Consider the following 50795-nt stretch of genomic DNA (forward strand, 5'->3'; position numbering starts at 1 on the left):
AAAAGCGGCACCAAAACACTTTTGCAAATGATTCAATCAGCCCTCCGGCGCCGGGTGCTCGTTCCATTCAATCGCCAGCTCCTCCTGCGCCGCCAGAAGCAGCAAATGCTGGTCGATGGTGCGCTTCAACGCCTCCAGCGCCTGCGCGTCACCCGCATTGACAATGATGGAGAGCTTGCGCGCATCCGCGTCCAGCGTGCAGAGGCCAGCGGAAAAGCTGACCTCCCCGGCGCTGTTGTCCGCCTCGCGCAGCGCCGGCAGCCGGGGTGCGAAATGGCTGACAAATTGCCCAAGATAGTCCCGCGCCTGCGCGGTGGGGATGATGGCCGTGGCATTCATGCGTCGCGGTCTCCTTCTCTCCTGGAGGCGGGCAGCGCGCCCGCCTTGGTCGTCAGGCGCGGGGCTTCCCCCGCGCGGGTCGTCTCGGCTCAGAGCGCCTCGATCTTGCGCACCAGATCGTCGATCATCTCGGTCACCTGGGCCAATGTCTGTGCATCGGCATCGCGGCCGCCAAAGCGCATCCGCAGCGCCGTGCGCAGATTCTCCATCGCCCGTCGCACCGGCAGCACCGAGGCATGGGACGGGCTGGCGAGGCTGATCCGCTCCAGCATCGCATCCAGCACCGGACGCGAGCGGTTGAGCATTTCGCGCCCGGCTTCGGTGATGGTGAAGAGCTTCTTCGCGCCTTCGGTTGTCGCCTCAACCTGGCCCATCTCCTCGAGCATGGTGAGGGTCGGGTAGATCACGCCGGGGCTGGGCACATAGGCGCCGCCGGTCAGCTCCTCGATCGCCTTGATCAGCTCATAGCCATGACGCGGGCTTTCATTGATCAGGTTCAGCAGCAGCAGCCGCAGATCACCATGTTCGAGCAGGCGCTTCAGCCGGCCGCCGCGATGGTGCCGCGTGTCACGCTCCTCCAGCCGCTCACGCATGTCGCGCATGAAGCGACGGCCGGGATGTTCGTGCCAATGGCCGGAAAAATGATGGGGTTTCATAAGAGGATTCATCCTTCTGATGGTTTAGATAGTTTTAGATATATCTAAACACAGTCGAATGTCAAATCTATTCGGCATAAATCATCTTCCGGGTCATCCCCCCATCAACGGTGAACTCCGCCCCGGTGATGAATTCCGCATCCGGCCCCAGCAGAAACGCCGCCAGATTGGCGATATCTTCCACTTTGCCGACGCGCCCGGCCGGGTGCTGGGCGTCGTCCTCGGGGCGGATCGGGTAATGGCCGGTATCGATCCAGCCCGGCGAAATGCAGTTCACCCGAATATCGGGCCCCAGGCTGACCGCCAGCGCATGGGTGAGTGCCACCAGCCCGCCTTTGGAGGCGGCGTAGGATTCCGTATCCGGTTCGGACATATGGGCGCGGGTGGAGGCGATGGTGACCACCGCGCCCTTGCTGGCGCGCAGCATCTTGGCGCCGCAACGCACCAGCAGAAAGGCGCTGGTGAGGTTGGTGGCCAGCACCGCGTTGAATTCCTCCGGCGTCAGCTCTTCCAGTGGCTTGCGGATCATGAAGCCGGCATTGCAGATGATGCCGTCCAGCCGCTCCTCCACCGCCTCGATGCCGGTGAACAGGCTGGCGACCTGCGCGGGGTCCGAGACATCGCAGATCACCGCGCGGGCGGCGCTGCTCTCGGGCTTGGCCTTGTCGGCGATGACGACACGATGCCCGTCCGCCAGCAATTTCGTCGCGATGCCGGCCCCGATGCCCTTGGCCCCGCCACTGATCAGATACACGCCCATATCTCGGTCTCCTGTCTTCGCTTTGGCCATCCTCAGCCGGAGATGTCGGGAGAAGATGACCATGTTCAAGCGAAAATAAGGCTTTCCAAAGGTAAGCTTATGTTGCGGCGCAGGGGCGTGGGTGTTGCGGCGTGGTAACGCCTTACTTCGTCTTCATGTTTTGGTGGTGGGCGGGCGTGGATGGCTTGGTTAAGCAAACCCATACGGCAGGGAAAGGATCTTCATGCGGCATATGATTTTGCTGACATTGCTGGGCCTGGGCGGCTGTGCGTTGAATGATTCGCGGGTGGCGCTGAAGGCGCAGCACCAGCTGGTCGGGCTGACGGAATTACAGCTGGAGACCTGCGCGGGGGTGCCGGATGAGAAAGCCAGTTTCGGCGGCACCGATATTCTCACCTATTACGCGACCTCGACCAGCTCGACCGGGCTGACCATTCCGCTGATTGGCGGAATCAGCAAATCCTATGGCGGCTATTGCCATACGATTTTCCGGGTGGATGACGGCAAGGTGACGTCGGTGCGGTATGTGGGCGAGAAGGATGCGGTGGCGGCGGTGGATGCGTTCTGTGCCAACACCGTGCGCGGCTGCCTGGCCTCGCCGCCGCCGGATACGCCCGCGGCACCGGCGATGGGTGCCAGCCCCGCAATCATTGAGACCCGGCCGCCGCAGCCCGCCCAGCCGGTCCAGCCGCCGGGCGTGCCGACGGCCTGAAAAAGTTGCAAAAGTTTTTGGGGTGCAGCCCTTTTTTCAAAAAGGGCTGCAAAACGTCTGGGGTGTTGACGACGGCGTTGCACACGCCCCGGCCTCTTCGCCGCTTTTTGAAAAAAGCGGCACCAAAAACTTTTATACTTATTCCGCCGCGTTCTGCTTTTCGACGTCGCTCTTCAACTGCCCGCACGCGGCCAGAATATCGCGCCCGCGCGGGGTGCGGATCGGCGAGGCATAGCCCGCCTGCATCACGATCGCCGCAAATTTCTTCAGCGCCTCCGGCGTCGAAGGCTGATAGGCCGAGCCCGGCCAGGGGTTGAAGGGGATCAGATTCACCTTCGCCGGCAATCCGGCGATCAGCCGCACCAGCTCATGCGCCTCCGCCTCGGAATCATTCACCCCGCGCAGCATCACATATTCAAACGTGATCCGCCGCGCGTTCGAGGCGCCGGGATAGCGATGGCACGCCTCGATCAGCTCCTTGATCGGGTATTTGCGGTTCAGCGGCACCAGCTCGTCGCGCAGATCATCGCGCACCGCATGCAGCGACACCGCCAGGTTTACCCCCAGCTCCTCGCCCGCCCGGTCCATCATCGGCACCACGCCGGAGGTGGAGAGGGTAATGCGCCGGCGCGAGAGCGCGATGCCCTCGCCATCCATGATGATCTTCATCGCCTTGGCGACGTTCTCGTAATTATAAAGCGGTTCGCCCATGCCCATCAGCACGATGGTGGAGAGCAAACGCGGGGTTTCGCCGCGCGGGCTCGGCCACTCGCCATAGGCATCGCGCGCCGCCATGAACTGGCCGACAATCTCCGCCGCCGAGAGGTTGCGCGAGAGGCGCTGGGTGCCGGTATGGCAGAAGCGGCAGGAGAGGGTGCAGCCCACCTGGGAGGAGAGGCAGACCGCGCCGCGATCTTCCTGGCGGTCCGGAATATACACCGTCTCCACCGCCTCATGGTCGCGGAAGCGGAACAGGAATTTGCGGGTCTCGTCCTTGGAGAGCTGGTCGGTCGCCACCTCCGGCCGCCCGATGACGAAGCGCTGCGCCAGCTTCTCCTGCAAGGGCTTGGCGATGTTGGACATTGCCGCGAAATCCCGCACGCCCTGGTGATAGATCCAGTGCCAGAGCTGCTTGGCGCGGAACGGCTTCTCGCCGAACGCCGCCACCTCCTCCAGCAGCTCCTCGCGCGAGAGCCCGACCAGATCCCGCCGCCCATCCGGCAGAATATGCGGCGGCGGCGAGAAATGCGCCGCCTTGGCGAGGATGCGCTCGCGCTCGGCGGCGGTGAGGTCGAGTGTCAATGACATGCGTCGGATATCGCCTTGTAGGCGGCTGAGAAGCCGGAGAGGGAGAACTGGTCGGTGACGGTGATCTTGCCCCTCGGCCCGGGGCTGGTGACGACCGCGTCATTGCCGGATTTGAACGCGGCCACGGCTTTCGCGCCATCGGCGGTAAAAGCGACGTTCTTCTGGGTGTAGAAACCGAAATCCTGGGGACCGACGCTCAGCTTCACCTTCGCGTCCTTGGGGTAATCATAGCCGGCGGTGACGGAGACCTCGTTGGCGGAGCCTTTGCGGTTGGTCACGGTCAGCATCACCTTGCCGCGTGAGGCAATGGCCGGCTTGGCGCTTTGCACAGTGGTGAAGGCGTAGCAGATCTTGGCCGCGCCAGTGCCATAGGTTGCGGCTGTCCAATCGCCATATTTGCCGCCATTGGGGCCAAGGGCGGTCGGGCCGGCGGCCAGGGCGGTGGCGGGGAGCAGGGCGAGCAGGGAGGTGGCGAGCAATCTCTTCATGGGCGAGCATTTAAAACAAACGCCGCCCACATGAAAGCCGGACCTGATTACCGTTTCCAAAGCCACGGCATAAAGTTATAAAAGTTTTGCCGATATCACCCGCCTCAGACCCAGACAATATTGTGGGGGCGGGCAATGTCAGCCTGCCCAAGGTTCAGAAACGCGGCGCCAAACAGCTTTATTCCGCTATAGTTCCCGTGAACAAAATCTGGCCATCGCGCCGCGCGATCGCCAGCACCGTCATCCCCGCCTGCTCCGCCACCCGCAGCGCCAGGCCGGTGGGCGCGGAAATCGCCACAATTGCGCGCATCCCGGCAATCACCGCCTTCTGCACCATCTCGTAAGAGCAGCGCGAGGTCAGCAGGCAGAACCCATCGGCGAAATCGACCCCGCCGCGCATCCCCGCCCCGATCAGCTTGTCCAGCGCATTATGCCGGCCGACATCCTCGCGGATCAGCCTGATCTCCCCGTCCGGCCCGCACCAGGCGGCGCCATGCACCATATGCACGTCGCGGTTCAGCGCCTGATGCGTCTCCAACGTGCCCAACGCATGGCGGATGGCGGCCAGCGATGCCGGCTTCCCGTCCGGCACGCGGGGCAAGGGCCGCAAAATCTGGCCCGCATCCTCCACCCCGCAAACCCCGCAGCCAGTGCGGCCCACCACGGTGCGCCGCGCCGCCTGCATCAGCCTATGAAACGCCTCGGCCGGGATGCGCAGATCGGCCGTGATCCCCTCCGGGCCGGCGGTCAGGGCGATGGAGCGGATCTCCTCGGCCCGCGCCACGATGCCTTCCGTCAGCGAGAAGCCGACGCAGAAATCCTCGATATCCCGGGCTGTGGCCATCATCACCGCGTGGCGCATGGTATTGTAGCTGAGGCTGATCGGCGTCTCTTCCGCCAGTTGCCGCGCCACCGCCTGCGGGGCGTCTCCGTCGGCCAGGCGCTGGGCCGGCCAACTGCACGAAACCGGGGGAAGGGGAGGCGCCATGGTGGCAAATTAGGGTGTGGCGGTGAAAGCGCAAGAGGTGCCGCAAGCCGGACCGATACGCAAACATAACCGGTTCGCGCATATGAAAATCCGCCGGTCTATGCCTATATCTCAGATGACCGAGATGTAAGGAGCGTGCGATGGTCCGGTTGTCGTTGGGTAGATCCTCTCTGGGACTGATGATGGCGATGGGGCTGGGCAGCGCCGCCCTGGCGCAGAGCGCCACGACGGGTACGGCGACCATTACCCAAAATCCCAACAGCTCGGTGGTTCAGCCCGGCCTGGCGAAGCCGCCCAGCAGCGCGCCGGCGCCGAAAGCCGCGCACAAGCCCGCCGGCACCCAGCCCACCCTGCCGAATAACCCGACCCTGCCGCAAATTGCCCTGCACCCGACCGCGACGATCGGTTCGCCCGTCCCCATCGCCGGGCCGGGCGGCACCACCAAGCAACCGACAGGGGAATAAGCGCCGGCGTGCCGGGTTTCGGCCGGGTCAACCCCGGCCGGTACGCAGGCTTTGCGGCCCGTCCGCCGGTTTCACGATTTCATCGCTCCGGCAGATACATTCGACATATTTGCCGTGATGTTCGCGAAATACCCAGCCATCTTCGATATAGATACGTTCCTGCGCGTGACTGCCGGCGCCAGCAAGCTGGGTCTTCAGCGCGACAATCCGGGAAGCGGCAGAGAGTGTGTGGAGCTGTTTCATCGTTCCCACCCTTTGTTCTCGGATGAACAACCATAGGCGGAATTGGCGCCTGGCATCAAACGCAAAAACACAATCTTGCCAAATTTTATTCCCGGTAAGCGGCGGGTAAAAATTCGTCGCGCTGCGGCGAATTTTCAGATTTCTTAGAGCATCAAGCTTTTAGCTTGATGCTCTAGGTTTTGTTTTAGCGAGCAATTTCATGTGTTTGTCTTGACGCTGGCGCGTCAACCTAAACACATATTGCTCTAAATCCCGTCCGTCACTCCACCGTGACGGATTTCGCCAGGTTGCGCGGCTGGTCCACATCGGTGCCTTTCAGCACCGCGACATGATAGGCCAGCATCTGCACCGGAATCGCGTGCAGGATCGGCGCCGCGAACGGGTCGATGGGCGGGAGCAAGATCGTCTCCGCCGCGATTGGCGCCAGCTTGGAGGCGCCGGCCGCATCGGAGAACACCACGATCTGCCCGCCGCGCGCCGCTGCCTCCTGCAAATTCGAGGCGGTCTTCTCGAAGAGCGGCCCGGAGGGGCAGATGGCGATCACCGGCACGGATTTATCGATCAGCGCGATCGGCCCGTGCTTCATCTCGCCGGCGGCATAGCCCTCGGCATGGATATAGGAGATTTCCTTGAGCTTCAGCGCGCCTTCCAGGGCGATGGGGAAGCACCCGCCGCGGCCGAGATAGAGCACATCCCGCGCCTCGGCGATGCGCGCCGCCAGCTTCTGGATCGGCGCCTCATTGGCGAGGATTTCGGCGGCTTTCGCCGGCACTTCCAGCAAGGCGGCGGCCAGCCGGGCAATCTCGGCCTCGCCCCGCGTGCCCTTGGCCCGGGCCAGGGCCAGGGCGAACACCGCCAGCGTCGTCATCTGCGCGGTGAAAGCCTTGGTGCTGGCCACCCCGATCTCCGGCCCGGCGATGGTCTCCAAAATCGCGTCGCTCTCGCGCGCCATGGTGCTCTCGGGCACGTTCAGCACCGAGAGGATCTTTTGCCCCTCGGCCTTCATATAGCGCAACGCCGCCAGCGTATCGGCGGTCTCGCCGCTCTGGCTGACCAGCAGCCCCAGCCCGCCCGGCTCCATCGGCGGGGCGCGGTAGCGGAATTCGCTGGCCACATCCGCCTCCACCGGCACCCGGGCGAGGTTTTCCAGCCAGAATTTGGCGGTGAGCCCGGCATAGAAGGCAGAGCCGCAGGCGCTCATGGTGATGCGCTTGATGCCGGCGAGGTCGAAGGGCAAAGGCGGCAGGCGCGGGGCCTCGCCCTCCAGCATGCGGTGCAGCACATCGCCGATCACCACCGGATGCTCATGCAGCTCCTTTTCCATGAAGTGCCGGAAATTACCCTTGCCGATGGCCGCCCCGGTCAGCGCCGTCAGCTTCTTCTGGCGCAGCACGACATGGTTATGCTCGTCATGGAAGGTGGCGCCCTTGGCGGTCACCACCACCCAGTCGCCATCCTCCAGATAAGCGATCTCGCGGGTCAGCGGCGCCAGGGCCAGAGCGTCGGAGCCGAGATACATCTCCTCCGCCCCGAACCCCACCGCCAGCGGCGCGCCGCGCTGCGCGCCGATCACCAGATCCTGATGCCCGGCGAAAATCAGCGCCAGCGCATAGGCGCCCTCCAGCCGGGCGAAGGTCTGGGAGGCCGCCTCGATGGGGGGCAAGCCGGTCTGCAGCAGGTAATCCACCAGCTGCGCCACCACTTCGGTATCGGTCTCGGTGACGAAGCTCTGGCCCTTGCCCTCCAGCTCCGTGCGCAGCGCGGCATGGTTTTCGATGATGCCGTTATGCACCACGGCCACCCGGGCGGTGGCGTGCGGGTGCGCGTTGCCGACGGTGGGCGCGCCATGGGTGGCCCAGCGCGTATGGCCGATGCCGGTGGTGCCCGCCAGCGGTTCCGCCTCCAGCACCCCGGCCAGGTTCTTCAGCTTGCCCTCGGCCCGGCGCCGGTCGATATGGCCGTTGACCAGGGTCGCGATGCCCGCGGAATCATAACCGCGATATTCCAGGCGCTGCAGCCCGCCCAGCAGCAGGGGGGCGGCTTCGGCATGACCCACAACACCAACGATTCCGCACATGCGCCTGTAACCTCTCTGTGATCTCGCATCTGCGGTAGCCCTGGCGGGCGGTTTATGTCAAAGGACAGGAGAATCAAATAATACGACGGAGTATTTCATGCGCGCGGTGATCTTCGATCTGGATGGCACCTTGATCGACGCGGCGCCGGACATTGCCGCCAAGCTGAACGTCGTCATCACCGAGGCCGGCCACCCGGCTCTGAGCCTGGGGACGGTGCATGGCATGATCGGCGACGGCGCCAAGGTGCTGGTCGAGCGCGCTTTTGCCTTTTATGGGCAACAGGCCCAGCCCGCCCAGCAGGAGCGCTTCATGGCGCTTTATGGCGTCGATCCGGTGAAGCATACCGTGATCTATGACGGCATCATCCCGGCCCTGGAGGCGCTGCGGGCGCAGGGCCGGCCGCTTGGCGTGTGCACCAACAAGCCGATGCATGCCACCCGCGAGGTTTTGGCCGCGCTCGACCTCAACCGCTTCTTCGGCGCCGTGCTGGGCGGGGATTCCACCCCCTACCGCAAGCCGGACCCGCGCCATCTGGCCGCCGTGCTCTCGGCCCTGGAGGTGACGGATGCGATCATGGTCGGCGACCACGCCAACGACATGAAAGCCGCCGCCGGGCTGGGCCTGCCGGCGATCTTCTGCCCCTGGGGCTATGGCGAGGGCCAGGGCGATGCCCGGGCCGAACACCCCTCCGACCTGCCGGGGATCATCGACCGGCTGGGCTGAACCGCGCGGCTTTACATGCAGCGCAACATTGCGTAACCGGCGCTTGACGCTGCGCCCGACTTGCCCCAATTGGGAAACAGGACTGGAATTGTCCTGTTTGACGGGGTTGCCATGCTGAAACTCTCACGCCTGACCGATTATGCGGTGGCCGCGCTGGTGCGCTTGGGCACGGCCGAGGGCGTGGAGACGTCTCCCGGCATCGCCGCCGGCACCGGCATACCGGAGCCCACCATCGCCAAGGTTTTGAAGGTTTTGGCGGGGCAGGGGCTGGTGATTTCCACCCGCGGCGCGCGTGGCGGCTACCGGCTTGGCCGGCCGCTGGCGGAGATTTCGGTCTCCGAGGTGATTTTCGCCATCGACGGCCCCATCGCGCTCACCTCCTGCGTGGAGGGGGCCAGCGGCCAGTGCGACAGCCAGTCGCTCTGCCCGGTGGCTGGGCGCTGGGATCCGGTGAATGACGCCATTCGTGGCGCCCTGTCTCACATCTCCCTGGCCGACATGGCCGCGGCCTCCGTGCCGCGCGCCTTGCGTGTGCCAGGACCCGCGATCAATGAGGTTGTTTGAGCATGTCCAGCACGACCGATGCCGTCATCCAGGACCTGGCGGCGCAAAAATATAAATACGGGTTCACCACCGAGATCGAGATGGAGGAATTCCCGAAAGGGCTCTCTCCCGATATCGTAAGGATGATTTCCGCCAAGAAAGGCGAGCCCGCCTGGCTGCTGGAATGGCGGCTGAAGGCCTATGAGGCCTGGCTGAAGATGGAAGAGCCGAGCTGGGCGCGCATCCATCACGCGCCGATCGCGTATCAGGATCTCTATTATTACGCCGCCCCGGCCAAAGCCGCGCCGAAATCCCTCGATGAGGTCGATCCGGAGCTGCTGCGCACCTATGAGAAGCTGGGCATCCCGCTGAATGAGCGCGCCGCCCTGGCGGGTGTCGCCGTGGATGCGGTGTTCGACAGCGTCTCCGTTGCCACCACCTTCCGTGACACGCTGGCCAAGGCCGGGGTGATCTTCTGCCCGATTTCCGAGGCGGTGCGCGAGCATCCCGAGCTGGTGCGCAAATATCTCGGCTCCGTGGTGCCGGCGGGTGATAATTACTTCGCCGCGCTGAACTCCGCCGTGTTCTCCGATGGCAGCTTCGTCTTCATCCCCAAGGGGGTGAAATGCCCGATGGAGCTTTCCACCTATTTCCGCATCAATGCCCGCAATACCGGGCAGTTCGAGCGTACGCTGATCATCGCCGAGGATGGTGCCTCCGTCTCCTACCTCGAAGGTTGCACCGCGCCGATGCGCGACGAAAACCAGCTGCACGCCGCCGTGGTTGAGCTGGTGGCGATGGATGACGCCAAGATCAAATATTCCACCGTGCAGAACTGGTATCCTGGCGATGCCGACGGCAAGGGCGGGATCTACAACTTCGTGACCAAGCGCGGCGCCTGCCGGGGAAAGAATTCCAAAATCTCCTGGACCCAGGTGGAAACCGGCTCGGCGATCACCTGGAAATATCCATCCTGCATCCTGCAGGGCGAGGGCTCGGTGGGTGAGTTCTATTCGGTTGCCGTCACCAACGGGCATCAGCAGGCCGATACCGGCACCAAGATGATCCATATCGGCAAGAACACCAGCAGCACGATCATCTCCAAGGGCATTTCCGCCGGGAAATCCAACAACACCTATCGCGGCCAGGTGAAAATTCTGCCCGGCGCCTCCGGTGCGCGCAACTTCACCCAGTGCGATAGCTTGCTGATCGGCGATCAGTGCGGCGCGCATACGGTGCCCTATATCGAAAACCGCAATGCCTCGGCCAAGGTGGAGCATGAAGCGACCACCTCCAAGATCGCCGAGGACCAGCTCTTTTATTGCCGCTCGCGCGGACTCTCGGAAGAGGATGCGGTGGGGCTGATCGTCAATGGCTTCTGCAAGGATGTGCTGAAGGAATTGCCGATGGAATTCGCCGTTGAGGCACAAAAACTACTAGCTGTTTCTCTGGAAGGTTCGGTGGGCTGATGCTCGAGATCAAGAATTTGCATGCGCGGATCGGCGATGCGGAAATCCTCAAGGGCGTGACGCTCACCATCCCCGATGGCGAGATCCATGCCATCATGGGCCCGAACGGTGCCGGCAAATCCACGCTCTCCTACGTGCTCTCCGGCCGCGACGGCTATGAGGTGACGGAAGGTGAGGCGATTTATAACGGCCAGAACATCCTGGAGATGGAGCCCGAAGAGCGCGCCGCTGCCGGGCTGTTCCTGGCGTTCCAATATCCGGTGGAGCTGCCGGGTGTGGGCAATGCCAACTTCCTGCGCACCGCGCTGAACGCCATCCGCCGCAGCCGCGGTGAGGAAGAGCTGGATGCGGTGGCCTTCCTGAAGCAGGCCCGCGCCGCGGTGAAGCAGTTGGCGATGAAAGAGGATTTCCTCAAGCGCAACGTCAATGTCGGCTTCTCCGGCGGTGAGAAGAAGCGCAATGAGATGCTGCAGATGGCGCTGTTGAAGCCGGGCCTGGCGATCCTCGATGAGACCGATTCCGGGCTGGATATCGATGCGCTGAAGATCGTCGCGGAAGGCGTGAACGCGCTGCGCAGCGAAAAATTCTCCGCCCTGGTCATCACCCATTATCAGCGCCTGCTCGACCATATCGTGCCGGACGTGGTGCATGTGCTGGCGAACGGGAAGATCGTGCGTTCGGGCAATGCTGATCTGGCCAAGGAGCTGGAAGCCAGCGGCTATGTCGGGCTGGAAGCCGCCTGAGCATGACCGCCCTTCCCACCCGTAAGCTGGAGGCCTGGCGTTTTACCGATCTGCGCCAGATTTCCAGCACTGAATTCGGTGCCCCGCCGGCCATGGCGGCCGCTCCGGACCTGCCGGACCTGCCGTTTCCGCGCTTCGTCTTTCTCAACGGCACGCTGAACGCGGCGCTCTCCACCGCCTTTGCCTACGCGAAGCCATTCGCGCCGGTGCAGGAACAGGGCGCGCAGCCGATGGCGCTGATCAACGCGGCCAACGCCAAGGACGGCATCAACATCGAGGTGCCGGACGGGGTTGATGCCGGTGAAGTGCTGCTGATCTCGCAGGCTTCGGGTGCCACCCCCTTCGCCTTCCACCCGCGCCACCGCGTGACGCTGGGGCAGGGGGCGAAGCTGACGATCATCGAGATCGACAAGGGCGAAGGCGTGTACTGGCAGAATGCGCTGTTCGACATCGATGTCGCGCAAGGGGCGACCTTGCAGCATTTCCGCCTGCAGCAGGAAAGTGTTGAGGCGTTCAACATCACCTCGATCCGCGCGCGCATCGCGCAAGCCGCCGCCTACGAGCATTTCACCTTGACGCTCGGCGCAAAATTGTCGCGCACCGAGATCGAGGCGGATCTGGTTGGCGAGACGGCGCTGGCGCATCTCAACGCGGCCCAGCTGCTCGGCGGCGCCCAGCATGGCGATTTCACCACCATCATCCGCCACAAGGCGCCCAACTGTCCCTCCCGCCAGACGGTGAAATCCGTGCTGGCCGGCAAGGCCCGCGGTGTTTTCCAGGGCAAGATCGAGGTGGACCAGATCGCCCAGAAGACCGATGGCTATCAGATGAGCCAGGCGCTTCTGCTCTCCCCGGATGCGGAGATGGACATCAAGCCCGAGCTGCAGATTTTCGCGGATGACGTGAAATGCTCGCACGGTGCCACCATCGGCGCGCTGGATGAGGAGCAGGTCTTCTATCTGCGCTCGCGCGGCATCCCTGAGGCGGACGCACGGCAGATCCTGATCCGCGCCTTCCTTGAGGAAGCGCTGGAGCCGGTGACGCATGACGCCTCCCGGGCGATCTTCGAGGATGCGCTGGAAAGCTGGTGGGGCAAGCAATGAGCCTGGCCACCCAGCCCTTGGATGTGCACAAGCTGCGTGAGGATTTCCCCATCCTCTCGCAGAAAGTGCATGGCAAGCCTTTCGTGTTTCTGGATTCCGGCGCCTCCGCACAGAAGCCGAAACAGGTGATCGAGGCGATGCGCTTCGTGATGGAAGCGCAATATGCCAACGTCCATCGCGGCCTGCATTATATGTCCGAGAAAGCCTCGGATGCGTATGAGGCGGTGCGCGACAAGGTGGCGGAGCTGATCAATGCCGGCTCGCGCGATGAGATTGTTTTCACCCGCAACGCCACCGAAAGTGTGAACCTCGTCGCCTACACATGGGGACGCAGCGCGCTGCAGCCCGGCGATGCGGTGGCGGTCTCCGAGATGGAGCATCACGCCAATCTCGTTCCCTGGCAGATGCTGCGCGATGCCCACGGCACCGCGCTGCGCATCGTCAAAATCACCGAGTCCGGTGAGCTGGACTGGGACTCGCTGGAGCAGGTGTTCGCGGACGGCAAGGTGAAGCTGCTCTCGCTCACCCATATGTCCAACGTGCTGGGCACCTACACGCCGGTGGAGCGTCTGGCGGCCTTCGCGCATGAGCGCGGGGCGAAAATCATGCTGGATGGCGCGCAGGCGATCGTGCATCGCGCTGTCGATGTCCGCGCCATCGATGCGGATTTCTACGTGTTTTCCGGCCATAAGCTCTACGGCCCCACCGGCATTGGCGTGCTCTACGCCAAGGCGGAGATTCTGGAGCAGATGCCGCCTTTCATGGGCGGTGGCGACATGATCGCCAGCGTCGGCTACCAGAAATCGACCTGGGCGAAGCCGCCGCACCGCTTCGAGGCCGGCACCCCGGCGATCATCGAGACCATCGGGCTGGGGGCCGCCATTGATTATGTTCGCGCTGTCGGGTTCGATGCGATTGCCGAGCATGAGCGTCACCTCACCGAACATGCGCTCGGCGTCCTGAGCCAGATCGAGGGGCTGCGTATCCTTGGCAGCGCGCAGGATCGCGGCGGGGTGATCTCCTTCGTGATGAAGGATGCGCATGCGCATGACATCGCCACGCTGCTGGACCGCCAGGGCATTGCCGTGCGCGCCGGGCATCATTGCGCCGAGCCGCTGATGGGCCGGCTGGGTGTCACCAGCACCGCGCGCGCCAGCTTCGGGCTATACACGCTGCCCGAGGAGATCGACGCGCTGGCAACCGGGCTTGAGCGGGTGCGCAAGATTTTCGCATGAACGAGGCGCTCTACGACTCCATCGTGCTCGACCGCGCCCGCCACCCGCGCCATGCGGGCCGGCCGGCTGCGTTCGATGCGATGGGGGCGGGAGAGAACCGCATGTGCGGAGACCAGGTCAGCATCTTCCGCGTTGGCTCCGCCTACCGGCATGAGGCGGTCGGCTGCGCCATCCTTGCCGCCAGCGCGGAGCTGATGTGCGATGCGGCCACCGGCAAAAATGCCGGCGAGATCGCCATATTGGCAGAGAGTTTCGAGCAACTTGTAAGGACCGGGCAGGAAAACCCGGATTTGGGAGATCTGAATGCGCTTGCAGGCATTGCGCAATATCCTTCCCGGCTTCGGTGCGCGACCCTCCCCTGGAGCGCCCTCAGAGCCAGCCTCGCCGGAGATCCCGGCGCAGGAGATAGAGACCATGACTGAAGACAAGCACGAACCCGAGCGGATGCAGCCGGTGACCAGCTGGACGCCCGACGGCGAAAGCCCGCCGCGCGTTTCCGAGGAAGCGGTGATCGGCGCGATCTGTACCGTGTATGATCCGGAAATCCCGGTGAATATCTACGAGCTGGGGCTGATTTACGCCATCGAGATTGCCGATAATGGCAATGTGAAAATCGAGATGACGCTGACCGCCCCTGGCTGCCCCTCCGCCCAGGAGCTGCCGGAGATGGTGCGCGATGCCATCGCGCAGATCGACGGGGTTGGCGATATCACGGTCGACACCGTCTGGGACCCGGCCTGGGACCAGAGCCGCATGAGCGAGGAAGCCCGGCTCATGCTGAACATGTTTTGAGGTGAAGCCATGGATGTAACCTACACCACCGCGCCGAAAAAACGCGAGCTGCCGCCTTTGATGTCACTCAGCGACGCCGCCGCTTCCCGGCTGCGCAAGCTCTATGATGGCGCCGAGAAGGGCAAGCTTTTGCGCATCTCCGTCGGCACCAAGGGCTGCTCGGGCATGTCCTACGAGATGGACTGGGTGGAAGCACCCGCCGCCACCGATGAGGTGGTGAAGAGCCAGGATCTGACCGTGCTGGTGGACCGCAAGGCCACCTTGTTCCTGATCGGCACCGTGATGGATTATAAGGAAGACAAGCTGACGCGCGGCTTCACCTTTGAGAACCCGAACGAGAAAGGCCGCTGCGGTTGTGGCGAGAGCTTTCACGTTTAAGGAAGAAATGGGGCGTTTTTGAAAAAACGCCCCACACCCCCAAAAACTTTTATGACTCCAGGATCACTGACACTGGGACATGGTCGCTGGGCTGGGTTTTTCCCCGCTCATCCTTGTGAATAATCACATGCTGCAACCGCTCCGCCAGCCTGGGCGAGAGCAAAGCATGGTCGATCCGCAGCCCGATATTCCGGTCCCACGCCCCGCCCTGATAATCCCAAAACGTATAAAGCGTGTCCTTGGGATGCAGGGCCCGCACCGCCTCGGTCAGCCCGGTATGCAGCAGCGCATGGAAGGCGGCCCGGGTTTCCGGGCGGATCAGCGCATCATTCGCCGGCAGGGCGCGCGGCGCGAAATCCGCGTCGGTCGGGCAGACATTATAATCCCCGGCCAGGATGAAATCCTCATCCGCCGCCATCAGCGCCGTTGCATGTTCGCGCAGTGCCGCCATCCAGTGCAGCTTATACTGGTAGCCCGCCTCGCCGCCGGAATTGCCATTGGGCAGATACAGCCCGCCAATGCGCATGCCCGCCGCCTTCACTTCGACAAAGCGTGAATGCGCATCCGCCTCGCCCATGCCGGGCAGGCGGCGATGCGTCACCTCCACCCCCCCCTTATGCAGGATGGCGACACCATTATAGGATTTCTGGCCGACAATCTCCGCCTCATAGCCAAGGGCAGAGAAGGCCATGCCGGGGAACTGGTGCGCCTCGCATTTGATCTCCTGCAGCAGCAGGAAATCCGGCTGTTCGCGTTCCAGAAATGAGGCGACATGCGCCTCGCGCGTGCGCACGGAATTCACATTCCAGGTGGTGATTTTCAGCACGGGGAGGGGTCAGTCGACCGAAAAGGAGGTGCCGCAGCCGCAGGAGGCGGTGGCATTCGGGTTCTTCACCAGGAAATGCGCGCCCATCAGGCTGTCCTTGAAATCCAGCTCGGCCCCGGCCAGGAAATCCAGGCTCACCGGGTCCACCAACACTTTCGCGCCGTCGCGCTCCAACACCAGATCATCCGGCGCGCTGGCGGCGGTGAGGTCGAATTTATATTGCAGGCCGGAGCAGCCGCCGGCCAGAACCTCAACCCGCAGCGCCTGGGCGCTGGGGTCGTCAGCCAGGATTTCCGCCACCCGGGCGGCGGCGGCGGCGGAAATGGCGAAAGGGGCAATCACGTCGCTCATGGCGCTTATATAGCGTGTCGCCCCCTTGGAGGTAAGGCCACGCTGTTCTAAAGCCCTGCCTATGGAGAAAGCCCCCTATGCCGTGCAGGAAGGCGAAAGCCGCGGCCGCGTGCATGACCAGGCGCGCTCGGACGAGCGCAGCCCCTTCCAGCGCGACCGCGACCGCGTGGTGCACAGCTCGGCCTTTCGCAAGCTGCAATATAAAACCCAGGTCTTCATCAACCGCGAGGGGGATTTCTACCGCACGCGGCTGACCCACAGCCTGGAAGTGGCGCAGATCGCCCGCGCCATCGCCCGCGCCTTGCGCTTCGATGAAGACCTCACCGAATGCCTGGCTTTGGCGCATGATCTCGGCCATCCGCCCTTCGGCCATGCCGGCGAGACCGGGCTGGACGAGGCGCTGAAGGAGTTTGGCGGCTTCGACCATAATGACCAGAGCTTCCGTGTCGTCACCCAGCTTGAGCAGCGCTACGCGGCCTTTGACGGGCTGAACCTGACCTGGGAGAGCCTGGAGGGGCTGGCCAAACATAATGGCCCGCTGAAAAACCCGCCGCCCACCATCGCGGCCTTCAACGAAGCGCATGATCTCGACCTCGCCCGGCAGACCTCCGGCGAGGCGCAGATCGCCGCCTTCTCCGACGATATCGCCTATAACACCCACGACCTGGATGATGGGCTGCGCGCCGGGCTGTTCGCCTTCGAGGATATTCTGGAACTGCCGGTGATCGGCGATCTGCTGCGCGATGCCCGCAAGCTCACCGACCAGCCCCAGCGCATCCGCGCCGAGCTGAGCCGCCGGGTGATCAATTGCCTGGTGCATGACACGCTGGCCGAAAGCGGGCGCCGCTTGGCCGCGCTGGCCCCCACTTCCTGCGCGGATATCCGCGCCCATGCGGGGGCGGTGATCGGCTTCTCCGAGGAAATCCGCCAGGCCAATATCGCGCTGAAGCGCTTCCTGATGGCCCGCATGTACCGGCATTGGAAGCTGAACCGGATGAATTATAAATGCAGCCATGTCACCCGCACGCTGGGCAGCCTGCTGCTGAAGCGCCCGGAGCTGCTGCCCGATGATTGGCGCGCCCGCGCCGGCAAGCCCGAAACCCCGCAAGCCGCCGCCGCCGTGCGCGATTATGTGGCCGGCATGACCGACCGCTACGCCCAGGACGAATTTTCCCGTTTGACCGATCCCTCGGTTCCCGCTTGAGAGACAAGATGCAAGACGAAAATCTGTTTGCCGTGCTGCGCGGCAAGGTGCTGGCCGCCCTTGAAACACTGGCCCCGGGCCTCGCCCCGGAAATCCTGGCACGGGTGGAGGTCACCCCCACCAAGGATGCCGCGCATGGCGATATGGCGACCAACGCCGCGATGATCGCCGCCAAGCCGGCCGGCAAAAACCCGCGTGAGCTGGCGGTCGGGCTGGTGGAAGCACTGTCCGGCCAGCACGGCATCGAAAAGGCTGAGGCGGCGGGGCCGGGCTTCGTCAACCTCACCCTCTCGCCCGCCTTGCTGCTGGCCCAGCTCCCGGTGATCCTCACCGCCCAGGAAGCCTATGGCCAGGGCGCGGCGCGGCCGGGCAAGATCAACGTTGAATACGTCTCCGCCAACCCCACCGGGCCGCTGCATGTCGGCCATTGCCGGGGGGCGGTGGTGGGCGATGCGCTGGCCAATCTGCTGCGCAAGGCCGGGCATGACGTGGTCAAGGAATATTACGTCAACGATGCCGGGGCCCAGGTGCAGGCTTTGGCCCGCTCCAGCTATGTCCGGTATCTCGAGGCGCTCGGCCGGTCGACTGCCGCCTATATCGAGAGCGTGCAAGGCGGCATGCAATATGGCGGCGCCTATCTCATCCCCATCGGCCAGGCGCTGGCGGAAAAATACGGCGACAAGTACGCCGAGACTCCGGAAGCCGCATGGCTGGATCTGTTCCGGGATTTCGCCATCGAGCACATGATGGGCATGATCCGTGAGGATCTGGCCGCCTTGGGCGTGCATCACGACGTCTTCTCCTCCGAGCGCGCGCTGGTGGAAAATGGCGGGGTGGAGCGCGGGCTGGATGCGCTGCGCGAAAAAGGCCTGATCTATCGCGGCATTCTGGAGCCGCCCAAGGGCAAAACCCCGGAAGACTGGGAGCCGCGCGAGCAGGAGCTGTTCCGCTCCACCGAATATGGCGACGACGTGGACCGTCCCGTCTCCAAATCCGACGGCAGCTACACCTATTTCGCCAACGACATCGCCTATCATAACGACAAGATCATCCGCGGCCCCCAGGCCGATCTGATCGACGTGCTGGGCGCCGACCATGGCGGCTATGTGAAGCGCATGCAGGCGGCGGTGAAGGCGCTCTCCGGCGGCCGGCTGGATGTGGTGCTCTGCCAGATCGTCAAGGTGATGAAGGATGGCGAGCCGGTCAAAATGTCCAAGCGCGCCGGCACCTTCGTCGAGCTGCGGGATCTGATCGACGAGGTCGGGCCGAATGCGGTGCGTTTCCTGATGCTGATGCGCAAATCCGACGCGCAGATGGAGTTCGACCTCAACGCCGCCGTGGCGCAGACCCGCGAAAACCCGGTTTTCTATGTGCAATACGCGCATGCGCGGGCGCGCTCGGTGTTGCGCGCCGCCCCCGCGCCTTCCGCCGAGGCGGATTTCTCCACCCTCACCGCGCCGGAAGAGATGGCGCTGCTGCGCCGGCTGCTCACCTGGCCGCGTCTGGTCGAGCAGGCGGCGGAGGCGCGCGAGCCGCATCGCGTGGCGTTTTTCCTGTATGATCTGGCTTCGGATTTCCATGCGCTGTGGAATGCCGGGCGCGATAACGCCGCCCTGCGCTTCCTGCAGGAGGACAAGCCTGCGGAGACCGCAGCGCGGATCGGGCTTGTGGCGGCGACCGCCATCGTGCTTCGCTCGGCACTGGCCGTGCTCGGCGTCACGCCGGTTGAGGAAATGAGGTAAGGATTTGCAGGAAGACGACGATGATTTCCTGTATCGGCCGCATCGCGCCAAGGGCCAGCGGCTGGACCCGGCGATCCAGCGCATGGCGATCGCCGCGGGCGGGGTTTCGGTGCTGGTCATCGTCGTCGCCTGGGTCTGGAGCGGCATCCATCCTTACACCTTCGGGCCGCCGCCGGTGGTCGAGCCGCCGGCGACACCCTTGCGCGTGGTCCCGGCCGATCCTGGCGGGCTGGTGGTGCCGGGTGCCAATATTCCCATCATGTCCGGTGAGATGAGCGACAAGGCGCCGCGTCTGGCCGCCCCTGGCCAGGCGCCGGATATCGCGGCGCTGGACCAGGCGGCGGGGCTGAACCAGCCGCCCGCCCAGATGGCGCAGGCCGCCCCGCCGGCCGCACCGGGGACAAGCCCGGATGACGCGCCGGCGCCGGCCAACGCCACCCCGGCCACCACCGATAAGCCGCAGAACATCACCCCCGCCGCCTCGCAGACGCCGCGCCCCGGCTCCACCGCCAGCAGTGCGGCCCAGGCCGAGGGGATGAGCGCGGTGCAGCTTGCGGCCACAGGGGATGAAAGCGGCGCGCTCGCCACCTGGACCAAGCTGCAGAAGCAGTTCCCGGACCTGCTCTCCGGGCGCACGCCCGAGATCATCCCGGCGATCGTCAACGGGCAGAGCGTCTGGCGGCTGCGCATTGGCGGCTTCCCCTCCGGCGCGGCGGCGAAAGCCTTCTGTGACAATCTCACCTCCAAGGGCGCGGCTTGTGCCGTGGCGGCATTTTGAAACCAGCGATTCTGGGGATTTCCGGCCTCTCCCTCACGGGTGAGGAACGGGCTTTGTTCCGTGACCACGCGCCGCGCGGGGCGATTTTGTTCAAGCGCAACATCGCCGATCCGGCGCAGCTGGCTGACCTCACGGCGGAACTGAAAGCCCTTCTGCCACCGGGCGCGGTGCTGATGGTGGACCAGGAGGGCGGGCGCGTCGCCCGGCTGCGCAGCCCCCATTGGCCCGAGCTGCCCGCCGCCGGCACGCTGAAGACCGAGGCGGAGGCCTACGCCCACGGCCAGGCGCTCGGCGAAATGGTGCGCGAAGCCGGCTTCACCTGCACCGCCGCCCCGGTGCTGGATATCCGCATCCCCGGCGCCTCGGACGTTGTGGGGGACCGGGCGATTACCGGCGATGCCGCGATGGTCGGCCGGCTGGGCGGGGCAATCGCGCGCGGCATCGTTGCCGCCGGCATTCTGCCGGTAATGAAGCACCTGCCCGGCCATGGGCGGGCTCTGGTCGATTCGCACGTGGCGCTGCCGGTGGTGCCCGAGCTGACGCGGGATGATCTGATCCCCTTCATCGCCAACAAGAATCTGCCCTGGGCGATGACGGCGCATGTGGTCTATGAGCAATATGACCGCTTCAATCCGGGCACCTTGTCCGAGATCGTGATCCGCGATCTGATTCGCGGTGAGATCGGGTTCCAGGGCGTGCTGGTTTCGGATGATCTGGCCATGGGCGCGCTCTCCAGCGATCCGAACCCGGCCTCGCGGGCGCGCCGGGCGCTGGCGGCGGGGTGCGATATCGCGCTTTATTGCCCGGGCGATTTCGCCGGCAACCGGGCCGTGCTGGAGGCGCTATAGATGATGCATTTTCTTAGCATCCTGATCGGGCTGGGCATCGCCATCATCCTGCATGAGCTGGCGCATGGCGTGGTCGCCTATTGGATGGGCGACAAGACCGCGCAACTGGCCGGGCGGTTGACGCTGAATCCGGTTCGACATCTGGACAAGATGGGCTCTTTCATCCTGCCGCTGATTCTGGCGGTGGGGCAGCTCGCCACGCTCGGCCATATCGCCTTTCTCTATGGCTGGGCGAAGCCGGTGCCGGTCACCCCCTTCAATCTGCATCTCGGCACCTATCGCGAGCCGCGCCGGCTGATGGCGATCGTCGCCCTGGCCGGGCCGGTGATGAATTTCATCCTGGCGCTGGGGGGCGGCGTGGTGATGCATGCGGCGGTGGCGGCGCAATCCATCCCCTGGCTGGATTTCCTGGCCTATTTCATCGAAATCAACCTGCTGCTCGGGCTGTTCAACCTGATCCCGCTGCCGCCCATGGATGGCGGGCGGATCGCGGTGGGCATTCTGCCGCTACCGCTGGCGATGCGGCTGGCGCGGGCGGAAAATCTCGGCATCGCCGCGGTGCTGCTGGTTTTGTTCGTGCTGCCGGTGACGCTGCAACAATTCGGCGTGCATTTCGACCCGTTCCGTGACGTGATGGGGTTTCTGCTGCCGGCCGCCGAGCGGCTGGTGCTGGGGCTGACGGGAAATGGCTTTGGAGACAACTGAGACCCTGGTTCTGTCGCTGGAGGGGTTCGAGGGGCCGCTAGACCTGCTGCTCGAACTCGCCCGCACCCAGAAGGTGGATCTGGCGAAAATCTCCATCCTGCAGCTGGTCGAGCAATTCCTGGCGGTGATCGAAGGGGCGCGGCGGGTGCGTCTGGAGCTGGCGGCGGACTGGCTGGTGATGGCGGCCTGGCTGACCTGGCTGAAATCGCGTTTGCTGGTACCCCAGCTGGGTGAGCCGGAGGATGCGGAGCTCGCCGCCGAGATTTTGCAATCCCGGCTGATGCAGCTGCAGGCGATGCGGGTGGCCGCCGCCTGGATGGGGCAACGTCCGCAGCTGAACTGGGACGTGTTCGAGCGCGGCCTGCCGGAAGACCTCACCGAGCTGGACCGCTCGCGCCTGAAGCTGGACATGACCAGCCTGCTCTCGGCTTATCTGGCGGCCCGCCGCCGGGCGGGCGCCAAGCAGCGCTACCGGCCCCGGCCGATGGTGTATTTCTCGGTGCAGGATGCGTTGCAGCGTGTCGGCCGGATGCTGGGCTCGCTGCCCGATTGGGCGAGCCTGGAGCAGTTTCTCCCCGAGGGGCTGCAGGATGGCATTCCGCGCCGGGCAGCCATCTCCTCAACCCTCATCGCGGGGCTGGAAATGGCCAAGCATGGGCAGCTAGACTTGAAACAGGATGAGCGGTTCGGGCCGATTCTGATGCGACGGAAGAAGGAGAGCGACGGATCTGATGGCTGAAGCCTTTACGCTGCCGATGCGCCTGGCCGAAGCGGCGATTTTCGCCGCCACCCAGCCAGTGACGGCCAGGATGCTGGCCAATCTGCTGCCGGTGGATACGGATGTGGATGCGGTGATGAGCGATCTGGTCACCGCTTATGCCTCGCGCGGGGTGAATATCGTCATGGTCGGCGGCGGCTGGCAGTTGCGCACCGCACCGGACCTTGCCCCGGCGCTGCGCAAGGTGGTGGAGCTGCCCCGCCGGCTGCCGCGCGTGGCGATGGAGAGCCTGGCCATCATCGCCTATCACCAGCCGGTCACCCGCACCGAGATCGAGGAAATCCGCGGCGCCGCGCTCTCGCAGACCATGCTGGATCTGCTGCTGGAAAACGGGCTGATCACGCCCAAGGGCCGCAAGGAGACCCCCGGCCGGCCGACCCTCTGGGGCACCACGCCAAATTTCCTCGCCCAGTTCGGGCTGAATGATCTGCGCGAGATGCCCAAGCGCGAGGAGCTGCTGATCGATGCGAACGGACCGGCCCTTGCCGCGCCGCCAGCCGAGGCCGATGCGCAGCCCCAGGAGGCGGGGCAGCCGGATGAGGCGGCGGGGGTGGAAGACGCGAAACCCGAATGAGCCCGCTGCGCATCACCCGTGAGACGCTGATGGACGGCACTTTGCGTGCCCGCCAGCGCGAATATGCCGCCGCCCATCCGGACATGCGCTGGCGCACCGAAGCGGAGATGAAGCAGATTTTCGATGAGATCCTGGCCGCGCATCCGGCGGACGAAGATCTCTGGGTGTTCGGCTATGGCTCGCTGATCTGGAATCCGGCCTTCGATTACGAGGCGAAGAGCTGCGCCCTGCTGCGCGGCTGGCATCGGCGTTTCTGCCTGCGCATGTTCATCGGGCGCGGCACGCCGGAGACGCCGGGTGTGATGCTGGCGCTCGACCGCGGCGGGGCCTGCCGGGGGGTGGCGTTCCGAATCGCGGCTGAGAAAATCCGCCAGGAGCTGTGGCTGCTCTGGCAGCGGGAAATGTATGGCGGCGCCTATAATGCCCGCTGGGTGCGGCTTGAGGCCGGGGGCAAGCCGGTGCGGGCGATCACCTTCGTCATCAATCCCGACCATCCGCGCTATATCAAGGAGCTTTCGGTGGAGCAGACGGCGGCGCTGATCGCCTCCGGAAGGGGGGATCTCGGCACCTGCCGGGAATATTTCGAAAACACCGTCGAGCATCTGCGCGCGCTGGGGGTGAAGGATGCGGCGCTGGCGCGGATTGCCGCGTCTTTGCCATCCGCGTGAGGGCCTGCTAGCAAGCCTGCGCGATGTTTGGATTGTCATGGGGTGAAATCGGGCTGATCATGGCGGTGGCATTGATTGCCATTGGGCCAAAGGATCTGCCTGTCGCGATCAGGACCGTCACCGGGCTGATCAAGAAGGCGCGCGGCATGGCCTCGGAATTCCAGGGCCATCTGGACGAGATGATGCGCGAGGCGAATCTCTCGGACGTGAAGGGCGAGATCGACAAGCTCCGCCGATTCGATTTCCGCACCGCCGCCGAAACCGCTTTGGACCCGGATGGCAGCCTGCGCGCCACCGCCAAGGAGGTGAATGACAGCGTCGAGACGCAGACCGTCACCGCCTACAAACCGCCGGCCGTGGTCGAGGAGGCGCCGCCCGATGCCCCTGCCGTCATCCCGCCCGAGGCCGCGCGCAAGGCGCCCACACCCGCTTTCATTCCGCCTGGCACCAGGCGCTGGGGTTTTTAAATGACAACCGCCGATGAAGACCAGATCGACGACAAGGAAATGCCGCTGCTCGAGCATCTTGCGGAGCTGCGCAAACGGCTGATCTGGTCGGCCGCCGCTTTCCTGATCGCGTTTCTGGTCTGCTATCATTTTTCCGCGAAGATTTACGACTTCCTGGCCGCCCCGCTGGCGCACGCGCTGGTGGCGCAGGGGCAGAAGCCGGAGCTGGTCTATACCGCGCTTTATGAGGCGTTCTTTACCGACGTGAAGGTGGCGGTGTTCGGTGCCGCCTTCATCTCCTTCCCGGTCCTGGCGACGCAGATCTGGCTGTTCGTCGCACCCGGGCTGTACCGGCGCGAGAAGCGGGCCTTGCTGCCCTTTCTCATCGTCACCCCCATCCTGTTCTTCGCCGGCGGCGCGCTGGCCTATTACGTGTTCTTCCCGATCGCCTGGAAATTCTTCCTCTCCTTCCAGCAAAGCGGGCAGGGGGTGGATATCTCGCTGCTGCCCAAGGTCTCGGATTATCTGAACATCGTGATGAAGCTGCTCTTCGCCTTCGGGCTCAGCTTCGAGCTGCCGGTGCTGCTCACGCTGCTGGGCAAGGTTGGCATCGTCACCCATGCGACGCTGAAGCGCTATCGCCGCTACGCCTATGTCGGCTGCTTCATCGTCGCCGCCATCATGGCGCCGCCGGACGTGCCCAGCCAGTGCATCATGGCGGCGTTGCTGCTGTTCCTGTTCGAGATTTCGCTGTTCTTCGTGAAGCTCGTCGAGCCGAAATATGAGGACGAGGCCGAAGAGGCCGCCACCGCTGAGCAAAAAGACCAAGAGAATGCATGATATCAAGCTGATCCGCGAGGATGCCGAGGGGTTTGACGCGGGCCTCGCGCGCCGGGGCATCGCGCCGCTGTCGCGCGAAATCCTGGAGCTGGACGAGCAGCGCCGCGCCGCCCTGGCCCGCCAGCAGGAGCTGCAGGCCGAGCGCAATGCGGTCTCCAAGAAGATCGGTGAGGCCAAGCGTGCCAAGGCGGATAGTGCCGAATTGGAAGCGCAGGGCATGCGCATCCGCGAGGAGATCGCCAAGCTGGACGCCGAAGGGCCGCGCCTGGATGCGCTGCTGCGCGACACGCTGGGCAAGATCCCGAATTTGCTGGACGCGGCGGTGCCCGAGGGCAAGGACGAGGCGGATAACAAGGTCGAAAAAACCTGGGGCGCGCCGCGCAATTTCGACTTCACGCCGAAGGAGCATCACGAGCTCGGCGAAGCGCTGGGGATGATGGATTTCGCCGGGGCGGCGAAGCTGGCCGGGGCGCGCTTTACCGTGCTGAAGGGTAAGCTCGCCCGGCTGGAACGCGCTCTGGGCCAGTTCATGCTGGATATGCACACCAGCGAGCATGGCTATGCCGAGACGGTGGTGCCGCTTTTGGTGAACGATGCCACCATGTACGGCACCGGCCAGCTGCCGAAATTCGCCGAGGATCTGTTCGCCACCACCGATGGGCGCTGGTTGATTCCAACCGCCGAGGTGCCGCTGACCAATCTGGTCGCTGGTGAGATCACCCCGGCGGCGCAGCTGCCGCTGCGGATGACCGCGCTTTCTTATTGTTTCCGCTCCGAGGCCGGCTCCGCCGGGCGGGATGTGCGCGGCATGCTGCGCCAGCATCAGTTCACCAAGGTCGAGCTGGTAAGCATCACCACGCCCGAGCAAAGCGCGGAGGAGCATGAGCGCATGACCCGCGCCGCCGAAACCGTGCTGGAGCGGCTGGAGCTGCCTTATCGGCGGATGCTGCTCTGCGCCGGGGATACCGGCTTCTCTGCCGCCAAGACCTATGACCTCGAGGTCTGGGTGCCGGGGCAGGGGAAATACCGGGAAATCTCTTCCTGTTCCAACACGCTCGCCTTCCAGGCGCGGCGGATGAATGCGCGCTTCCGGGTGGGCGATGGCAGGCCTGACTTCGTGCATACGCTGAACGGCTCGGGCACCGCTGTCGGCCGGGCGCTGATCGCGGTGATGGAGAATTATCAGAATGAGGATGGCTCGATCACCGTGCCATCCGTGCTGCGGCCTTATATGGGCGGGCTGGAGATTATCGCCGCCTGAGGCGGGCTGGCCGATTGATGGGGCCGGCGGGCAGCCGCCTGGTCCGTTCTGTATTTTTTAGGGAATGAAGTTATGAGCACCGCGCTGAAAACCGCCATCGAAGCCGCCTGGGACGACCGGGCCAGCATCTCGCCCGCCACCAAAGGCGAGGTGCGCGATGCGATTGAGGCGGCGCTGGAGCTGCTGGATTCCGGCAAGGCCCGGGTGGCGCAGCCGGGCGAGGGTGGCTGGGTGGTCAATCAGTGGCTGAAGCAGGCGGTGCTGCTCTCCTTCCGCCTGTACCCGAACTATGTGCAGGGCAATGTCGGCGATGCGCCGGTGTTCGACAAGGTGGCGATCAAATTCGCCGGCTGGGATGAGGCGCGCTTTGCCGCCGCCGGCATGCGCGCGGTGCCCGGCGCCGTGGTTCGCCGCTCCGCCTTCATCGCCCCCGGCGTGGTGCTGATGCCGAGCTTCACCAATGTCGGCGCCTATGTCGGTGAGAACACCATGATCGACACCTGGTCGACCGTTGGCTCCTGCGCGCAGATCGGCAAGAACTGCCATATCTCCGGCGGTGTCGGGATTGGCGGGGTGCTGGAGCCGCTGCAGGCGAATCCGGTGATCATTGAGGATAATTGCTTCATCGGCGCGCGCTCCGAGGTGGCGGAAGGGGTGATCGTGGGTGAGGGCGCGGTGCTCTCGATGGGCGTGTTCCTGGGCGCCTCCACCAAGATCGTCGATCGCGAGACCGGCGAGATCATGTATGGCAAGGTGCCGCCTTACTCCGTCGTGGTGCCGGGCAGCCTGCCGGGCAAGACGCCCAGCTCGCCCAGCCTGGCGGCGGCGATCATCGTCAAGCGCGTGGATGCGCAGACCCGTTCCAAGACCTCGATCAACGAGCTGCTGCGCGCGTGATCTCCGCGCCCGCCCTGCTGCGCGATCTGCTGCGCTGCGCCTCGGTGACCCCCGCCGATGCGGGGGCGCAGGGCGTGCTGATCGTAGCGCTACGAAAGCTGGGGTTCGAGGTGACGAGGCTGCGTTTCGGCGAGATCGAGAATTTTTTCGCCGAGCGCAAAGGCCCTGGAAAGCATCTTTGCTTCGCCGGCCATACGGATGTGGTGCCGCCCGGCGAGGGCTGGTCCCACGGGCCGTTCGATGGGGAGGAGCAGGGCGGCGTGCTCTATGGGCGCGGGGCGGTGGACATGAAAGGTGGCATCGCCGCGTTCGTGGCGGCGGCCTCGCGGGTGCCGGGGCATGTCTCGCTGCTGATCACCGGGGATGAGGAAGGCGAGGCGGTGGATGGCACCGTGCGGGTGCTGGACTGGATGCAGGCGAACGGGAAAATCCCGGATTTCTGCGTGGTCGGCGAGCCGACCAGCAAGGCTGTGCTCGGCGATGTGGTGAAGGTGGGGCGGCGCGGCAGTTTGAATGCGGTGATCACCATGCAGGGCCGCCAGGGCCATGCCGCCTATCCGCATCTGGCCGATAATGCCGTGCATAAGCTGATCCCGGTGCTGGCGGAGCTGGCATCGCACAGGCTGGATGAGGGGTCGGAATTTTTCGAAGCTTCGACGCTGCAGATCACCTCGGTCGATGTCGGCAATCCCGCCCCCAACGTGATTCCCGGCGCGGCGGTGGCGAAGCTGAATATCCGCTTCAATGATCTGCATTCCGGCGCCTCGCTCACCGCCTGGTTGAAGGATGTGCTGGCCCGCCACGCGCCGGGGGCGATGTTGCAGGTGAAGATTTCCGGCGAATCCTTTCTCACCCAGCCGGGCGAGGCGATTGCCGCGCTGGTGGGGGCGATCGAGCGCGTCACCGGGGTAACGCCGGACCGCAATACCGGCGGCGGCACCTCGGATGCGCGTTTCATCGCGCGGTTTTGCCCGGTGGCGGAGTTCGGGCTGGTCGGCACCACCATGCATAAGGTGGATGAGGCGGTGCCGGTGGCCGAGCTGGACCAGCTGGCGGATGTGTATGCGGCGCTGATCGAAGGGTTTTGCGGATGATCATGCGCGGTCTGCTGCTGCTGGCGCGCGGCAATGCCAAAGGCATCGAGGAATTCGGCACCGGCGAGGACGCATTTGCCGCTTCGCTGGCGCCGTTGATCGCGTTTCCGCTGGTCGGCGCGCTGCTCAGCCTGGTCGCGGGCGATTGGAAAAGCGCGCTGCTGGGGCTGCTCTCGCGGCTTTGCACCGTGCTGGCGCTGCCTGTGATCACTTACGAATTCGCCCGGCTTTTCGGGCGCCGGGAGCTGTGGCTGCGCACCGCCACGGCGCTGAACTGGTGCTTCTGGCTGGTGCTGCCGGCGATCCTGGTCGCGGCCTTCATCGGCTCGATCCTGGTCCAGTTCGGGCTGAAGATGGACCAGGTGGAGATGGCGGTGCTGGGGCTGATCGGGCTCTATCTGCTGTGGAATCGCTGGTTCGTGTTCCGCAACGGGCTGCAGCTGAATATCTGGCGCGCCTTGCTGGTGCTGCTGGCCAGTATTGCCGTCACCGGCGCCTTCGCCGCCCTGCCTTGGGCCACTGGCCTGCCGCTCGCCTCCACCGAGATCACTTCGCTGCCCTGATCGGGTTACGATTTGTCATCCTGCCGTTAATGTTCGCGCGGGGACAAAGCAGAGCGGAGCCCTTATAGCAACGCACAGGATCTGGAGCAGGAGTGGGCTTTGGTGGCGGTACGCGAAGGGCAGCGCAAGCGCGGCAAGGGGCGGTATGTCATCGCCCTGGTGGTCATTCTCCTGGTGGCCTTCATCTGGTGGCGCCATAGCGGCCATAAGCAGGCCGGGTACCGCCCGGCCGCGCAATCGGTGGTCACCGCCAAGGCCGTCAGCGGGCCGATGCAGGTGACTTTGGATGAGCTGGGCACCGTCACCCCCACCGCCACGGTGACGCTGCTGCCGCAGATTTCCGGCTATATCACCCAGATCGGCTTCACCGAGGGGCAGATGGTCCAGAAGGGCCAGTTCCTGGTGCAGATCGACCCGCGGCCGTATCAGATCCAGCTTGAGCAATATCAGGCGGCGCTGGCCAAGGACCAGGCCAGCCTGGACCAGGCGCGCTCCGATTATGCGCGCTATCTGAAGCTGGAAGCGCAGAACAGCATTTCCGCGCAGACCGTCTCGGACCAGAAATTCACCGTGGCCCAGGATGCGGCGGCTGTGAAATCCGACCAGGCGAATATCGACACCGCCAAGCTCGATCTGGCCTATTGCCATATCACCTCGCCGGTGACCGGGCGGATCGGCCTGCGGCTGGTCGATCTGGGCAATTACGTCACCTCTGGCAGCTCCACCGGGCTGGCGGTGGTGACCACCATCAGCCCGACCACGGTGGAGTTTTCCGTCGCCCAGCAGGATCTGACGCAGATTCTGGAACAGCTCGAACAAGGCCGGACCCTGCAGGCCAGCGCCTATGAGAGCGACGATGTGACCAAGCTGGAGGATGGCACGCTCTCGGCTGTCGATAACCAGGTGAACACCTCCACCGGCATGGTGAAATTGCGCGCCGATTTCGCCAATACGGACAATAAGCTCTTCCCCAACCAGTTCGTGAATGTGCATCTGCTGGTGAAGACGCTGCAGAACGCGACCCTGGTGCCCAGCCCCGCGGTGCAGGAGGGCGCGCCTGGCGCCTATGTGTATGTGGTGCAGCCCGATAATACGGTGAAGATGGTGCCGGTGACCACCGGCCCGACCGATGGCATCAACACCGTCATCACCAAGGGGGTGAGTCCGGGCGATGAGGTGGTGGTGGATGGCGTCGACCGGCTGACCGATGGCAGCAAGATCACCCCCTCGGGCAGCGAAACGGTGACCACCAACGGGGCGCCGGAGGCCATCGCGCCCAGCCAGGCGCCATCCGGCAAGCCAGGTGGCTGGCATCATAAGAAACAGAACGGCCAGGCCGCCGGCCAGTGAACCCCTCCCGGCTTTTCATCCTTCGGCCGGTCGCGACATCGCTGCTGATGATCGCCTTCGTGCTGGTCGGGCTGGTGGCGTTCCAGTATCTGCCGGTCGCGGCCCTGCCGGATGTGAATTACCCCACCATCGAGGTGGAGACCTTCTATCCCGGCGCATCGCCGGATGTGGTGAGCACATCGATCACCGCGCCGCTGGAGCGCCAGCTGGGCCAGATGCAGGGGCTCAACCAGATGTCGAGCCAGAGCTCGGCCGAGGCCTCGGTGATCACGCTGCAATTCGATCTGTCGCTGAGCTTGGATGTGGCCGAGCAGGAGGTGCAGGCGGCGATCAACGCGGCGGGAAATTTGTTGCCGAGCGATCTGCCGGCGCCGCCGATCTATAACAAGGTCAACCCGGCCGACGCGCCGATCATGACGCTGGCGATCACCTCGAAGACGATGAACCTCATCGATGTGCAGCGTCTGGTGAATTCACGCCTGGCCTCGAAAATTTCCGAGATTTCGGGGGTCGGTCTGGTCAGCCTCGCGGGCGGCAATGAGCCGGCGATCCGCGTCGAGGTGAACCCGCAGGCGCTCGCCGCCTATGGCATTTCCATCGACAATGTCCGCACGGATATCGCCAATCTCAACGTCAATTCGCCGAAGGGCAGTTTCTCCGGCCCGGTGCAGAATTACACGATCAACGATAACGACCAGATCACCGACCCCGCGCAATATAACAAGCTGGTCATTGCCTATAAGAACGGCACGCCGGTTTTCCTGAAGGATGTCGCCAAGGTGGTCTCCGCGCCGGAAAATGCGGAGCTGGGCGCCTGGGTGAACAGGACGCCGGCGATCATCCTGAATGTGCAGCGCCAGCCGAACGCCAACGTGATCAAGACGGTGGATGCGATCAAGCGGGCCTTGCCGACACTCACCCAAGGGCTGCCGCCGGCGATGAATATTCAGGTGGTGAGCGACGGCACCATTTCCATCCGCGCCTCCGTGCGCGATGCCGAGTTCGAGCTGCTGCTTTCCATCTTCCTTGTCGTCGCCGTGATCTATCTGTTCCTGGGCAGTTTGCGCGCGACGGTGATCCCCTCGATCTCCGTGCCGGTCTCGCTGATCGGCACGCTGGCGGTGATGTATCTCTGCGGCTACTCGATCGATAATCTCTCGCTGATGGCGCTGATCGTCGCGACCGGCTTCGTGGTGGATGACAGCATCGTGATGATCGAGAATATCGCCCGCTATCTGGAGTTGGGCGAGAGCCCGATGCAGGCGGCGCTGAAGGGGGCGGGGCAGATGGGCTTTACCATCATCTCGCTGACCGTCTCGCTGATCGCGGTGCTGATCCCGCTTCTGTTCATGGGCGATGTCACCGGGCGGCTGTTCTCCGAATTCGCGGTGACGCTGGCGGTGACCATCGTGATTTCGGCGGTGGTGTCGCTGACTTTGGTGCCGATGCTGTGTTCGCGGATTCTGCATGAGCATGCGCAGGAAAAACCCGGGCGCATCGCGCTCTGGGCGGAGCGGCAATTCGCGCGTATCGTCGCCGCCTATGGGCGCGGGCTGAGCTGGGTGCTGGCGCATGCGCGCCTCACGCTGGCGCTGTTCATCGCCACGCTGGCGCTGACCGGCTTGATGTATGTGTTCATTCCGAAAAGCTTCTTTCCGGTGCAGGATACCGGGCAGATCCAGGGCATCAGCCAGGGGGCGCAGAGCACCTCTTACGCGGCGATGGCGCAGCACCAGCAGCAGCTGGCGGATGCCTTGCTGAAAGACCCGGATGTGGTCAGCCTGACCAGCTATATCGGCGTGGATGGCACCAACACCACGCTGAACCAGGGCCGCTTCCTGATCAATCTGAAACCCAAGAGCGAACGCAGCCTCTCCGCCAGCGCGCTGATCCCGCGCCTCAACCGCGCGGTGGCGGGTGTGCCGGGGATTTCGCTATACCTGCAGCCGGTGCAGAGCCTGACTTTGGATACCAGCGTCTCGCCGACACAGTACCAATTCGTGCTCGAGGACCCGAATAGCGGGGATTTCACCAGCTACGTGCCGAAGCTGTTGGCGGCGCTGCAAAGCCTGCCGCAGATCACCGGTGTCGCCAGCGGGCTGCAGGCTTCGGGCAACTCGGTTTATATCGACATCAACCGCGCCAATGCGGCGCGCTACGGCATCACCCCGGCGACGGTGGATAGCGCGCTCTATGATGCCTTCGGCCAGCGCATCATCTCCACCATTTTCACCCAGAGCAACCAGTTCCGCGTCATCATGGGCGTGCCGGCGGATAAGATGACCTCCATCGCGTCGCTGGGGAATATCTATCTGCCCTCCTCCTCTTCGACCGGCGGGATGGTGCCGCTTTCGGCCATCGCCAGCTTCAGCGTGCGCAAAGTGCCGCTGGTGGTGGAGCATCTGGGACAGTTCCCGGCGACCACCATCTCCTTCAACGTCGCGCAAGGGGCGACGCTGGGGGAGGCGGTGAATGCGATCAAGCGGGCGGAGACGCAGGTGAAGCTGCCGACCGCGATGCAGACCTCCTTCCAGGGGGCGGCGGCACAGTTCCAAAGCTCGCTCTCGAATGAGGTCTATCTGCTGATCGCGGCGATCATCGCGGTCTATATCGTGCTGGGCGTGCTCTATGAGAGCTTCGTGCATCCGGTGACCATTCTCTCGACACTGCCATCGGCGGGCATCGGCGCGCTGCTGTTCCTGTGGCTGGCCGGCGACGGGCTGGGGGTGATCGGGATTATCGGCATCGTGCTGCTGATCGGCATTGTGAAAAAGAACGCGATCATGATGATCGATTTCGCTTTGCAGGCGCAGCGCCATGAGGGCAAAGCACCGCGCGAGGCGATTTATGAGGCGGCCTTGCTGCGCTTCCGGCCGATTTTGATGACGACGCTGGCCGCCTTGCTGGCCGGGCTGCCGTTGATCTTTGGCGGCGGCATGGGCTCTGAGCTGCGGGCACCTTTGGGGCTGGCCATCGTCGGCGGTCTGCTGGTCAGCCAGGTGCTCACTTTGTTCACCACACCGGTGATCTATCTCGCCTTTGAGGCTTTGGCGGTGCGGCTGCGCGGGCAGCGCGCATGAATATCCCGGCGATCTTCATTCGCCGGCCGGTGGCCAGCATCTTGCTGACCATCGGCATCGCGCTCTCCGGCATGCTGGCCTTCACCCGCATGCCGGTGGCGCCGTTGCCGAAGATCGCCTTTCCGACCATCCAGGTCATGGCGCAGATGGCCGGCGCCAGCCCGGACACCATGGCCTCCACCGTGGCTGCACCGCTGGAGCGCCATCTCGGCGCGATTGCGGATGTGACGGAGATGACCAGCCAATCCGGCATTGGCAGCACGCGCATCACGCTGCAATTCGGGCTGGACCGCAACATCAACGGGGCGGCGCGCGATACCGAGGCGGCGATCCAGGCGGCGCGGGCGGATCTGCCGACCAGCCTGCGCGCCAACCCGACCTATCATGAGTTCAACCCGGCCGATATTCCGATCATGGTGCTCGCACTCACCTCGGATACGATGACGGCGGCGCAGCTCTATGATTCCGCCGATACCGTGCTGGAGCAGCAATTCTCCCAGGTTTCCGGCGTGGGCGAGGTGGAGCTGGGCGGCTCGGCGCTGCCGGCGGTGCGGGTGGAGCTGCAGCCGGGGAAGCTGGCGCAGTACGGCATCGGGCTGGAGGATGTGCGCGCCGCCCTCGCCGGCGCCAACGCGAATGCGCCAAAAGGCTATTTCGATGTCGGCCCCAACCGCTATCAGCTCTACACCAACGACCAGGCGACGACGGCGGCGCAATATCGCGGTCTGGTGATCGCCTATCGCAATGGCCAGGCGGTGAAGCTCTCCGATGTCGCGGATGTGCAGAACTCGGTCGAGAATACCCAGAATGCCGGCTATTATAACGGCAAGCATGCGGTGCTGGTGATTGTCCATGCCACGCCGGATGCGAACATCATCAACACCGTCGATGACATCAAGAAGCTGCTGCCGAGCTTGCGGGCGGCCTTGCCGCCTTCGGTGCATATCGGCGTGGCGATGGATCGCAGCCAGTCCATCCGCGCCGCCGTGGACGATACCGAGCGGACCTTGTTCATCGCCGTGCTGCTGGTGGTGGGGGTGGTGTTCCTGTTCCTGCGCTCGCCGCGCGCCACGCTGATCCCCGGGCTGGCGGTGCCGGTCTCGATCATCGGCACCTTCGGTCCGATGTATCTGCTGGGTTTTTCCATCGATAATCTCTCGCTGATGGCGCTGACCATCGCCACCGGCTTCGTGGTGGATGACGCGGTGGTGGTGGTGGAAAACACCATGCGGCATCTGGAAGACGGGATGAGCCCGCTGGATGCGGCGCTGAAAGGCGGCGCCGAGGTCGGTTTCACCGTGCTCTCGATGAGCCTCTCCTTGATCGCGGTGTTCGTGCCGATCCTGCTGATGCCGGGGCTGCTTGGCATGTTGTTCAGGGAGTTCGCGGTGACGCTGTCGCTGGCGATCATCATCTCGCTGATCGTCTCGCTGACCATCACCCCGATGCTCTGCGCGCTGCTGCTGAAGCCGCCTTCACATGAACCAGGGCGCAAGCGGCGGGTGCTGGATGCGATGGAGCGCGGCTTCACCGCCGCGCGCGATGGCTATGAGCGCTCGCTGCGCTGGGCGCTGCGCCATGCGCGGCTGGTCGGGTTCGGCTTCCTGGTCACCATCATCCTCAACCTGGTGTTGTTCGTGCTGGTGCCGAAAGGCTTCTTCCCCGAGCAGGATACCGGGATGATCATCGGCAATATTCAGGCCGATCAATCCACCAGCTTCGCGGCGATGTCGGCGAAGCTCAAGACGGCGCAGGCGATCATCCAGAAGGACCCGGCGGTGGCCTCGGCGGCGGGGTTTACCGGCGGGCGCTCGACCAATACGGCGATGATGTTCATCACGCTGAAGCCGCTCAGCGAACGTCATCTCTCGGCCACCGCCATCGTCGCCCGGCTGCGCCCGCAGCTGGCGAAAATTCCCGGCGCGCAGACTTTCCTGGTGCCGGCACAGGATTTGCGCGTTGGCGGGCGGCAGAGCAACGCCGAATATCAATACACATTGACCAGCGATGATGCCGCGACGCTGCAGAGCTGGGTGCCGAAGATCGTCGCCGCGCTGAAGCAGGACAAGGCGCTGCTGGATGTGAATTCGGATATGCAGACTGGCGGGCTGGAGACCGACATCAAGATCGATCGCGCCCAGGCCTCGCGGCTGGGGCTGACGCCGCAGCAGATCGACGCGACCTTGTACGACGCATTCGGCCAGCGGACGGTCTCCACCATCTATAACGAGCTGAACCAGTATGAGGTGGTGATGGAATTCGCCCCGCAATACCAGCAGACGCCGAATGATCTGAAGCGCATCTATGTGAGCACCTCAGGCGGCAGCGCCAGCGGCACCAGCGCCACCCAGCTCGCCGCCGGGGCGGTGAGTGCCAGCACCACCAGCACCAGCGCGAGCAGCCGCACCAGCAGCGTGGCGCTGGACAGCGCCACCAATGCCGCCATCAATTCGATTTCCGGCAGCAAGAGCGCCTCCTCCGGCACCGCGGTGAGCACCAACAAGGAAACCATGGTGCCGCTTTCGGCCTTCGCCACGGTGACGCCGGGAACCACACCGATCTCGGTCAATCATCAGGGCGGGCAGCTGGCGGCGACGATCTCCTTCTCGCTGCCCGGCGGCACGGCGCTGGGCAGCGCGGCGGCGGAGATCCAGAAGACGATGAGCAATCTCGATGTGCCGCTGAGCATCAAGGGCAGTTTCGCCGGCACCGCGGCGGCGTTCAAATCCTCGCAATCCTCCGAGCCGCTGATCATTCTGGCGGCGCTGGCGGCGGTCTATATCGTGCTGGGCATTCTCTATGAGAGCACGATCCATCCGCTGACCATTCTCTCCACCATTCCCTCGGCCGGCATCGGGGCGACGTTGTTCCTGCTGATGTTGAACACGCCGCTGACCATCATCGCGCTGATCGGCGTGATTTTGCTGATCGGCATTGTGAAGAAGAACGCGATTTTGATGATCGATTTCGCCCTGGCGCTGCAGCGTGGCGAGGGGATTGCGCCGGAGGAGGCGATTTTCCGCGCCGCCTTGCTGCGCTTCCGGCCGATTTTGATGACCACCTTCGCCGCCGTGCTGGGGGCGTTGCCGCTGGCCATCGGCATCGGCCAGGGGGCGAGTTTGCGCCAGCCGCTGGGGCTGACCATCATTGGCGGGCTGCTGGTGAGCCAGGCGCTGACACTTTACACCACGCCGGTTCTGTATCTCTGGCTGGAACGGCTGGGCACGACATTGCGCGGCGGGCGGGACAAGGCCGCGCCGCGTTCAGGTAGCATTGTGGAGGCGCCATGAGGCGGATTGCGTTCATCGGCCTGTTTGCCCTCTCGGGCTGCATGGTTGGGCCGAATTACCAGAAGCCGAAGCTGGCGGTGCCCGCCGGCTACAAGACCGCGCCGGGCTGGGTGCGGGCGCAGCCGGCGGATGGCGCGCCAAAAGGCCAATGGTGGCGGAATTTCCAGGACCCGACGCTGGACAAGCTCGAAGCCCAGGTGGCGGTGAACAACGCCGCGCTGGCGGCGGATTTCTACGCCTACCAGCAGGCGGTGGCGCTGGCGCAGGAAGCGCGCGGCAGCCTGTTCCCGACGCTAGCACTCACCGGCAGCGCCACGCGCAGCGGGCAGGGGGGCAGCTCCGGCGGTGCCGGGCTTTCCAGTGGGCCGAAAACCTCCGGCACCTTCGAGGGGCAGGCGAGCTGGACGCCGGATATCTGGGGCAAGATCCGCCGCCAGGTGCAGAGCAATGTCGCCGCCGCGCAGGTGAGCGCGGCCGACCTCGCCAATGCCACGCTGAGCGCCCAGGCCAGCTTGGCGCAGGATTACGTGTATCTGCGCACGGCGGATGCGAATATCGCGCTGCTGAACCAGACCATCGCCGCCTACCAGGATAGTCTGCGGATCACCCAGAACAAATATAACGCCGGCACGGTCTCGCAAGCCGACGTGCTGACGGCGCAAACGGAGCTGGATGGCGCGCAGTCCAGCCTGATCTCCGAGCAGGCGACGCGGGCGCAATATGAGCACGCCATCGCGCTGCTGACCGGGCATGCGCCTTCGGATATCTCCATCCCGGACGGGCAGCAGATCGCCAGCGTGCCGGTGGCGCCGCCGCAGGTGCCGAGCACGCTGCTGGAGCGCCGGCCCGATATCGCCGCCGCCGAGCGTGCCATGGCCGAGCAGAATGCCAATATCGGCGTGGCGGTGGGGGCGTATTACCCGGATCTCAGCCTCTCGGCGCTGGGCGGGTTTTCGGCGACGCCGATCGGCGCGCTGTTCAGCGCCTCCAACGCGCTGTGGTCGCTGGGCGCCTCGGCGACCGGGGATTTGTTCGAGGGCGGGACGCGCGCGCAGGCAGTGGCGGCGGCGAAGGCGGGCTATCTGGAGAGTGTCGAGACCTACCGGCAGACGGTGCTGAGCGCCTTCCAGGCGGTGGAGACGGATCTCTCCAATCTGCAGATCTATGCGGCGCAGGCGCAGGTGCAGGCGCGGGCGGTGGCGGAAGCGCAGCGTGCCGCGCAGATCGCGCTGAATGAGTATCGCGCCGGAACGGTTGATTACACCACGGTGGTCACGGCGCAGGTGACGCTGCTCTCCGACCAGCAGACGGCCCTGTCGATCCAGCAAAGCCGGCTGCTGGCCAGCATCGCGCTATATGCGGATCTGGGCGGCGGGTTCGAGGCCAAGGACCTGCCGAGCGCGGCGACGATTCAGAGCGGGCTGCCGTTTGCGCCGTGAATAAAAACGGGCCGGGAAGGATGTCCCCGACCCGTTCTGTTTAGGGCTGAATCATTCCCACTCGATTGTAAACATGCCAAAATAACTTTTGTTTTTCAACATATTGCAAATCGCCCCGCACAAACTACCACGAAAAATACCACGCTTACAATCTGAAGCGCCAAGCCGGGCGACACGACGATGTTACGGCGCAAGCGCATGTCGAACTGGCATAATGGCAGCCTATTTCAGCAGCGCATTAAGGTGCTTGAAGGCGGCCTCGAAGCGGTCCTTTGTGGCATCTGAAACATCCTTCCAGAGCATGGCCACGTTCTCCGAAAAATAGCGGGCGGGGCGGTAGTGGCCGAACGCGCCAGCTTTAAACGGATTGGCTTGGAGATAGGTTTCGATGGCGCGCAACGTGCGTGGCTCCTTGGCGTTCAATGCTGTGGATGGAATCGGCGAATTCAATTCCTTGACGAACTCGGCATTGACAAGGCGCACATAGAAATCTCGCTCGAACATATCTTCCACGTCCGCCTCATTGGTCCTGGCAAAGTCAGCGTAAGTGGCTACCTGCTTCTTCTTGAGTAGCTTTTTCTTATAGAGGTCTTCGATCAACGCGCGGTCACTGTTCTGGATATCGAGTAGCGTGGCAACGTTCATTCCCTTCTGTGGGGCGAGCAGCGAAACGAAAGCTGGAACCTTGCCGCTGCCACCCGTGGGTGTAATCACCCAATCCTCGGAGAGACCCGTGCGGCCCTCGCGCTCAAGCTGGGCGGACATGGCCCGCAAGAACAACATGTCGGCTGGGCCTTCGACCACAAGCGAATTAGGGCCAATGAACAGCGTCTGCTGAATCTCGTAACCGAGCGCACCTTGCAGCGGAAACAGGCTGTCGTCGGTGGCGTCGAATATGTTGGTAAGAACCTTCGTGCCGTCCTGATCCTTGGGTAGCGGCTCCTTCGCGTCGATGCCCAAATCTTGTACGATCCGCACCCGCTCGAATTTTGTGGGATCGATCATAAAGGGCGAATGGGTGGTGTAGATCAGTTGGTGGGCGGACAACTCCGCCTCAAAGTACTTGAGAAGGTCGGCCTGCGCTCGCCCATGCAGCGAAAGCCCAGGCTCATCGAGCAACAGAATAACGTTCTGTTTCTGACGTTTAATATCCTCGTACCAAGCGAGAAATGAGAAGAACCAGACAAAGCCGCGCGAACGTGTGCGCAGTGGAGTATGCGCCCAATGCACGGTGTCATACACTTCTCCCCAGACATTAATACCTTGCCGCATGTTTTCTGGGTCTTCGGGTTTGGCATCGCGCACGTCGAACCGCATTTGGATGTGGCGATTCTGGGACCAGTATTTGACGATCCGGTTAGTAAGGTGGTTTCCGGCTCCTTCAAGCTTGTTTTTCAGTTTGGTGGTGTTCTTCGTTTCGACAAGCTTCCTGTGATCGAGGCGCGCAAGATTGATCAACCCCAGCAGCGGATAATCAGAATCCTCAAGATTCTTGGCGTTCTCACGAGCGATCAGGGCGTTGAGATTGGCTTGTCCCTCCATCTGATAGTATTCGTCGAAGTACAAAAACTTTGGCGCGCGAGGCCAAATCAACGAATTGAAGATATAGTGACTAAGGCCATTTTGGCGGACCTTAGCCACAAGCTCCTTCAGCCCATTGACAGCGCCGGTAGCTTCCGCCGCATCAAGCGCAGCAGCAAATGTATTCCAGTCGGCGGCCCCGGCGAGCGCAGTCTTGAGGTCGTCCGGCAACGCCGGATTGTCAGCAAGGTGTTTACGCGCAGCAGAGTCGTCCGTTACCAAGCAGAATCTGCTGTTGGCTTTGCCGTAATAGGTTTTGCGGGTGAAGGTGTTGCCTTGGAGAACCTGGGGCCCGAAAATCGAAGTGACGGCCTCCGCATCCTCCGCATCAAGTTCATAAAGGCACTCAACGACAACCGCCGCGTCGCGGTCCTCGTTCTCGACGGCAAAGCGGTAATCCTCGACCTCGCGCTTGGGATAGTCATAGGTCTCATCGAACACCGCATCGGCAGGAATAATGGGATTCGTGCGGTAAAGCGCCGTCAGAAGGGTTGTCTTTCCGGCCTCGTTCTTGCCGACAAGACAAGTGGTCTGGCCGTCCACCCTTATCGGTCCGGAATCCCATATGCTTCGAAACTCCCGGACAGTATATTCGCTCAGCTTCATCCATCCCCCCTTGTGTTATCAGCCCAACCGTGCCGCCTCTGCTGCGACGTGACCGGCCAAAGCAGCTACAAACGTCTTGAGGCTGGTCATAGATGACATTTCAGTGAAATGCCCGGTATTCACTGCGCTGCGCTCCGCAGCAATGACGGCGGCAGTAGTGTACAACTGCTCCTGTACCAATCGTTGACACAGCAGATCGTACCGCTTGAGATAGGATGCACCCTTGAACTCCTCGAACACTGGAAAGTGTGGCGAAGAGTCCTTTACAGCCCTGCGGGATTCTGGCGCATCCTCGACCATCATTAGCCACCCAACGAAGGGACGTGGTTGCTTGCCGAATGCCTCCTCCCGGAACGCCGTCCAGAGGTCATGTGCAGTTCCAATGGCTTCCTCGGTTCGGTTGTTGAAGTTGTTGCCGAACGATGGACCCACATGGCTTTTCAACTCAACGGCGGCAATCAACTCGTTCTTGTAGATCACCAAGAGGTCCCACAACTTGGTCGGTCGGAAATAGCCAGGCAGGGTCAGCATTGCGCGGTTTTGATAAAACTCGGCATGGGCTAGCCCGTTGGCTTTGATAATATCCAGCACCAACGCCAAGAATCCATCCATGTTCTTACCGGCAGTGACGCCTGCGCGTTCACCTTGATCGGCCTTACCCGACTCAATTTGCTTTTGCCTTGCTGCTTCGCGATTGCCCCAGAATGCTTTCACGGCCTCGCTGGATTTCCGTTCATAGTTGACAAGGTCGAGTGCCATTTATTCTCCATTGCCTCCGAGAGCGGAGCGTTCGTCGTGGCTGAGGCCATAAAGCTTGAACACCGCTCGGTTGCATGCTTGCATGTCCCGCTTGATGGCAGCCTCGGTCAGTTCACGGCGCAGGGGTTTGGATACATCAGCCCATAAAGGTATGCGAATACGACGCAAGTACTGCGCTTGGAAGCGCAAGAACCCACCACGCATTTTTGTTGAATATGTCGCAACGAACAAACGAGAGACGGCAGATAGCAGCACCGCCTGTAGTGCCCGCAAATTCCAGTCATCCGATATGACGTAGTAGAGGTTGTGGTGGGGATAGAGCGTGCCATTTTCGAAGACGACATTCGCCTTACCCTTGATGTCAGGGATCAGAAGCTTTGGCCTCGCGGCTAATGCAGGCGTGATACGGTCAATCGTGCGATACCAATTAGCTGGAATTTTTTGAGCGCAGTGACGTCCGGCAATCGCTTCTCGCCGCGCCTCAAGGTAACGGCGCAGGCGTGGATACTCACGTAAATCAACCAGCCCGCCCGGTTCTGCAAATGGGTTTATGACTCCCTGACCGCGCCACTTTACTTCTCCAGTCATGATGTCCTTGGTTGTCACCAAAGGCAGCTTTCGATCTGGCTCTACGTCGAGTGCCTCGAAATCCCCTATGAAGGCTTTATCAGCGCCGGTCGCGACACCGATCCCGACTTTTGCGCCTGCCTCTTCTAGCGAGGGGAAAGCACCTTCCAACCGGCGAATGAGAGCCATTTGGTCCGCCGACTCCAACAGCCACGGCTCAGAACCATTAGCGACACCCGCAAGCTCGCGCACCGAACCACTTTCTTTGGGCAACTCAGCGACGGTAAGCAAACTAGCCAGCGTGGTCAGCGTTGCGCGGTCGATGGCCGGACGGTGAGCGATGCGCGTTGCCCCCGGCGCCTCGCGGCTGATGATGGTAATAGCCGGGTATGCAACTACATCGGAATGAAAGGCTGGTGTATCCACCATATCCACATAAGCCTTCATGTGGAATTTGTTGGCGACGAGACTGCGCAGTGGCCCACCATAGCGGTTTTTCATCCAGCGATCCGCGCAAATGAAGCCCAAGGTGCCTCCATCTGACAAGACTGACAGTGACCGTTCAATGAAGGGAATATAGATATCGGCCCGATCATACATCGTCGTATAACGGTTGCGGTATTCGGCAAGAAGTGGTGCTGGTATCAGTTCCTGCCGAACATAGGGCGGGTTGCCCACGACAAAGTCGAATTGTCCGTCCAACGGCGCTCGCAAGAAATCGCCCTGCGACAACCAGAAATTTGCCAGCGCAGTGGCGGCATTCGCAGCAATACCATTCTGCCTGAGGGCTGCGATAACGGCAGTTCGAGTGCGGTGAAAAGTGCTGTGATGTAGTTCTACCGCCCGGATCGCATTAGCCAGATCATCCAGCGCCGAGCTGTGTGGCCTTACTGCTCGCCATGCAGCCAATAGTCTCTTGATAATCGGCAGCAAGAAGTCGCCACCACCAAATGACGGCTCCAAAAGTCGCTTTTCGTGAAGTGGTTGATCCTCTGTGTAGCCAGCTAGATCGAGAATAAAATCAACCACCTCAGCGCGCGTGAAAATGGCCCCGCGTGCATCTCCCTCGCTTTCTGTCGCCAACGCTTCAGTTGCCGCCGTAACAGGACACACAGACGCCACAAGTGACGTAGGAGCAATTTGAATAGGCGCGTTTTCGATGACTCGTTCTAGCTGTCGTCTCATTCTAAGTTCCTAGTGGCGTGCCGTTATGACACCGACGTGCTTGTAAAGGGTGGTCCGGGACACGCCATAGCGGCGAGCCACGTCAGCAACCTGAATATCAGGATCGCGCAGCAACGCCTTAATCTCACGCACCTGCTGATCGTCCAGTTTTGGTTTCCGACCGCCAACCCTGCCTCTAGCTCGCGCGGAAGCAAGACCGGCCTTGGTGCGCTCTCGGATCAAGCCTCGCTCGAACTCAGCCAGCGCAGCAAAAACGTGGAAGACCAACTTGCCCGCTGCACTGCCTGTCTCGATCTTCTCCGCCAAACTCTCGAAGCCCACACCTTGCTGCTCAAGCTCGGCCACGATCTGAACGAGATCGGGCAAACTGCGGCCAAGCCGATCCAGCCTCCAGACGACAAGGGTATCCCCAGCCCGCAGCGCCTTCCGGCACTGCTCAAGCTCCGGGCGGGCGGCGTTCTTCCCGCTGGCCGCTTCCTCATAAATCACGCCGCACCCAGCCTGCGTGAGAGCATCCCGTTGCAGGTCGAGGTGCTGATCATCTGTGGACACCCGAGCGTATCCTATGCGTTGATTCATTGACGCAACCAGAACATTGAAAACTTGACGAGTATGTTAACACCTATGGGCCGATTCGGGTAACCCCAGTAGGCTATTCTAGTAGTGTCCAAAAAACCACCGTTTTCTGGACGCTGGACCAAGCGGCTCACCGCCGATACCTTGCCTCAGGCGAATGGAATACCAGCAGATGAAAACCGTGGAGCCGAACAGTATGGACGACGCCAACGATGAGCTTTGGCATGACCTCTTGCACGCGCTTCAGCATGACGATGGAGCCGCCGCCAAGGAACACCTACAGGCCGGATTCCCGATCTACTACGTCAAGGACGACACCCCGGCGGGCTTGCTCATCAAAGAGCATCCGAACGGTCGGCGTGAACTGGTGCGGTTCAATAGGGCCGGAGATGAAGTCATCCGGGCGCTATGAGCCGCCCGCAGCTTTGGGTTATCGCCGGGCCGAATGGCGCGGGAATTGTATTGTGCAATCCAAAAGCATGTTCGTGGTTTCACACACGGCCGTTTCAGGGACAAAATCTACCCTATACGCCGTATCGAATGTACGCATCTTTCTGATTTTATTATGAAAATCTCTTGGCTTTGATGGCCGTGTGTGAAACCACGAATTACCGTGGGTAAAACCACGAAGGACGCGAAGACGTGCCACTCGGACGTTGCCCCCCCTCGGAAGGTCAGTGAGGCGACTATTTGACGGCTCGCCCCATAATTCCCGATAGCTCAGCCTGCATGGTCCGAAACTCGGTCATCATCTGGTCAACCTAGAACCGCCGGGCACCTTGTCCCGGCTTCTCGGCTAGCCAGAGTTTCAGCAGACCAGCCACCCGGCCAAGGTCGCCATTCACCCGCACAAGGTCGCCGACTGCCTGTAGGTCATAGACGGACTTGATGCGGTGATTCAGGCCCGCCGCCCGCATGTAGGCGGACAGGGACAGGCCCGCCCGCTCGGCCCGGTCGGCGATCTCGGCCCGTTCCTCCGGCGTCACCCATACCTCTATCCGCGCCCCTCGCGGGCGGCCTCCGCGCCTCTCTTTGGTGTCCTCGGTCATGCGCTTGCGCGTCCTCCTTTCGTGTCTGTCGCGGCAGCGACCGTGAGCCTCGCAGAGCAGGATTCCGTCGAGCCGCAGGCGAGTAAGGCCGGTGGTGGGCCGGTGCGTGCGTCAGCGCGTACCGGTACAACACACATCCTGCCATCCTACTTTGGTGCGACTTTAGACGACTTCTTAGTTCTCTGCGCATGTCTATGTTCAAAAAATTATTTTCATCAGAAAATCGCGCTAAGTCGCCTTAAGTCGCCTTAAATCTCCTTGATTCTCTCAAAGTCGCCCTAAGTCGCCTTTACTTTGTATTGACTGTGTTCTCTCATCATTTTCGTCCGTTGAAATCGATCCAGATTGGCCGATAATTCTCGTTATTGAAGACACCAAAACGAGGAATACTTGATGGCTCGAAAGACCCTCAACGCTCGGCGGATCGAAGCACAAAGAGAACTTGAAGAAGCTCAGGCAAGACTCACCAAACTTCAGAATGAGGCTGCCACCCGGATTGGCCGGATCGCCGTAAAAACAGGGTTAGCCGATCTTGGCCTATCCGATGATGAAATCAAATTGGAATTTGAAAAGATCATCTCAGGGATAAAACAAGGAGAACGATCATGAGTGTACGGCGCAAATTATCAGTTTTGCGAGATAGTCTTTCTCACATGCAGCGTGAATTGAGCAAAGGCCATGTTGACCTTGCCCAGCTTATTGCCGCCTCTATCGAGAATGAAATTGAAGATTGGTATTTAGACAGTCTTCGTATCCATCACAATGATCGCCACAAATACAGATTGCCTAATGCACATTGCCCTTCTTTTTGGTCGCAACAGGAGGCAGCGAAATGACCTATCTCGCGGGTAAGTCCGTGCGCCGCTTAGTGTTGGTTTTGGCTGCTAGCGCCGCTTCTACGTTTGCGCCACGTCCAGCATCTGCCTTCATCGTTTACTGCACAAACTGCTCAACCGTCTTTTCGCAGGTCATGCAGTATGCCCAGCAAGTCGAAACGGCGGCCAACACGGCGCAGCAACTTGAGACGCAGATTCAGCAATATCAGAACATGCTTTTGCAGGGGCTTTCTCTGCCGACAAGCGCGTTTCAGCAGCTAACCAGCAACATTACCCAAATCCAAAGCCTCTACAACAAAAGCACAGGGCTGGCCGGAAATTTGGCGAACTTCGATAGCAATTTTCAGTCGAAATTTCCGGGATATAGCACCTACCTAAATAAGATCGGCACTAATCCCAGCTACGTGCAGAGCTTCTATAACCAGTGGACACAAAACGGTCTGGACTCCAACAAAACCGCCATGGCGGTTGCCGGTGACAATGTAAACCAGATTCCGGCAGAGGACCAAACGCTTGCCGGTCTGGTCAATCAATCACAGTCCGCGCAAGGCCGATTGCAAGCCATTCAGGCCGGAAACCAGATTGCCGCTCAACAGGTCCAGCAAATGCAAAAGCTGCGCGAGATAATGAACGCGCAGATTCAGAACGAAAGCATGTACTACGCCCAAAATATACAACGCCAAGCGGTAGATAACGCTTTCACGCAAACCTACCAAAGCGGTGTCGTCGCAAATGACACCCCTCGGTCGTTCTAGGGAGGCCACTATGGTCACGATCTCGAAGTATGTAATGGGGCTTCTCTGCCTTGTATTTTTTGCGGCGGGAGTAGCTGCCACATCTTTCGTGGAACACAATCGTTCACGTCAGCCATGCACGTCATCCGCCGTCAAGCAATTCCAAAAAGGGGTTGTTGCACACGATAAGCCTCAGAGCTTTTGAGGATATTCCGCTATGGATACCCGAAAGATATTTGCACCAAAGTACGTTTTTCCAGTCCTTGCCGTAGTATGTACGCTGCTGGCTGCTCCCGATGCTTTTGCGCAAACTGTAACCCATTCCGGCGTTCAATTTGACGGCTTGCTGAAATTGATTCAGCAGAATTCGGCCCTTTGGAATGGCCGCCTTCTTGGTTATGCTGAAAAGCTGTTTTGGTCGCTGGCCGCGATACAGCTTGTCATGACGTTCATGCCCTTAGCGATCCGGCAAGCTGATATTGGTGAAATCGTTCACGAACTCATCAAGTACTCGCTTGTGATCGGTTTCTTTTATGAAATTCTCACACGATCAACCTATTGGGCCAACGCGGTTGTTCAGTCATTTCGAGACGCGGGCGGCATCGCAATTGGTCAATCGTCCGCCTTGCAGCCCAGCGACGTGTTCATGTTAGCTGTTAAATTTGCCAATACCATAGGCAACGTAAACACGCTGAATCCTCTGGTCGGCGTTTCAATCGGTCTGGCAAGCATATGCGTCCTTCTTTGCTTTGCTTTCATTGCAGCATTTATGGCTGTGACCCTCATAGAGTCCTACATCGTCGTCAACGCATCGGTACTTCTTCTGGGTTTTGGTGGGAGTCAGTGGACCCGCGAATACGCTATGGCAATGCCCCGCTATGCGGTGGCAGTTGGAGCAAAGCTCTTTGTGCTGACGCTGCTTGTTGGATTGATCTCCCAATCCGCGACCGCTTGGGAAAAAGCCTATACGCACACTGATAACGCTTCGATGTGGACGATGGTGGGTTTAGCCTTCACGTGCGCCTACCTCACCAAGACTATTCCCGATCTTATTCAGGGACTGATTTCCGGGATCTCCGTTGGTGGCGGCGGGACGATTGGCGGTATGGCTGCGGGCGCGGCTGCCGGAGCGGCCATTGCCACGGGTGGCGTCGGTGGCATCGCCGCCGGGGTTGCCAACGTCGCTGGCGGGGCCGCTGGCTCGGCGGGTGGGGCTGCTGCGGGCGGCGGTCTCGCGGGCCTGATTGATTCCGCCGTTATGGGTGGCACCAAAGCCGCCGGGGCGATGGGTGGCAGCTCCGGTGGCCCGAGTGCGGCCAGCACGATTGCGCCGCGCGTGGGTGGGGCGGCCAGCGCCGCCAAGCCGATGAACGGCACGGCCAGCACCGGGGCATCGTCGTCGGTTGGCAGGGCCTCGACCGGGGGCGCGCAAGCCAACGCGACGGCTCCGGCGCAAAGCGCCCCCGCTGGCACGCCCTCCGGCGCGTCTGACGCCGCAGCAGGGGAAGGGCGACCAGCAGCCCCAGCGGGCCGGAAAGGGCCTCCACGGCACCAGGCGGGGCCGCTGGTGGTGCACCTGCCAGCGGCTCCGATCTACAGCCAGGTCAAACGGCTTCATTGACGCCGGGCCGTGCCACACACATGGGCTTGGCGGGGGCTGTACGGACGGCAGGCGTTCTTGCCTCAATCTCCGTGCCGGGCATGGAAGGCGCGCATGGCATATCTCTTGGCACCCCGCCTACGGTGCCCTCGGATGACCCGGAGGACGACCCTACTAAAGGGCCGGACATTGAAAACGTGATCCAACCAGCCAAGGACAAGCCATGATTAATCTTCTCCAATACCTGCAAACCATGTTTGTTTTTACCCTTCTTTGCGCGGCCTTCGTGTTCGGGGCCTACTGGTTGTGTCAGCGGCTGCGCGCGCGGGGGCATGGCTCGAAACTGGACGCCCTTGCCGGGTGGCATAGCCGTATGTCCTACAAAGGGGCGCTTCATTCTTTGGAGGCGTTGCGGGCATTCCATAGCTTGCCGCTCTACGGCTCACGGCAACAGCGTGAAACCATCGACATGCTGATTGTGAGGGTGCAGCGGCATGGCGACTCCGAACGGTAACACTTCCTAGAAAACCACGAGAAGCCCGCTCAGCGGGCTTTTCTTTTGGCCGGACATCCTAAGAGGAGAAGGCCCCAAGGTCACCCCTGAGCCTCTCAATGACATTAGGTGGCTATGTTGTCCAACCCTTCCCATTTTGGTGCCTTTTAAACTGAGGCCGAAGGCCGATCCGCGAGCGATGGGCTGCGCCTTCAAGGCGCGGCGCTTCGCGCGCATTATGGATTTTCTATGGAAAATCATGGATCGGTTTTCCAAATAGGCCGCAAAGCCAAGCTCTGCCTAGCTTTTTTGGATTAGGCCGGGGAAAGATACCGTGGGGGTTGGGGAAAGATACCGTGGGCATCGGGGAGAGTTACCGTGGGGGGAGGCCGCCTAATTTCCCATTTCCCCTTGGCGTACTCATCCACTTTCCATCCCACGGCGACAAGCTCGGCCAGCGCCCTGCGGGCCGTCTGACGACGCTTCTTCATGGCCTCGGCGCTGGCATCATCCGGCCAGACGTAACTACAAAGCGTGTCCAGTTCCACACGCCGTGCTTTGCCGGGGTCGATCCAACCGCATAGGCGTTGATGAATTAGGCGGGCTGGGTCGGTCTGCAACGCCCGAACTTCGTTCATATTGATGCGGACATGCTGCCTACCACCCATGACGGCTTGGGCAATCAATGGGTTCAGAGCCACGTACAGTTTGCCGTCCTGCTCGTCGCTCGCATACTGAGATAGCAAATGAAAACCCTGACGCTTTTTGCCGTGCTGGACGATGATAGAAACCTTCCAGAGGCGTTCGATGCAATCGCGCACAGGCTTGGTGTCGTCGATGTTGGCATAGCCAATTTCACGGCTCAACGCCCGATAGCTGCCTTTAACAACCATAGCATTCTGTTGGACAGCTTCCCACTTTGGCTCAAGGAGTAGCCGAAGCTGTTGCCCGTCGTCGGTCCGAGGCTCAGGGGATAAAACAAGGCCCGATGGGCCAGCCATTGCCACCAGACCTTGCAAAATACGCAAATCGTCCGCACCCAGTGGCTCTGGTCCGCTGAACTCAATGCGCTTACCATCGCCGTAGTCATACACCACATCCAGCTTTCCGCGCTTGCGCTCACCCCGCTTAAGACTGCGGAACAATCCGGGCGCTAGACAATGACCGGGGTCATGGCGTGCGTGGGTCAGTTCATGCGCACCCACGCCACGCCTTCCTGTTGCTCTCTTGTTCGGCCTCCACAAGTTCAACGGGCAACAGCACACCGCCGGCTTGCCGCGAGTACCAGCGATCAAGCGGCGTAGCGTCATAGTTCTGCTTGGACACCCCGAACCGCACAAAATGGCCGCGGCGTTCATTGCCTATAGGCCGTCGGTCATAGGAGCGGTCGCTCCGCTCTTCGGCCTCTTTCTCGGTCATCTTTGCAACGAAACCGCACCAGCGGGCATTGTCGATCAGCGCGGAGGCGCCCCGCGCTGCCTGCTGCTGGTCGGTTTGGCCCTCGCGGGCGCTACCCTTACTGACGTGGTGCAGGTAAAGGACGGACGCCCCAGTGCTGGCAGCGACGTACTCCAGCGTGGCGACAAGCCGCGCCATGTCGCCGTTGCTGTTCTCGTCCAAGCTGTGAATCCGGCTCAAGGTATCCAGCACGATCAGCCGGGCGTCGGCGCAGAACGCAATGATCCGGGCTAGGTGCTGGTCGTTCATCACGTCCAAGCGCTTGCCCATGATAGGCTCAAGGGTCAGGTTTTCCGCGACGGCCTCACGTGCCTGCTGATTCAGGTGCTGGCCAATAGCGTGAACCCGGCAAACAAGCGCAGGCGGCGGGTCTTCTCCGGCCAGATATACTACGCGGCCAGAATGCGCAGGGGTGAGCCCCACAAGATCGCCACCGGCAACGCTGCACGCGATCGACATTGAGGCTTCCAATGCCCAAAAGCTCTTGCCCGTGGCTCCGGGAGCTACAAGCGCCCCGACTGTTCCTGCGAGAAAGCCGGGCCATATGAAGTCCAGTACAGGCGGGTCGCTCTCGAACGCCTCCCGTAAGTCAATCGCCATGGTTCACGCCCTTGAGCCGGGGCAAAAGGCTTGAATGTTCGACGCCTTGCGGGCTTCAATCCAGTCCTCAACCTCGGCCAAATCCCACGCTACATTTCGGCTGGTGAGCACAATCCGGCGAGGAAATTCCCCTCGTTGTTCCATGTTAAAAATCGTGCGCTCAGCCAACGGGATCATCGCATGAAGCTGGCGGCGATTGATGAGAGTTCTGTTCGTCGGTACGTGCATACTTTGGCCTCCTTCAGCATTTGCGAACTTATGCTTGATGGTGCCCTTCGATGCCGATTGCATCGACCGATTGATTGGCTAAAATGGTTGACATGAAGAATTTTCCCGTCATCCGAATCTGGGAGGGGTGTGATCCAACTGTCGCGGAAGCCATCAGGCAGTTTCAGGATCGCTGGCGACCGTACTCCGGAGCCTCGCGGGGCAAACGCATCGACCGTCTGATACAGGAACTCATTGATCCTGCTGTTGCCAGATACACAGCATCGCTTCCGCAACAGTATTTGAGCTACATGCCCGGCGCTGGCGGCGTCGTGACCCTCAGTGACATCGTTCGCTTAGTAGGACTTAATTCGATGGCTCGCCTGCAACGCCAGTTGCTGCGAGCGTTCGTCTCGACACGGGCCGAAGAAACCGCCAGAGATCAACGATTTGTTGCGACACTCGAAACATTGCTGGACTTGATTCGTGCTTGTGCCCGCAAGCCGCCCTTGAAGGCCAAATTACGCGACACCCGCTTGAACGGCAGACGCGCTCAAGAATTCTGCCGCCTTTGTGGTGCACCCGCTGAACTGACTGCTTTTGCAGTTGGGAACGACAACACCAAGCGAGATGATCCGGACGATGTGCTGCGCCTAAGCAGTGTGTACTGCACTGACCATCGCCCCCAATTGCCGAACGGCGACTGGAATCCTGCTTATCGAAAGGCAAAGCGGTCACTCGCGCAATTCGACATGGAGTTAGCTAGACTCACCAAACAATCGGGGAAC

General features: G+C 62.4%; 54 protein-coding genes. 36 read left to right on the plus strand and 18 right to left on the minus strand.

Annotated features, from left to right (window positions below; translation table 11 throughout):
- Nucleotides 1-36: 36 nt before the first annotated feature.
- The 3 genes from MXAZACID_RS03705 to MXAZACID_RS03715 all read right to left on the minus strand — a co-directional run bounded on the left by MXAZACID_RS03705 (nucleotide 37) and on the right by MXAZACID_RS03715 (nucleotide 1755).
- Entirely contained in the window at nucleotides 37-339 is a 303-nt protein-coding gene (locus MXAZACID_RS03705; RefSeq protein ID WP_008492741.1) for a DUF2218 domain-containing protein, read from the minus strand.
- Nucleotides 340-428: 89 nt separating this feature from the next.
- Entirely contained in the window at nucleotides 429-995 is a 567-nt protein-coding gene (locus MXAZACID_RS03710; protein ID WP_008492742.1) for a PadR family transcriptional regulator, read from the minus strand.
- A gap of 67 nt (nucleotides 996-1062) precedes the next feature.
- Complete coding sequence (locus MXAZACID_RS03715; RefSeq protein ID WP_008492743.1) at nucleotides 1063-1755, minus strand: SDR family oxidoreductase; 693 nt, start codon at nucleotides 1753-1755, stop codon at nucleotides 1063-1065.
- A gap of 223 nt (nucleotides 1756-1978) precedes the next feature.
- Between MXAZACID_RS03715 and MXAZACID_RS03720 the strand changes: the two genes are divergently transcribed.
- Nucleotides 1979-2467, plus strand: coding sequence for a hypothetical protein (locus tag MXAZACID_RS03720; RefSeq protein ID WP_008492744.1), 489 nt, complete (start codon nucleotides 1979-1981; stop codon nucleotides 2465-2467).
- A 138-nt stretch (nucleotides 2468-2605) separates the two neighbouring features.
- Here MXAZACID_RS03720 and rlmN read toward each other — a convergent pair whose 3' ends face one another.
- From rlmN to fdhD, 3 genes are all read right to left on the minus strand, one after another.
- Nucleotides 2606-3775 carry a 23S rRNA (adenine(2503)-C(2))-methyltransferase RlmN gene (rlmN, locus tag MXAZACID_RS03725; RefSeq protein ID WP_039884701.1) on the minus strand — a complete coding sequence of 390 codons (1170 nt, stop codon included), beginning with the start codon at nucleotides 3773-3775 and terminating at the stop codon, nucleotides 2606-2608.
- Nucleotides 3766-4263, minus strand: a complete 498-nt coding sequence (locus MXAZACID_RS03730) for an invasion associated locus B family protein (protein ID WP_039884702.1) — start codon at nucleotides 4261-4263, stop codon at nucleotides 3766-3768. Before MXAZACID_RS03730 ends, rlmN begins: the two co-directional genes overlap by 10 nt.
- Nucleotides 4264-4441: 178 nt before the next feature.
- The gene (gene fdhD / locus MXAZACID_RS03735; RefSeq protein ID WP_039884703.1) at nucleotides 4442-5251 is read right to left on the minus strand and encodes a formate dehydrogenase accessory sulfurtransferase FdhD; all 810 of its coding nucleotides are present in this window, start codon (nucleotides 5249-5251) and stop codon (nucleotides 4442-4444) included.
- A gap of 140 nt (nucleotides 5252-5391) precedes the next feature.
- Here fdhD and MXAZACID_RS03740 point away from each other — a divergent pair, with 140 nt between their 5' ends.
- Complete coding sequence (locus MXAZACID_RS03740; protein ID WP_144052641.1) at nucleotides 5392-5715, plus strand: hypothetical protein; 324 nt, start codon at nucleotides 5392-5394, stop codon at nucleotides 5713-5715.
- A gap of 27 nt (nucleotides 5716-5742) precedes the next feature.
- Here MXAZACID_RS03740 and MXAZACID_RS18700 read toward each other — a convergent pair whose 3' ends face one another.
- Complete coding sequence (locus MXAZACID_RS18700; RefSeq protein ID WP_008492750.1) at nucleotides 5743-5958, minus strand: hypothetical protein; 216 nt, start codon at nucleotides 5956-5958, stop codon at nucleotides 5743-5745.
- A gap of 259 nt (nucleotides 5959-6217) precedes the next feature.
- A complete protein-coding gene (gene glmS, locus MXAZACID_RS03750) occupies nucleotides 6218-8035 on the minus strand; it encodes a glutamine--fructose-6-phosphate transaminase (isomerizing) (protein ID WP_008492751.1) in 1818 nt (605 codons plus the stop codon).
- A gap of 97 nt (nucleotides 8036-8132) precedes the next feature.
- On the opposite strand from glmS, the gene MXAZACID_RS03755 reads away from it, so the two are divergent.
- The 9 genes from MXAZACID_RS03755 (at nucleotide 8133) to MXAZACID_RS03795 (ending at nucleotide 15022) form a co-directional block, all read left to right on the plus strand.
- Nucleotides 8133-8759 (plus strand): HAD family hydrolase, encoded by a 627-nt coding sequence (locus tag MXAZACID_RS03755; RefSeq protein ID WP_008492752.1) that lies wholly within the window; start codon nucleotides 8133-8135, stop codon nucleotides 8757-8759.
- 111 nt (nucleotides 8760-8870) lie between these two features.
- Nucleotides 8871-9323: an Rrf2 family transcriptional regulator gene (locus tag MXAZACID_RS03760; RefSeq protein ID WP_008492753.1), complete on the plus strand. Its 453-nt coding sequence runs from the start codon at nucleotides 8871-8873 to the stop codon at nucleotides 9321-9323.
- A gap of 2 nt (nucleotides 9324-9325) precedes the next feature.
- Entirely contained in the window at nucleotides 9326-10771 is a 1446-nt protein-coding gene (gene sufB / locus MXAZACID_RS03765) for a Fe-S cluster assembly protein SufB (protein WP_008492755.1), read from the plus strand.
- Entirely contained in the window at nucleotides 10771-11514 is a 744-nt protein-coding gene (gene sufC, locus MXAZACID_RS03770; protein WP_008492756.1) for a Fe-S cluster assembly ATPase SufC, read from the plus strand. Before sufB ends, sufC begins: the two co-directional genes overlap by 1 nt.
- 2 nt (nucleotides 11515-11516) lie before the next feature.
- Nucleotides 11517-12617 (plus strand): Fe-S cluster assembly protein SufD, encoded by a 1101-nt coding sequence (gene sufD, locus MXAZACID_RS03775; RefSeq protein ID WP_008492757.1) that lies wholly within the window; start codon nucleotides 11517-11519, stop codon nucleotides 12615-12617.
- The gene (locus MXAZACID_RS03780) at nucleotides 12614-13852 is read left to right on the plus strand and encodes a cysteine desulfurase (RefSeq protein WP_008492758.1); all 1239 of its coding nucleotides are present in this window, start codon (nucleotides 12614-12616) and stop codon (nucleotides 13850-13852) included. The genes sufD and MXAZACID_RS03780 overlap by 4 nt, the downstream gene beginning before the upstream one ends.
- Nucleotides 13849-14274, plus strand: a complete 426-nt coding sequence (sufU, locus tag MXAZACID_RS03785) for a Fe-S cluster assembly sulfur transfer protein SufU (RefSeq protein WP_008492759.1) — start codon at nucleotides 13849-13851, stop codon at nucleotides 14272-14274. The genes MXAZACID_RS03780 and sufU overlap by 4 nt, the downstream gene beginning before the upstream one ends.
- Nucleotides 14267-14644, plus strand: a complete 378-nt coding sequence (locus MXAZACID_RS03790) for an SUF system Fe-S cluster assembly protein (RefSeq protein ID WP_039884706.1) — start codon at nucleotides 14267-14269, stop codon at nucleotides 14642-14644. Before sufU ends, MXAZACID_RS03790 begins: the two co-directional genes overlap by 8 nt.
- A 9-nt stretch (nucleotides 14645-14653) precedes the next feature.
- Nucleotides 14654-15022, plus strand: coding sequence for an iron-sulfur cluster assembly accessory protein (locus MXAZACID_RS03795; RefSeq protein WP_008492762.1), 369 nt, complete (start codon nucleotides 14654-14656; stop codon nucleotides 15020-15022).
- Between the two features lie 49 nt (nucleotides 15023-15071).
- Here the strand turns inward: MXAZACID_RS03795 and MXAZACID_RS03800 are convergent, their stop codons facing one another.
- Both MXAZACID_RS03800 and erpA read right to left on the minus strand, forming a co-directional pair.
- Nucleotides 15072-15848 (minus strand): exodeoxyribonuclease III, encoded by a 777-nt coding sequence (locus MXAZACID_RS03800; protein WP_008492764.1) that lies wholly within the window; start codon nucleotides 15846-15848, stop codon nucleotides 15072-15074.
- A gap of 9 nt (nucleotides 15849-15857) precedes the next feature.
- Entirely contained in the window at nucleotides 15858-16199 is a 342-nt protein-coding gene (erpA, locus tag MXAZACID_RS03805; protein ID WP_008492765.1) for an iron-sulfur cluster insertion protein ErpA, read from the minus strand.
- A 61-nt stretch (nucleotides 16200-16260) separates the two neighbouring features.
- Here erpA and MXAZACID_RS03810 point away from each other — a divergent pair, with 61 nt between their 5' ends.
- From MXAZACID_RS03810 to MXAZACID_RS03895, 18 genes are all read left to right on the plus strand, one after another.
- Nucleotides 16261-17403 carry a deoxyguanosinetriphosphate triphosphohydrolase gene (locus MXAZACID_RS03810; protein ID WP_008492766.1) on the plus strand — a complete coding sequence of 381 codons (1143 nt, stop codon included), beginning with the start codon at nucleotides 16261-16263 and terminating at the stop codon, nucleotides 17401-17403.
- An 8-nt stretch (nucleotides 17404-17411) separates the two neighbouring features.
- Nucleotides 17412-19145: an arginine--tRNA ligase gene (gene argS, locus MXAZACID_RS03815; RefSeq protein ID WP_008492767.1), complete on the plus strand. Its 1734-nt coding sequence runs from the start codon at nucleotides 17412-17414 to the stop codon at nucleotides 19143-19145.
- Between the two features lie 4 nt (nucleotides 19146-19149).
- On the plus strand, nucleotides 19150-19923 hold the full coding sequence (locus tag MXAZACID_RS03820; protein ID WP_008492768.1) for an SPOR domain-containing protein: 774 nt from the start codon (nucleotides 19150-19152) through the stop codon (nucleotides 19921-19923).
- On the plus strand, nucleotides 19920-20771 hold the full coding sequence (nagZ, locus tag MXAZACID_RS03825; RefSeq protein WP_051060171.1) for a beta-N-acetylhexosaminidase: 852 nt from the start codon (nucleotides 19920-19922) through the stop codon (nucleotides 20769-20771). The genes MXAZACID_RS03820 and nagZ overlap by 4 nt, the downstream gene beginning before the upstream one ends.
- Nucleotides 20772-21476 carry a site-2 protease family protein gene (locus MXAZACID_RS03830; RefSeq protein ID WP_008492770.1) on the plus strand — a complete coding sequence of 235 codons (705 nt, stop codon included), beginning with the start codon at nucleotides 20772-20774 and terminating at the stop codon, nucleotides 21474-21476.
- Nucleotides 21457-22215: a ScpA family protein gene (locus tag MXAZACID_RS03835; RefSeq protein ID WP_008492771.1), complete on the plus strand. Its 759-nt coding sequence runs from the start codon at nucleotides 21457-21459 to the stop codon at nucleotides 22213-22215. Before MXAZACID_RS03830 ends, MXAZACID_RS03835 begins: the two co-directional genes overlap by 20 nt.
- The gene (scpB, locus tag MXAZACID_RS03840) at nucleotides 22208-22828 is read left to right on the plus strand and encodes an SMC-Scp complex subunit ScpB (protein ID WP_008492772.1); all 621 of its coding nucleotides are present in this window, start codon (nucleotides 22208-22210) and stop codon (nucleotides 22826-22828) included. Before MXAZACID_RS03835 ends, scpB begins: the two co-directional genes overlap by 8 nt.
- Nucleotides 22825-23496: a gamma-glutamylcyclotransferase gene (locus tag MXAZACID_RS03845; RefSeq protein ID WP_008492773.1), complete on the plus strand. Its 672-nt coding sequence runs from the start codon at nucleotides 22825-22827 to the stop codon at nucleotides 23494-23496. Before scpB ends, MXAZACID_RS03845 begins: the two co-directional genes overlap by 4 nt.
- A gap of 23 nt (nucleotides 23497-23519) precedes the next feature.
- Entirely contained in the window at nucleotides 23520-23963 is a 444-nt protein-coding gene (gene tatB / locus MXAZACID_RS03850) for a Sec-independent protein translocase protein TatB (protein ID WP_008492774.1), read from the plus strand.
- On the plus strand, nucleotides 23964-24782 hold the full coding sequence (gene tatC, locus MXAZACID_RS03855) for a twin-arginine translocase subunit TatC (protein WP_008492776.1): 819 nt from the start codon (nucleotides 23964-23966) through the stop codon (nucleotides 24780-24782).
- The gene (gene serS / locus MXAZACID_RS03860) at nucleotides 24775-26043 is read left to right on the plus strand and encodes a serine--tRNA ligase (protein WP_008492777.1); all 1269 of its coding nucleotides are present in this window, start codon (nucleotides 24775-24777) and stop codon (nucleotides 26041-26043) included. The genes tatC and serS overlap by 8 nt, the downstream gene beginning before the upstream one ends.
- A 72-nt stretch (nucleotides 26044-26115) precedes the next feature.
- Complete coding sequence (gene dapD / locus MXAZACID_RS03865) at nucleotides 26116-26940, plus strand: 2,3,4,5-tetrahydropyridine-2,6-dicarboxylate N-succinyltransferase (protein ID WP_008492778.1); 825 nt, start codon at nucleotides 26116-26118, stop codon at nucleotides 26938-26940.
- Entirely contained in the window at nucleotides 26937-28034 is a 1098-nt protein-coding gene (gene dapE, locus MXAZACID_RS03870) for a succinyl-diaminopimelate desuccinylase (protein ID WP_008492779.1), read from the plus strand. The genes dapD and dapE overlap by 4 nt, the downstream gene beginning before the upstream one ends.
- Nucleotides 28031-28597: a hypothetical protein gene (locus MXAZACID_RS03875; RefSeq protein ID WP_008492780.1), complete on the plus strand. Its 567-nt coding sequence runs from the start codon at nucleotides 28031-28033 to the stop codon at nucleotides 28595-28597. The genes dapE and MXAZACID_RS03875 overlap by 4 nt, the downstream gene beginning before the upstream one ends.
- A gap of 102 nt (nucleotides 28598-28699) precedes the next feature.
- Nucleotides 28700-29947: an efflux RND transporter periplasmic adaptor subunit gene (locus tag MXAZACID_RS03880; protein WP_205619728.1), complete on the plus strand. Its 1248-nt coding sequence runs from the start codon at nucleotides 28700-28702 to the stop codon at nucleotides 29945-29947.
- On the plus strand, nucleotides 29944-33027 hold the full coding sequence (locus MXAZACID_RS03885) for an efflux RND transporter permease subunit (RefSeq protein ID WP_008492783.1): 3084 nt from the start codon (nucleotides 29944-29946) through the stop codon (nucleotides 33025-33027). The genes MXAZACID_RS03880 and MXAZACID_RS03885 overlap by 4 nt, the downstream gene beginning before the upstream one ends.
- A complete protein-coding gene (locus MXAZACID_RS20000) occupies nucleotides 33024-36317 on the plus strand; it encodes an efflux RND transporter permease subunit (protein ID WP_008492784.1) in 3294 nt (1097 codons plus the stop codon). The genes MXAZACID_RS03885 and MXAZACID_RS20000 overlap by 4 nt, the downstream gene beginning before the upstream one ends.
- A complete protein-coding gene (locus tag MXAZACID_RS03895) occupies nucleotides 36314-37756 on the plus strand; it encodes an efflux transporter outer membrane subunit (RefSeq protein ID WP_008492785.1) in 1443 nt (480 codons plus the stop codon). Before MXAZACID_RS20000 ends, MXAZACID_RS03895 begins: the two co-directional genes overlap by 4 nt.
- 222 nt (nucleotides 37757-37978) lie before the next feature.
- Here MXAZACID_RS03895 and MXAZACID_RS03900 read toward each other — a convergent pair whose 3' ends face one another.
- From MXAZACID_RS03900 to MXAZACID_RS03915, 4 genes are read right to left on the minus strand one after another with little or no spacing between them, the layout of a single operon-like run.
- A complete protein-coding gene (locus tag MXAZACID_RS03900) occupies nucleotides 37979-39943 on the minus strand; it encodes an AAA family ATPase (protein WP_008492786.1) in 1965 nt (654 codons plus the stop codon).
- Between the two features lie 18 nt (nucleotides 39944-39961).
- Entirely contained in the window at nucleotides 39962-40702 is a 741-nt protein-coding gene (locus MXAZACID_RS03905; protein ID WP_008492787.1) for a PaeR7I family type II restriction endonuclease, read from the minus strand.
- Nucleotides 40703-42454 (minus strand): Eco57I restriction-modification methylase domain-containing protein, encoded by a 1752-nt coding sequence (locus MXAZACID_RS03910; protein ID WP_083878445.1) that lies wholly within the window; start codon nucleotides 42452-42454, stop codon nucleotides 40703-40705.
- A 9-nt stretch (nucleotides 42455-42463) separates the two neighbouring features.
- Entirely contained in the window at nucleotides 42464-43033 is a 570-nt protein-coding gene (locus MXAZACID_RS03915; protein ID WP_039884708.1) for a recombinase family protein, read from the minus strand.
- Between the two features lie 154 nt (nucleotides 43034-43187).
- On the opposite strand from MXAZACID_RS03915, the gene MXAZACID_RS03920 reads away from it, so the two are divergent.
- Nucleotides 43188-43442 (plus strand): hypothetical protein, encoded by a 255-nt coding sequence (locus MXAZACID_RS03920; RefSeq protein ID WP_008492790.1) that lies wholly within the window; start codon nucleotides 43188-43190, stop codon nucleotides 43440-43442.
- Nucleotides 43443-43791: 349 nt separating this feature from the next.
- Here MXAZACID_RS03920 and MXAZACID_RS03925 read toward each other — a convergent pair whose 3' ends face one another.
- The gene (locus MXAZACID_RS03925) at nucleotides 43792-44079 is read right to left on the minus strand and encodes a conjugal transfer protein TraJ (RefSeq protein WP_008492791.1); all 288 of its coding nucleotides are present in this window, start codon (nucleotides 44077-44079) and stop codon (nucleotides 43792-43794) included.
- Nucleotides 44080-44472: 393 nt separating this feature from the next.
- Between MXAZACID_RS03925 and MXAZACID_RS18165 the strand changes: the two genes are divergently transcribed.
- From MXAZACID_RS18165 to MXAZACID_RS03940, 5 genes are all read left to right on the plus strand, one after another.
- Nucleotides 44473-44688 (plus strand): TraC family protein, encoded by a 216-nt coding sequence (locus tag MXAZACID_RS18165; protein ID WP_008492792.1) that lies wholly within the window; start codon nucleotides 44473-44475, stop codon nucleotides 44686-44688.
- Nucleotides 44685-44915, plus strand: coding sequence for a hypothetical protein (locus tag MXAZACID_RS18705; RefSeq protein ID WP_144052642.1), 231 nt, complete (start codon nucleotides 44685-44687; stop codon nucleotides 44913-44915). Before MXAZACID_RS18165 ends, MXAZACID_RS18705 begins: the two co-directional genes overlap by 4 nt.
- The gene (gene trbJ / locus MXAZACID_RS03930; RefSeq protein ID WP_008492793.1) at nucleotides 44912-45670 is read left to right on the plus strand and encodes a P-type conjugative transfer protein TrbJ; all 759 of its coding nucleotides are present in this window, start codon (nucleotides 44912-44914) and stop codon (nucleotides 45668-45670) included. Before MXAZACID_RS18705 ends, trbJ begins: the two co-directional genes overlap by 4 nt.
- A gap of 196 nt (nucleotides 45671-45866) precedes the next feature.
- Nucleotides 45867-47270 (plus strand): P-type conjugative transfer protein TrbL, encoded by a 1404-nt coding sequence (gene trbL, locus MXAZACID_RS03935; protein WP_008492794.1) that lies wholly within the window; start codon nucleotides 45867-45869, stop codon nucleotides 47268-47270.
- Nucleotides 47271-47472: 202 nt separating this feature from the next.
- Entirely contained in the window at nucleotides 47473-47763 is a 291-nt protein-coding gene (locus MXAZACID_RS03940; protein ID WP_008492795.1) for a hypothetical protein, read from the plus strand.
- A gap of 293 nt (nucleotides 47764-48056) precedes the next feature.
- On the opposite strand, the gene repC is transcribed toward MXAZACID_RS03940, so the two are convergent.
- The 3 genes from repC to MXAZACID_RS03955 are packed head-to-tail and all read right to left on the minus strand — an operon-like array spanning nucleotide 48057 to nucleotide 50028.
- A complete protein-coding gene (gene repC / locus MXAZACID_RS03945; protein ID WP_039884709.1) occupies nucleotides 48057-48947 on the minus strand; it encodes a replication protein C, IncQ-type in 891 nt (296 codons plus the stop codon).
- Nucleotides 48934-49800: a helicase RepA family protein gene (locus MXAZACID_RS03950; protein ID WP_008492798.1), complete on the minus strand. Its 867-nt coding sequence runs from the start codon at nucleotides 49798-49800 to the stop codon at nucleotides 48934-48936. The genes repC and MXAZACID_RS03950 overlap by 14 nt, the downstream gene beginning before the upstream one ends.
- A 3-nt stretch (nucleotides 49801-49803) precedes the next feature.
- Nucleotides 49804-50028, minus strand: coding sequence for an AlpA family transcriptional regulator (locus MXAZACID_RS03955; RefSeq protein ID WP_008492799.1), 225 nt, complete (start codon nucleotides 50026-50028; stop codon nucleotides 49804-49806).
- Between the two features lie 92 nt (nucleotides 50029-50120).
- Between MXAZACID_RS03955 and MXAZACID_RS19140 the strand changes: the two genes are divergently transcribed.
- Nucleotides 50121-50795, plus strand: a 675-nt coding sequence (locus MXAZACID_RS19140) for a hypothetical protein (RefSeq protein WP_205619730.1), incomplete at its 3' end; no start/stop codon positions are given.

The organism is Acidocella sp. MX-AZ02 (assembly GCF_000306035.1).
Classification (GTDB): domain Bacteria; phylum Pseudomonadota; class Alphaproteobacteria; order Acetobacterales; family Acetobacteraceae; genus Acidocella; species Acidocella facilis.

Coding starts and splice junctions, on each gene's coding strand:
- MXAZACID_RS03715 (WP_008492743.1), bottom strand. CDS start 1,755: ATGGGCGTGTATCTGATCAGTGGCGGGGCCAAGGGCATCGGGGCCGGC.
- sufB (WP_008492755.1), top strand. CDS start 9,326: ATGTCCAGCACGACCGATGCCGTCATCCAGGACCTGGCGGCGCAAAAA.
- MXAZACID_RS18705 (WP_144052642.1), top strand. CDS start 44,685: ATGAGTGTACGGCGCAAATTATCAGTTTTGCGAGATAGTCTTTCTCAC.
- dapD (WP_008492778.1), top strand. CDS start 26,116: ATGAGCACCGCGCTGAAAACCGCCATCGAAGCCGCCTGGGACGACCGG.
- trbJ (WP_008492793.1), top strand. CDS start 44,912: ATGACCTATCTCGCGGGTAAGTCCGTGCGCCGCTTAGTGTTGGTTTTG.
- tatB (WP_008492774.1), top strand. CDS start 23,520: ATGTTTGGATTGTCATGGGGTGAAATCGGGCTGATCATGGCGGTGGCA.
- MXAZACID_RS03845 (WP_008492773.1), top strand. CDS start 22,825: ATGAGCCCGCTGCGCATCACCCGTGAGACGCTGATGGACGGCACTTTG.
- sufC (WP_008492756.1), top strand. CDS start 10,771: ATGCTCGAGATCAAGAATTTGCATGCGCGGATCGGCGATGCGGAAATC.
- MXAZACID_RS03830 (WP_008492770.1), top strand. CDS start 20,772: ATGATGCATTTTCTTAGCATCCTGATCGGGCTGGGCATCGCCATCATC.
- MXAZACID_RS03755 (WP_008492752.1), top strand. CDS start 8,133: ATGCGCGCGGTGATCTTCGATCTGGATGGCACCTTGATCGACGCGGCG.
- MXAZACID_RS03835 (WP_008492771.1), top strand. CDS start 21,457: ATGGCTTTGGAGACAACTGAGACCCTGGTTCTGTCGCTGGAGGGGTTC.
- sufD (WP_008492757.1), top strand. CDS start 11,517: ATGACCGCCCTTCCCACCCGTAAGCTGGAGGCCTGGCGTTTTACCGAT.
- MXAZACID_RS03920 (WP_008492790.1), top strand. CDS start 43,188: ATGGAATACCAGCAGATGAAAACCGTGGAGCCGAACAGTATGGACGAC.
- MXAZACID_RS03710 (WP_008492742.1), bottom strand. CDS start 995: ATGAAACCCCATCATTTTTCCGGCCATTGGCACGAACATCCCGGCCGT.
- MXAZACID_RS18700 (WP_008492750.1), bottom strand. CDS start 5,958: ATGAAACAGCTCCACACACTCTCTGCCGCTTCCCGGATTGTCGCGCTG.
- fdhD (WP_039884703.1), bottom strand. CDS start 5,251: ATGGCGCCTCCCCTTCCCCCGGTTTCGTGCAGTTGGCCGGCCCAGCGC.
- trbL (WP_008492794.1), top strand. CDS start 45,867: ATGGATACCCGAAAGATATTTGCACCAAAGTACGTTTTTCCAGTCCTT.
- sufU (WP_008492759.1), top strand. CDS start 13,849: ATGAACGAGGCGCTCTACGACTCCATCGTGCTCGACCGCGCCCGCCAC.
- MXAZACID_RS03760 (WP_008492753.1), top strand. CDS start 8,871: ATGCTGAAACTCTCACGCCTGACCGATTATGCGGTGGCCGCGCTGGTG.
- MXAZACID_RS03955 (WP_008492799.1), bottom strand. CDS start 50,028: ATGCACGTACCGACGAACAGAACTCTCATCAATCGCCGCCAGCTTCAT.
- scpB (WP_008492772.1), top strand. CDS start 22,208: ATGGCTGAAGCCTTTACGCTGCCGATGCGCCTGGCCGAAGCGGCGATT.
- MXAZACID_RS03790 (WP_039884706.1), top strand. CDS start 14,267: ATGACTGAAGACAAGCACGAACCCGAGCGGATGCAGCCGGTGACCAGC.
- serS (WP_008492777.1), top strand. CDS start 24,775: ATGCATGATATCAAGCTGATCCGCGAGGATGCCGAGGGGTTTGACGCG.
- MXAZACID_RS03915 (WP_039884708.1), bottom strand. CDS start 43,033: ATGAATCAACGCATAGGATACGCTCGGGTGTCCACAGATGATCAGCAC.
- MXAZACID_RS03940 (WP_008492795.1), top strand. CDS start 47,473: ATGATTAATCTTCTCCAATACCTGCAAACCATGTTTGTTTTTACCCTT.
- MXAZACID_RS03875 (WP_008492780.1), top strand. CDS start 28,031: ATGATCATGCGCGGTCTGCTGCTGCTGGCGCGCGGCAATGCCAAAGGC.
- MXAZACID_RS03910 (WP_083878445.1), bottom strand. CDS start 42,454: ATGAGACGACAGCTAGAACGAGTCATCGAAAACGCGCCTATTCAAATT.
- MXAZACID_RS03895 (WP_008492785.1), top strand. CDS start 36,314: ATGAGGCGGATTGCGTTCATCGGCCTGTTTGCCCTCTCGGGCTGCATG.
- MXAZACID_RS18165 (WP_008492792.1), top strand. CDS start 44,473: ATGGCTCGAAAGACCCTCAACGCTCGGCGGATCGAAGCACAAAGAGAA.
- tatC (WP_008492776.1), top strand. CDS start 23,964: ATGACAACCGCCGATGAAGACCAGATCGACGACAAGGAAATGCCGCTG.
- MXAZACID_RS03795 (WP_008492762.1), top strand. CDS start 14,654: ATGGATGTAACCTACACCACCGCGCCGAAAAAACGCGAGCTGCCGCCT.
- rlmN (WP_039884701.1), bottom strand. CDS start 3,775: ATGTCATTGACACTCGACCTCACCGCCGCCGAGCGCGAGCGCATCCTC.
- MXAZACID_RS03705 (WP_008492741.1), bottom strand. CDS start 339: ATGAATGCCACGGCCATCATCCCCACCGCGCAGGCGCGGGACTATCTT.
- MXAZACID_RS03900 (WP_008492786.1), bottom strand. CDS start 39,943: ATGAAGCTGAGCGAATATACTGTCCGGGAGTTTCGAAGCATATGGGAT.
- MXAZACID_RS03810 (WP_008492766.1), top strand. CDS start 16,261: ATGGAGAAAGCCCCCTATGCCGTGCAGGAAGGCGAAAGCCGCGGCCGC.
- MXAZACID_RS20000 (WP_008492784.1), top strand. CDS start 33,024: ATGAATATCCCGGCGATCTTCATTCGCCGGCCGGTGGCCAGCATCTTG.
- MXAZACID_RS03740 (WP_144052641.1), top strand. CDS start 5,392: ATGGTCCGGTTGTCGTTGGGTAGATCCTCTCTGGGACTGATGATGGCG.
- argS (WP_008492767.1), top strand. CDS start 17,412: ATGCAAGACGAAAATCTGTTTGCCGTGCTGCGCGGCAAGGTGCTGGCC.
- MXAZACID_RS03925 (WP_008492791.1), bottom strand. CDS start 44,079: ATGACCGAGGACACCAAAGAGAGGCGCGGAGGCCGCCCGCGAGGGGCG.
- MXAZACID_RS03730 (WP_039884702.1), bottom strand. CDS start 4,263: ATGAAGAGATTGCTCGCCACCTCCCTGCTCGCCCTGCTCCCCGCCACC.
- MXAZACID_RS03950 (WP_008492798.1), bottom strand. CDS start 49,800: ATGGCGATTGACTTACGGGAGGCGTTCGAGAGCGACCCGCCTGTACTG.
- MXAZACID_RS03720 (WP_008492744.1), top strand. CDS start 1,979: ATGCGGCATATGATTTTGCTGACATTGCTGGGCCTGGGCGGCTGTGCG.
- erpA (WP_008492765.1), bottom strand. CDS start 16,199: ATGAGCGACGTGATTGCCCCTTTCGCCATTTCCGCCGCCGCCGCCGCC.
- MXAZACID_RS03905 (WP_008492787.1), bottom strand. CDS start 40,702: ATGGCACTCGACCTTGTCAACTATGAACGGAAATCCAGCGAGGCCGTG.
- glmS (WP_008492751.1), bottom strand. CDS start 8,035: ATGTGCGGAATCGTTGGTGTTGTGGGTCATGCCGAAGCCGCCCCCCTG.
- MXAZACID_RS03780 (WP_008492758.1), top strand. CDS start 12,614: ATGAGCCTGGCCACCCAGCCCTTGGATGTGCACAAGCTGCGTGAGGAT.